General features: G+C 71.5%; 49 protein-coding genes and 1 pseudogene (1 of these 50 cut by a window edge). 21 read left to right on the forward strand and 29 right to left on the reverse strand.

Annotated features, from left to right (window positions below):
* Positions 1–220: the 3' portion of an OmpA family protein gene (locus tag IO29_RS03900; RefSeq protein WP_420705369.1), read on the forward strand. 377 nt of this gene lie to the left of the window's left edge; 220 of the gene's 597 nt are visible here — the last part of the coding sequence; its start codon lies off the left edge, out of view; its stop codon occupies positions 218–220.
* A gap of 55 nt (positions 221–275) precedes the next feature.
* Positions 276–1,046 (forward strand): class I SAM-dependent methyltransferase, encoded by a 771-nt coding sequence (locus IO29_RS03905; RefSeq protein ID WP_030378843.1) that lies wholly within the window; start codon positions 276–278, stop codon positions 1,044–1,046.
* A gap of 381 nt (positions 1,047–1,427) precedes the next feature.
* Here IO29_RS03905 and IO29_RS03910 read toward each other — a convergent pair whose 3' ends face one another.
* Positions 1,428–1,790, reverse strand: a complete 363-nt coding sequence (locus tag IO29_RS03910; protein WP_030378842.1) for a DUF192 domain-containing protein — start codon at positions 1,788–1,790, stop codon at positions 1,428–1,430.
* A gap of 649 nt (positions 1,791–2,439) precedes the next feature.
* Here IO29_RS03910 and IO29_RS03915 point away from each other — a divergent pair.
* The 4 genes from IO29_RS03915 (at position 2,440) to IO29_RS03930 (ending at position 7,900) form a co-directional block, all read left to right on the forward strand.
* The gene (locus tag IO29_RS03915; protein WP_030378841.1) at positions 2,440–3,213 is read left to right on the forward strand and encodes an isoprenyl transferase; all 774 of its coding nucleotides are present in this window, start codon (positions 2,440–2,442) and stop codon (positions 3,211–3,213) included.
* 413 nt (positions 3,214–3,626) lie between these two features.
* Positions 3,627–4,952, forward strand: coding sequence for an RNA 5'-3' helicase PhoH2 (locus IO29_RS03920; protein ID WP_030378840.1), 1,326 nt, complete (start codon positions 3,627–3,629; stop codon positions 4,950–4,952).
* 487 nt (positions 4,953–5,439) lie between these two features.
* Entirely contained in the window at positions 5,440–6,138 is a 699-nt protein-coding gene (locus IO29_RS03925; RefSeq protein WP_030378839.1) for an aggregation-promoting factor C-terminal-like domain-containing protein, read from the forward strand.
* 142 nt (positions 6,139–6,280) lie between these two features.
* Positions 6,281–7,900 carry an AI-2E family transporter gene (locus IO29_RS03930; RefSeq protein ID WP_030378838.1) on the forward strand — a complete coding sequence of 540 codons (1,620 nt, stop codon included), beginning with the start codon at positions 6,281–6,283 and terminating at the stop codon, positions 7,898–7,900.
* Between the two features lie 171 nt (positions 7,901–8,071).
* Here IO29_RS03930 and IO29_RS03935 read toward each other — a convergent pair whose 3' ends face one another.
* Positions 8,072–8,605 carry an alkyl hydroperoxide reductase gene (locus tag IO29_RS03935; RefSeq protein ID WP_030378837.1) on the reverse strand — a complete coding sequence of 178 codons (534 nt, stop codon included), beginning with the start codon at positions 8,603–8,605 and terminating at the stop codon, positions 8,072–8,074.
* Between the two features lie 4 nt (positions 8,606–8,609).
* On the reverse strand, positions 8,610–9,164 hold the full coding sequence (locus IO29_RS03940) for a peroxiredoxin (protein ID WP_030378836.1): 555 nt from the start codon (positions 9,162–9,164) through the stop codon (positions 8,610–8,612).
* A gap of 159 nt (positions 9,165–9,323) precedes the next feature.
* On the opposite strand from IO29_RS03940, the gene IO29_RS03945 reads away from it, so the two are divergent.
* Positions 9,324–10,292 carry a LysR substrate-binding domain-containing protein gene (locus tag IO29_RS03945; RefSeq protein ID WP_051707588.1) on the forward strand — a complete coding sequence of 323 codons (969 nt, stop codon included), beginning with the start codon at positions 9,324–9,326 and terminating at the stop codon, positions 10,290–10,292.
* Between the two features lie 15 nt (positions 10,293–10,307).
* On the opposite strand, the gene IO29_RS03950 is transcribed toward IO29_RS03945, so the two are convergent.
* From IO29_RS03950 to IO29_RS03970, 5 genes are all read right to left on the reverse strand, one after another.
* Entirely contained in the window at positions 10,308–12,671 is a 2,364-nt protein-coding gene (locus tag IO29_RS03950; RefSeq protein WP_030378834.1) for an ABC transporter permease, read from the reverse strand.
* Complete coding sequence (locus IO29_RS03955) at positions 12,668–13,357, reverse strand: ABC transporter ATP-binding protein (protein WP_030378833.1); 690 nt, start codon at positions 13,355–13,357, stop codon at positions 12,668–12,670. The genes IO29_RS03950 and IO29_RS03955 overlap by 4 nt, the downstream gene beginning before the upstream one ends.
* On the reverse strand, positions 13,354–13,878 hold the full coding sequence (locus IO29_RS03960) for a PadR family transcriptional regulator (RefSeq protein WP_030378832.1): 525 nt from the start codon (positions 13,876–13,878) through the stop codon (positions 13,354–13,356). Before IO29_RS03960 ends, IO29_RS03955 begins: the two co-directional genes overlap by 4 nt.
* A 252-nt stretch (positions 13,879–14,130) precedes the next feature.
* Positions 14,131–14,415: a type II toxin-antitoxin system antitoxin gene (locus tag IO29_RS39245; RefSeq protein ID WP_030378831.1), complete on the reverse strand. Its 285-nt coding sequence runs from the start codon at positions 14,413–14,415 to the stop codon at positions 14,131–14,133.
* 35 nt (positions 14,416–14,450) lie between these two features.
* Entirely contained in the window at positions 14,451–15,443 is a 993-nt protein-coding gene (locus IO29_RS03970) for an SPFH domain-containing protein (RefSeq protein WP_030378830.1), read from the reverse strand.
* Positions 15,444–15,700: 257 nt separating this feature from the next.
* Between IO29_RS03970 and IO29_RS03975 the strand changes: the two genes are divergently transcribed.
* Positions 15,701–18,163, forward strand: coding sequence for a transglycosylase domain-containing protein (locus IO29_RS03975; RefSeq protein WP_030993907.1), 2,463 nt, complete (start codon positions 15,701–15,703; stop codon positions 18,161–18,163).
* A 144-nt stretch (positions 18,164–18,307) separates the two neighbouring features.
* On the opposite strand, the gene IO29_RS03980 is transcribed toward IO29_RS03975, so the two are convergent.
* From IO29_RS03980 to IO29_RS03995, 4 genes are all read right to left on the reverse strand, one after another.
* A complete protein-coding gene (locus IO29_RS03980) occupies positions 18,308–20,440 on the reverse strand; it encodes a SpoIIE family protein phosphatase (RefSeq protein WP_030378828.1) in 2,133 nt (710 codons plus the stop codon).
* A gap of 464 nt (positions 20,441–20,904) precedes the next feature.
* Positions 20,905–21,597 carry a cytidylyl-2-hydroxypropylphosphonate hydrolase gene (locus IO29_RS03985; RefSeq protein ID WP_030378827.1) on the reverse strand — a complete coding sequence of 231 codons (693 nt, stop codon included), beginning with the start codon at positions 21,595–21,597 and terminating at the stop codon, positions 20,905–20,907.
* Between the two features lie 204 nt (positions 21,598–21,801).
* Complete coding sequence (locus tag IO29_RS03990) at positions 21,802–23,244, reverse strand: class II fumarate hydratase (RefSeq protein ID WP_078618180.1); 1,443 nt, start codon at positions 23,242–23,244, stop codon at positions 21,802–21,804.
* 79 nt (positions 23,245–23,323) lie between these two features.
* The gene (locus IO29_RS03995; protein ID WP_030378825.1) at positions 23,324–23,863 is read right to left on the reverse strand and encodes a DUF4245 domain-containing protein; all 540 of its coding nucleotides are present in this window, start codon (positions 23,861–23,863) and stop codon (positions 23,324–23,326) included.
* A gap of 126 nt (positions 23,864–23,989) precedes the next feature.
* Here IO29_RS03995 and glpX point away from each other — a divergent pair, with 126 nt between their 5' ends.
* On the forward strand, positions 23,990–25,027 hold the full coding sequence (gene glpX, locus IO29_RS04000; protein WP_030378824.1) for a class II fructose-bisphosphatase: 1,038 nt from the start codon (positions 23,990–23,992) through the stop codon (positions 25,025–25,027).
* A 67-nt stretch (positions 25,028–25,094) separates the two neighbouring features.
* Here glpX and IO29_RS04005 read toward each other — a convergent pair whose 3' ends face one another.
* Both IO29_RS04005 and IO29_RS04010 read right to left on the reverse strand, forming a co-directional pair.
* The gene (locus IO29_RS04005) at positions 25,095–25,460 is read right to left on the reverse strand and encodes a WhiB family transcriptional regulator (protein ID WP_030378823.1); all 366 of its coding nucleotides are present in this window, start codon (positions 25,458–25,460) and stop codon (positions 25,095–25,097) included.
* A gap of 103 nt (positions 25,461–25,563) precedes the next feature.
* On the reverse strand, positions 25,564–26,358 hold the full coding sequence (locus tag IO29_RS04010; RefSeq protein WP_030378822.1) for a DUF1707 SHOCT-like domain-containing protein: 795 nt from the start codon (positions 26,356–26,358) through the stop codon (positions 25,564–25,566).
* 226 nt (positions 26,359–26,584) lie between these two features.
* On the opposite strand from IO29_RS04010, the gene IO29_RS04015 reads away from it, so the two are divergent.
* On the forward strand, positions 26,585–28,252 hold the full coding sequence (locus IO29_RS04015; protein WP_030378821.1) for a fumarate hydratase: 1,668 nt from the start codon (positions 26,585–26,587) through the stop codon (positions 28,250–28,252).
* Between the two features lie 86 nt (positions 28,253–28,338).
* Here IO29_RS04015 and IO29_RS04020 read toward each other — a convergent pair whose 3' ends face one another.
* The gene (locus IO29_RS04020; protein ID WP_030378820.1) at positions 28,339–28,596 is read right to left on the reverse strand and encodes an exodeoxyribonuclease VII small subunit; all 258 of its coding nucleotides are present in this window, start codon (positions 28,594–28,596) and stop codon (positions 28,339–28,341) included.
* 4 nt (positions 28,597–28,600) lie between these two features.
* A complete protein-coding gene (gene xseA / locus IO29_RS04025; RefSeq protein ID WP_030378819.1) occupies positions 28,601–29,842 on the reverse strand; it encodes an exodeoxyribonuclease VII large subunit in 1,242 nt (413 codons plus the stop codon).
* Positions 29,843–29,959: 117 nt separating this feature from the next.
* Between xseA and IO29_RS04030 the strand changes: the two genes are divergently transcribed.
* Positions 29,960–30,970 carry a 4-hydroxy-3-methylbut-2-enyl diphosphate reductase gene (locus IO29_RS04030; RefSeq protein WP_030378818.1) on the forward strand — a complete coding sequence of 337 codons (1,011 nt, stop codon included), beginning with the start codon at positions 29,960–29,962 and terminating at the stop codon, positions 30,968–30,970.
* A gap of 24 nt (positions 30,971–30,994) precedes the next feature.
* Positions 30,995–31,741 carry a polyphosphate--glucose phosphotransferase gene (ppgK, locus tag IO29_RS04035; RefSeq protein WP_030378817.1) on the forward strand — a complete coding sequence of 249 codons (747 nt, stop codon included), beginning with the start codon at positions 30,995–30,997 and terminating at the stop codon, positions 31,739–31,741.
* 274 nt (positions 31,742–32,015) lie between these two features.
* Here ppgK and IO29_RS04040 read toward each other — a convergent pair whose 3' ends face one another.
* Positions 32,016–32,675 (reverse strand): DUF6542 domain-containing protein, encoded by a 660-nt coding sequence (locus tag IO29_RS04040; RefSeq protein WP_078618179.1) that lies wholly within the window; start codon positions 32,673–32,675, stop codon positions 32,016–32,018.
* A 226-nt stretch (positions 32,676–32,901) separates the two neighbouring features.
* Here IO29_RS04040 and ychF point away from each other — a divergent pair, with 226 nt between their 5' ends.
* Positions 32,902–33,990 (forward strand): redox-regulated ATPase YchF, encoded by a 1,089-nt coding sequence (ychF, locus tag IO29_RS04045; protein ID WP_030378815.1) that lies wholly within the window; start codon positions 32,902–32,904, stop codon positions 33,988–33,990.
* A gap of 119 nt (positions 33,991–34,109) precedes the next feature.
* Entirely contained in the window at positions 34,110–36,368 is a 2,259-nt protein-coding gene (locus IO29_RS04050; protein ID WP_078618178.1) for a DEAD/DEAH box helicase, read from the forward strand.
* Between the two features lie 61 nt (positions 36,369–36,429).
* On the opposite strand, the gene IO29_RS04055 is transcribed toward IO29_RS04050, so the two are convergent.
* Entirely contained in the window at positions 36,430–37,782 is a 1,353-nt protein-coding gene (locus IO29_RS04055) for a phosphatase PAP2 family protein (protein WP_234307461.1), read from the reverse strand.
* A 171-nt stretch (positions 37,783–37,953) separates the two neighbouring features.
* Positions 37,954–38,928, reverse strand: coding sequence for an ACP S-malonyltransferase (locus tag IO29_RS04060; protein ID WP_051707591.1), 975 nt, complete (start codon positions 38,926–38,928; stop codon positions 37,954–37,956).
* 843 nt (positions 38,929–39,771) lie between these two features.
* Here IO29_RS04060 and IO29_RS04065 point away from each other — a divergent pair.
* The 5 genes from IO29_RS04065 (at position 39,772) to IO29_RS04085 (ending at position 45,911) form a co-directional block, all read left to right on the forward strand.
* A complete protein-coding gene (locus IO29_RS04065) occupies positions 39,772–40,524 on the forward strand; it encodes a GntR family transcriptional regulator (RefSeq protein ID WP_030378811.1) in 753 nt (250 codons plus the stop codon).
* Positions 40,525–41,223: 699 nt separating this feature from the next.
* On the forward strand, positions 41,224–41,421 hold the full coding sequence (locus IO29_RS04070) for a hypothetical protein (RefSeq protein WP_030378810.1): 198 nt from the start codon (positions 41,224–41,226) through the stop codon (positions 41,419–41,421).
* Between the two features lie 142 nt (positions 41,422–41,563).
* Complete coding sequence (locus tag IO29_RS04075; protein WP_030378809.1) at positions 41,564–42,028, forward strand: (deoxy)nucleoside triphosphate pyrophosphohydrolase; 465 nt, start codon at positions 41,564–41,566, stop codon at positions 42,026–42,028.
* A 214-nt stretch (positions 42,029–42,242) separates the two neighbouring features.
* Entirely contained in the window at positions 42,243–42,722 is a 480-nt protein-coding gene (locus IO29_RS04080; protein ID WP_051707592.1) for an ATP-binding protein, read from the forward strand.
* Between the two features lie 330 nt (positions 42,723–43,052).
* Positions 43,053–45,911, forward strand: coding sequence for a SpoIIE family protein phosphatase (locus IO29_RS04085; protein WP_030378807.1), 2,859 nt, complete (start codon positions 43,053–43,055; stop codon positions 45,909–45,911).
* Between the two features lie 18 nt (positions 45,912–45,929).
* Here IO29_RS04085 and IO29_RS04090 read toward each other — a convergent pair whose 3' ends face one another.
* On the reverse strand, positions 45,930–46,595 hold the full coding sequence (locus IO29_RS04090) for a hypothetical protein (RefSeq protein WP_324608152.1): 666 nt from the start codon (positions 46,593–46,595) through the stop codon (positions 45,930–45,932).
* A 259-nt stretch (positions 46,596–46,854) separates the two neighbouring features.
* A complete protein-coding gene (locus IO29_RS04095) occupies positions 46,855–47,373 on the reverse strand; it encodes a MarR family winged helix-turn-helix transcriptional regulator (protein ID WP_030378805.1) in 519 nt (172 codons plus the stop codon).
* 135 nt (positions 47,374–47,508) lie between these two features.
* On the opposite strand from IO29_RS04095, the gene IO29_RS04100 reads away from it, so the two are divergent.
* The gene (locus tag IO29_RS04100) at positions 47,509–48,072 is read left to right on the forward strand and encodes an NADPH-dependent FMN reductase (RefSeq protein ID WP_030378804.1); all 564 of its coding nucleotides are present in this window, start codon (positions 47,509–47,511) and stop codon (positions 48,070–48,072) included.
* 25 nt (positions 48,073–48,097) lie between these two features.
* On the opposite strand, the gene IO29_RS04105 is transcribed toward IO29_RS04100, so the two are convergent.
* Both IO29_RS04105 and IO29_RS04110 read right to left on the reverse strand, forming a co-directional pair.
* The gene (locus IO29_RS04105; RefSeq protein ID WP_030378803.1) at positions 48,098–48,304 is read right to left on the reverse strand and encodes a DUF397 domain-containing protein; all 207 of its coding nucleotides are present in this window, start codon (positions 48,302–48,304) and stop codon (positions 48,098–48,100) included.
* A gap of 9 nt (positions 48,305–48,313) precedes the next feature.
* Positions 48,314–49,165, reverse strand: coding sequence for a helix-turn-helix domain-containing protein (locus IO29_RS04110; protein ID WP_030378802.1), 852 nt, complete (start codon positions 49,163–49,165; stop codon positions 48,314–48,316).
* Positions 49,166–49,400: 235 nt separating this feature from the next.
* On the opposite strand from IO29_RS04110, the gene IO29_RS04115 reads away from it, so the two are divergent.
* Positions 49,401–49,829 carry an ATP-binding protein gene (locus tag IO29_RS04115; protein WP_030378801.1) on the forward strand — a complete coding sequence of 143 codons (429 nt, stop codon included), beginning with the start codon at positions 49,401–49,403 and terminating at the stop codon, positions 49,827–49,829.
* Between the two features lie 4 nt (positions 49,830–49,833).
* On the opposite strand, the gene IO29_RS04120 is transcribed toward IO29_RS04115, so the two are convergent.
* The 6 genes and pseudogenes from IO29_RS04120 to IO29_RS04145 all read right to left on the reverse strand — a co-directional run.
* Positions 49,834–50,694, reverse strand: coding sequence for an immunity 49 family protein (locus IO29_RS04120; RefSeq protein ID WP_030378800.1), 861 nt, complete (start codon positions 50,692–50,694; stop codon positions 49,834–49,836).
* The gene (locus IO29_RS04125; protein WP_199806852.1) at positions 50,691–51,044 is read right to left on the reverse strand and encodes a hypothetical protein; all 354 of its coding nucleotides are present in this window, start codon (positions 51,042–51,044) and stop codon (positions 50,691–50,693) included. The genes IO29_RS04120 and IO29_RS04125 overlap by 4 nt, the downstream gene beginning before the upstream one ends.
* A gap of 30 nt (positions 51,045–51,074) precedes the next feature.
* Positions 51,075–52,628, reverse strand: a complete 1,554-nt coding sequence (locus IO29_RS39250) for an immunity 49 family protein (RefSeq protein ID WP_078618175.1) — start codon at positions 52,626–52,628, stop codon at positions 51,075–51,077.
* A 45-nt stretch (positions 52,629–52,673) separates the two neighbouring features.
* Positions 52,674–53,486 (reverse strand): immunity 49 family protein, encoded by an 813-nt coding sequence (locus tag IO29_RS04135; RefSeq protein WP_030378797.1) that lies wholly within the window; start codon positions 53,484–53,486, stop codon positions 52,674–52,676.
* Positions 53,487–53,574: 88 nt separating this feature from the next.
* Positions 53,575–54,435 (reverse strand): immunity 49 family protein, encoded by an 861-nt coding sequence (locus IO29_RS04140; RefSeq protein ID WP_030378796.1) that lies wholly within the window; start codon positions 54,433–54,435, stop codon positions 53,575–53,577.
* Positions 54,432–55,758, reverse strand: a pseudogene (locus IO29_RS04145) (hypothetical protein); the annotation flags it as partial. The pseudogene IO29_RS04145 and the gene IO29_RS04140, both read right to left, overlap by 4 nt.

A 55,758-nucleotide genomic window follows, 5' to 3' on the forward strand; every position in this document is an offset into this window, starting at 1 on the left:
CGCCCACGGCCTGGTCCTCTCCAAACGCCGCGCGGAGGCCGTCCACGACGAACTGGCCTCCCACCTCGACGGCGACGTCACCTTCGAGGTACGCGGCTACAGCGAGGACTACCCGATCGCCGACAACACGTCCGAACAGGGCCGCCGCAAGAACCGCCGAGTGGAGGTGTCCTTCCCCCGCAGCGACTCGACGTCGGACGACCCCGGCACGGTGTCGTAGCCGGGGAAGAAAACCAGTCGCCCACCCCCACTTCCCACTGACACCATCACCCTCCATGAACGACGCCCCCACCTTCGAGGAACTGATCGCCGAGGGCGACGCCGTGCCCGTCGACGGGTGGGACTTCTCCTGGTTCGAAGGGCGGGCCACCGAGGCGCGGCCCGCCTGGGGGTACGCGCGGGGGATGGCCCGGCGCCTCGCTCGGGCGACCGCCGCCCTCGACGTCCAGACCGGTGGCGGCGAAGTGCTGAACTCCGCCCCGGCACTGCCCATCCTCACCGTCGCCACCGAGGGGTGGCCGCCCAACGTGGCCAAGGCCACCGCACTCCTCCGCCCCCGTGGCGTCGCGGTGGTGTCGTCCCCGGAAGACGCACCACTGCCCTTCGCCAACGACGCCTTCGACCTCGTCACGAGCAGGCATCCAGTAGCCACCCACTGGGACGAGCTCGCCCGCGTACTGCGCCCCGGCGGCACGTACTACTCCCAGCAGGTCGGACAGGAGAGCGTCTTCGAACTGGCGGAACACTTCCTCGGCCCCCTCCCCGACCAGGCCCGCCGCGCACGCGACCCCGAACAGGCCCGCGCCGCCGCCCACGCGGCCGGACTCGACGTCGTCGACCTCCGTACCGCACGCCTGCACATGGAGTTCCACGACATCGCCGCCGTCGTCCACTTCCTCCGCAAGGTCGTCTGGATCGTGCCCGGCTTCACCACGGCCGACCACCTTCCCCGCCTCCGCACCCTGCACGACCGCATCACCGCGGAGGGCCCGTTCGTGGCCCACAGCAGCCGCTTCCTGATCGAGGCCCACAAGCCGAACATCTGAACGGACGTCGCACGGCGGGAGAGCCGCCCGCGGACGGGAGGGGCCGGGTCGGTGCATCGCATGCCCGTTGCGTACGTCCGGCCTGGAAGACCTCGCCCTGCCCGGATACGGCCATGTCAGGCGGCAACGGGCGGATGCACCGGCCCGGCCCCGCCCCACCACGAGGGCCGACGCGCCCCGACCCGGACCTCATCCCGCCTCACCGTTGTCCACATCGTTACCGCCCCACGCTCGCCCCCACCGCACCCCGTCCCGTAAGTTCGGACCAAGGTAATTCGCGCCAGCAAAGCGACTGCTGCGCGGGCGGGTGGGTCCCGCGCAGTGGAGGGGGCTGCGCGGCACCCACCGCGAACCCCCGCTCACCACACCGCGAACCCCCGCTCACCCACCCCGCACCACCACGATCGTCACCCCGGGCCGCACCCCCCACCCCGCCAACGCCCCGGCCTCCGCCTCCAACACATGCCGCACCCACGGCCGCGGCAACCCCACCCGCCCCGGCCGCATCGTCCGCACCGCACGCACCCGCATCCCGCGGTCCAGGTACGCCACATCCACGGCGAACCGCATCCCCACCGTGTGCACCGCGCTCGCCGGACTCAGCAGCAGCGCGCCCTCGACCCCGTCCCGCCCGAGCAGTCCCCGCTGGCGCTCCCGCCGCGACGCGGCGATCTCGAGCGGCACCCGACAGGAATCGGCACCAGTAACCACCACGAACGACGCCGCACCCGACCCCGAACCCATCCCCGCACCGGAACCCGAACCCATCCCCGCAACGTAGCGCGGGCCGCAGGCGGCAGAGCCGCCGGCGGCCCGGCATCACGGAAAAGAGAACGGGCCGGTCCGTGGGGGGGAAACGGACCGGCCCGAGGGGGGGAGTTCCACCATAACCCTTCGTGAGGGGTGCTGCGTGCATCAGCGCCAAAAAACTACTCTCCGCAGTCGCCCAACCGCGACGCGCTGACCACGAAGACACTCGTTCAGTCGGCCCGAATGGCCGAATCGCGTTGGATTCGAAGGCGTGCCGACCCCTCAGTAGACACGTTCACAGGTTTTACGTACGCATGTCGGAGGGTGGGTGTCGAGTCACCGGCGTGTTCCGACGTACCCCGGGCGGGTGAACGCACGGAGGATCCCTCCCGGCTTCCCCCTCCGCCACACCACCCCCACGCGCCGCCCACTCACCCCCACCCCGCTTCCCCTGGGCCGGGCCCACCCGGCCCACAGCGGTAGGCTTCGCCCCCCGGGACCGCCATTCGGACGGCCGGCGCCGCCACGGCTGCCCGCAGACGGCTGCCCGCAGCCACGGCTGCGCCCAGCGCCGCCACGGCCGCACGGAGAAGGCCGCCACGGCCGCACGGATCCCGATCCACACGGAGGGGCTGACAATCTCGTGAACCTGCGCGACAACCTGCGCCGCCTGCTGGTCAGGGTCTACGCACGCAGGGTGGAGGGCCACCTCGACCACGCCCAGGTGCCCAAGCACATCGGCGTGATCATGGACGGCAACCGGCGCTGGGCGAAGGCGGCCGGCTCCACCACCGCACAGGGCCACCGCGCGGGCGCCGACAAGATCGAGGAGTTCCTCGGCTGGTGCAGCGAGACGGATGTCGAGGTCGTCACGCTCTGGCTGTTCTCCACGGACAACTTCGACCGCCCGCAGGAAGAACTCGTCCCGCTCTTCGGGATCATCGAGGACGTCGCCCGCTCCCTCGCCGCCGACGGCCGCTGGCGCGTGCACCACGTCGGCGCCCTCGACCTGCTTCCGTCGGGAATGCAGACCGTGCTGAAGGAGGCCGAGGAGGCCACCGCGCAGGTCAAGGGGATAGTGGTCAACGTCGCCATCGGCTACGGCGGCCGCCAGGAGATCGCCGACGCCGTCCGGTCCATGCTGCACGACGCCCAGGACAAGGGCACGACGATGGAGGAGCTCGCCGAGTCCGTCGACATCGACATGATCGGCCGGCACCTCTACACCAGCGACCAGCCCGACCCCGACCTGGTCATCCGCACCAGCGGCGAGCAGCGGCTGTCCGGCTTCATGCTCTGGCAGACCGCCCACTCGGAGTACTACTTCTGCGACGTGTTCTGGCCCGCCTTCCGCAAGGTCGACTTCCTCCGCGCCCTGCGCGACTACGCGGCCCGCCACCGCCGCTACGGCGGCTGACGCCCCCGCCGTCTCCCCAGGCCCACCCCCCCCCGGGAGTACCGAACCCGCTGACCGCACCTCAAGGCCCCGGCCTCAAAGCCCCGCCTCAAGGGGCCCCGGCCTCAAGGCCTCCTGAGCCCCACGTCACCAGGAGTTCACCGGCCCGCCCCCGCAACCCATGGCATGGCCGCGCGCCGAAGAGGGAATAAGCCAAACAGGTCGACACCCGAACCACGGGTGTCGGATCTCAGCGGACGGCACGGGGCCGTCCGCCCGGGAGGCCCTTTGCACCAGCCCGACCGTGCGGTCACAGCACGGACGCAGACGCGGAGGGCCGGTCGCCGGTCCTCGCGATGCGTGCATCGCGGCCGTCGACCGGTCCAGCTCCTCTCCGTCGCTCCCCGACCTCTTCCGAGGGGGTACGTCCTTCCGTGGTGACCAGCACACAGCGCCGCAAGTCCGACCGGCGCACCTACGTTCTCGACACCAGCGTCCTGCTGGCCGACCCGAACGCCCTGACCCGCTTCGAGGAGCACGAGGTAGTGCTCCCCATCGTGGTGGTCACGGAGCTGGAGGCCAAGCGGCACCATCCCGAGCTCGGCTACTTCGCCCGGCAGGCCCTGCGCCTGCTGGACGACTACCGGGTGCGGTACGGACGCCTCGACGCCCCCATCCCGATCGGGGAACTGGGCGGCACGATCAGGGTCGAGCTCAACCACTCGGACCCCAGCGTGCTGCCCAGCGGCTACCGCCTGGGGGACAACGACTCCCGCATCCTCGCGGTCGCCCGCAATTTGCAGGCCGAGGGGTTCGACGTCACCGTCGTGTCGAAGGACCTCCCGCTGCGGATCAAGGCGTCCTCGGTGGGCCTGCTCGCCGAGGAGTACCGCGCGGAGCTGGCCATCACGGACGCCTCCGGCTGGACGGGGATGTCCGAACTGACCCTGCCGGGCGAACAGGTGGACGTCCTCTTCGAGGAAGGCCATGTCTACGTCCCGGAGGCGGCCGACCTGCCCGTGCACACGGGGCTGACGATCCAGTCGGAGCGCGGCAGGGCGCTCGGCCGGGTCACCGCCGAGGGCAACGTCCGGCTGGTGCGCGGGGACCGGGAGGCGTTCGGCATCAAGGGCCGCAGCGCCGAGCAGCGCGTCGCCCTCGATCTGCTGCTCGACCCGGACGTCGGGATCGTGTCGATGGGCGGCCGGGCCGGCACCGGCAAGTCGGCGCTGGCGCTGTGCGCCGGTCTGGAGGCGGTGCTGGAGCGCCGTCAGCACCAGAAGGTGATGGTCTTCCGGCCGCTGTACGCGGTGGGCGGGCAGGAGCTCGGCTATCTGCCGGGCAGCGAGGCCGAGAAGATGAGCCCCTGGGCGCAGGCGGTCTTCGACACCCTGTCGGCCGTGACGTCCCGCGAGGTCATCGAGGAGGTCACCGCCCGCGGGATGCTGGAGGTGCTGCCGCTGACGCACATCCGCGGCCGCTCGCTGCACGACGCGTTCGTGATCGTCGACGAGGCCCAGTCCCTGGAGCGGAACGTCCTGCTGACGGTGCTGTCCCGGATCGGCGCCAACTCGCGGGTGGTCCTCACCCACGACGTGGCGCAGCGGGACAACCTGCGGGTGGGCCGTTACGACGGCGTGGTGGCGGTCGTGGAGAAGCTGAAGGGGCACCCGCTCTTCGCCCATGTGACGCTGAACCGGTCCGAACGCTCGCAGATCGCCGCACTGGTGACCGAAATGCTGGAAGACGGACACATCTAACGGCCGGTCGCGATTCGCCACGACACGTCGCGATCCGCCACGACACGTCGTGGCTCGCCACAACACACCGCAGAAAACCCAACTCAACGCATATGAACGGCAGTTGGCGCCGTCCGGCAGCAAGGCGAAAGAGCCTAGCCGGGCGGCGCCCCGTTGTGTGCGGTTTCCTGTGATTCCCTTGGGGCCGGCCGGGTGTGAGCTTTCACACGCAACTCCGAATTGATTCCCGGTGTCGGGTTACGGCAGAGTCTCGGTTCTGTCAGGCCCCGCATACGACACAGCCGTACCCCCAGCGGTTCGGCGCATCAGAGTCAGTACCAACTCCATAGAGCCGTCGTATGCCGCCCGAGCACCACATGGCACTCCCGTCGCGGGAGTTCCCACCGGGCCCGTGCCTCCCGTGACCCCGCAGTTGGGAGGCCAGCGTCAAGGGGCACGATCGCGTCCGCCAGGGTCACCGAAGCGGGCGATGCTGGAAGGAAACCGTGTGAGCCGGATCTCGGTCCGGGGATTCGCAGTGGCCTCGGCCACCGCGGTCACCGCCGTCGGTAGCGTCGTCGGCGTTGCCTCGGGCAGCGTTGCCCAGAACAACGACGCCGAGGCGACCGCAGCCGACGCGACGCTTCTGTCGGACATCCCCGTGGGCACCCAGGCCCAGGTGCAGACCGCGTCCCTCGCGCAGCAGGCCGACGCCCAGGCCATCGCCGCGGACACCAGCGCCCGGAAGGACGCCGAGGCGGCCGCGCGCAAGGCGGCCGCCAAGTCCGCGGTCGCCAAGAAGGCGGCGGCCGACAAGGCGGCGAAGGACGCCAAGGCGCGGGCGCAGGCGAAGAAGGACGCGGCCAGCCGCAGCGCCACCCGCGACGCCTCCACCTTCGCCGTCCAGAGCTCGTACACGGTCGCGCAGGTCCAGGCGATCGCCCGGCAGATCGTGCCGAGCGGCCAGTTCCAGTGCTTCAGCAACATCGTGAACCACGAGTCCACCTGGAACTACCAGGCCACCAACCCGTCCTCGGGCGCGTACGGCCTCGTCCAGGCCCTGCCCGCGGGCAAGATGGCCTCCGCCGGTGCCGACTGGCGCACCAACCCGGCCACCCAGATCAAGTGGGGCCTGAACTACATGAACCAGCGCTACGGCAGCCCGTGCGACGCCTGGTCGTACTGGCAGGCGAACGGGAACTACTGACCCGTACCGCCGCGTCCGCCGGCGCCCTGCTCAACCCCGCGCAGCCCCTCCCCGTCCTAGGGGGAGGGGCTGTTGCCCTGTAGCGTCTGATCCGACAGCTTCGGGGGGAGTGGTGGGGAAGAGCGGGGGAAGAGGACGGATCATGTCACGAGTGCCTGAGTGGCTCGGGCGGGCCGGGGCCCGGCTGACCGAGCTGGGCGAACGGCTCGACGCGCGCCGCGCCGAGGTCGAACGCGAACAGGGCGCGCCGGGCGCGCCGTCCGATCCGCGGCGCCGACCGGGCCGCCCGCCCGGCCCCGCCACCGACGCGACGTCCGCTGACGCGGCGTCCGACGGGGCCGAGAACACGCCCGCCGGTACGGGCGGTGACGCCCGCCGGCCGGCCGACGGACCCGCCGGGGCGGGTGCTTCCCCGCCGGCGTCCTCGGCTTCCGATCCCTCCAAGCCTTCCAAGCCTTCCGATCCTTCCCACCCTTCTGATCCTTCCGACGCCGTACCGGTGAACACACCGGACGGGCCGGACGGGCCGGGTCCGTCCGACACCCGGTGGGACGCCGAGGCGGAGGCCGGGGATCCGGCGCCCGGCACGGCCGCGGACGGAGGCCCCGCCGAGGGTGCGGCCGTCGGCTCCACCGCGCTCGCCCCCGTCGTCGTACGTCCGCGGCGGCCCGACCCGGCGCAGGCCGTGCCGTGGGGCGTGCGGGTCGCCGCCGAGGCCGGCTGGCGGCTGCTCGTGCTGGCCGGCACGGTGTGGGTGCTGATGCGGGTCATCAGCGCCGTACAGCTCGTCGTGCTGGCCTTCGTGGCCGCGCTGCTCGTCACGGCCATACTTCAGCCCACGGTGGCCCGGCTGAGACGGCACGGGGTACCGCGCGGGCTGGCGACGGCGCTCACCGCGATCCTCGGCTTCGTCGTCATGGGGCTCATCGGATGGTTCGTCACCTGGCAGGTGATGGAGAACATCGACAACCTCTCCGACCAGGTCCAGGACGGCATCGACGATCTGCGCCGGTGGCTGCTGCACAGTCCGTTCCATGTGACGGACAAGCAGATCAACGCGATCGCGAAGAACCTGCGGGAGGCGATCGGCGCCAACACCGACCAGATCACGTCGGCGGGTCTGGAGGGGGTCACCGTCATCGTGGAGGCCCTCACCGGCATCCTGCTGACCGTCTTCTCCACCCTGTTCCTGCTCTACGACGGCCGGCGCATCTGGGAGTGGACGCTCAAGCTGGTCCCGGCGGCGGCGCGGCCGGGGGTCGCGGGCGCGGGGCCGCAGGCGTGGCGCACGCTGACGGCGTATGTGCGCGGGACGGTGATCGTGGCGCTGATCGACGCCATCTTCATCGGGCTCGGAATCTACTTCCTCGACGTGCCGATGGCCGTGCCGCTGGCCGTGTTCATCTTCCTGTTCGCGTTCATCCCGCTGGTGGGCGCGGTGGTGTCGGGGGCGCTGGCGGTGGTGGTGGCGCTGGTGACGCAGGGTGTGTTCGCGGCGGTGATGACGCTGGCGGTGGTGCTGTTGGTGCAGCAGATCGAGGGCCACATCCTGCAACCGTTCATTCTGGGGCGGGCGGTGCGGGTGCATCCGCTGGCGGTGGTGCTGTCGGTGGCCGCGGGCGGGATGGTGGCCGGGATCGGGGGTGCGGTGGTGGCGGTGCCGCTGGTCGCGGTGACCAACACGGTGGTGGGGTACCTCCGGGCGTACAGCGAGGGCGAGGCCCCCGACGACCCCGCCCCGAAGCCGTCGGCCGACCAGTAGTCCTCTCGCCCCCGCCGCCCCTACCCTTCCCCAAGCTCTCGGCTTCGCTCGAGCAGGGGGGACCCTCACCGTCCCCGGGGGCTCCGCCCCCGGACCCCCAAAAGACGCGCGGTTCCCCGCGCCCCTGTCAGGGGCGCGGGGAACCGCGCGTCTGCCGAACCGTCGCGCGGGTTACCGCGCCAGTACCGCCTCCGCGTCCAGCGTCACGCCGACCGCCTCCACGACCGCCGCGATCTTGAACGCCTCCTGGATCACCTCGCGTTCGACCCCCGCCTTGCGGAGCACCTGCTCGTGCGAGTCCAGGCACATCCCGCAGCCGTTGATCGCCGACACCGCGAACGACCACAGCTCGAAGTCGACCTTGTCGACCCCGGGGTTGCCGATGACGTTCATCCGCAGCCCGGCCCGCAGGGTGCCGTACTCGTGGTCGGACAGCAGATGCCGCGTCCGGTAGAACACGTTGTTCATCGCCATCACCGCCGCCGCGGACTTCGCCGCGGTGTACGCCTCCGGCGACAGGTTCGCCTTCGCCTCCGGCTCCAGCTCGCGCAGCACGATCGGGGACCGCGAGGCGATCGCGGTCGCCAGCACCGTGCCCCACAGCTGCTGCACCGGCAGGTCGGAGTTGCCGATCACCGAACCGAGGTTCAGCTTCAGGTCCTTGGCGTAGTCCGGTATGGCGGACTTCAGCGCGTCGAGGGACACGGGGTCACTCACCCGCCAGCAGCGCGACCGGGTCGAGCGTCTCGTCGCCCTGCTTCCAGTTGCACGGGCACAGCTCGTCGGTCTGCAACGCGTCGAGGACCCGCAGGACCTCCTTGGGGTTACGGCCCACGGACCCGGCGGTCACCATCGTGAACTGGATCTCGTTGTTCTGGTCCACGACGAACACCGCGCGCTGCGCGAAGCCGTCCTCGCCCTCGATGCCGAGCGCGCGCATCAGCTCGTGCTTGGAGTCGGCCATCATCGGGAACGGCAGGTCGGTCAGGTCCGGGTGGTCCTTGCGCCAGGCGTGGTGGACGAACTCGGAGTCGCCGGAGAAGCCGAGGATCTGCGCGTCACGGTCGGCGAACTCGTCGTTCAGCTTGCCGAACGCGGCGATCTCGGTCGGGCACACGAAGGTGAAGTCCTTGGGCCAAGCGAAGACGATCTTCCACTTGCCCTCGTAGGTCTTGTGGTTGATCTGCTCGAACTCCTTGCCCTTCTCCAGGGAGACACAGGCGGTCAGTTCGAACTCGGGGAACTTGTCACCGACAGTGAGCACACGCTCTCCTTGCACGTAAGAAACGCCCCGTTCATCCGGCGCTTCTCATGGGTTGGACGCTGATGATCGTGGCACACGGTGCATTGATTCGGGAAATAGCTACACTCGGTCGTGTTGATCGGTGTCGTCTATCAGTGACCAAGGGTGAGAAGCGTGGCCATGGCAGGGATCGCGGGCGTGGCCGGAGCGAAGGCCCGCGGGCGCCGGCAGCCGAGCCTGTCCCAACTCCGCGCGTTCGCCGCCGTCGCGGAGCATCTGCACTTCCGGGACGCCGCCGCCGCGATCGGCATGAGCCAGCCGGCGCTCTCCGGTGCCGTCTCCGCCCTGGAGGAGATCCTCGGCGTGACGCTCGTCGAGCGTACGACGCGCAAGGTGCTGCTCTCGCCCGCCGGTGAGCGGCTGGCCGTACGGGCCAAGGCGGTGCTGGCGGAGGTCGGCGCGCTCCTGGAGGAGGCCGAGGCGGTGCGGGCGCCGTTCACCGGGGCGCTGCGGCTGGGCGTCATCCCGACGGTCGCGCCCTATCTGCTGCCCACGGTCCTCGGCCTCGTCCACGAGCGCTACCCCGACCTCGACCTCCAGGTGCACGAGGAGCAGACCGCCGGCCTGCTCGACGGCCTGGCCACCGGCCGCCTCGACCTGCTGCTGCTCGCGGTGCCCCTCGGCGTCCCCGGAGTCACCGAACTCCCGCTCTACGACGAGGACTTCGTGCTCGTCACCCCGCTGGGCCACTCGCTCGGCGGCCGCGAGGGCATACCCCGCGCGGCGCTGCGCGAGCTCAACCTGCTGCTCCTGGACGAGGGGCACTGTCTGCGCGACCAGGCGCTCGACATCTGCCGGGAGGCGGGGCGCGCGGACGCCCCGGTCACGACGACGGCCGCGGGGCTCGCGACGCTCGTCCAGCTCGTCGCCGGGGGGCTGGGCGTCACGCTGCTGCCGCGCACGGCGCTCACGGTGGAGACCAGCCGCAACGGCAGCCTTCTCACGGGGTACTTCGCCGAGCCGGCGCCGACGCGGCGGGTGGCGTTGGCGATGCGGGCGGGGGCGGCGCGGGCCGCGGAGTACACGGAGCTGGCCGCAGCGCTTCGGGAAGCGCTGCGGCCGTTGCCGGTGCGGGTGGTGGGCGGCTGAACACCGGCCGGGGCCCTACTCCGTCCGCAGGCCCTCCGGCCGCATCAGGCGGAGCAGCGCCGGCAGGCTCAGTACCGTCACCGCGAGGACGACCCCCGCCCCGACGCCCGTCATCGACACCACGCTGCCCCAGTCCACCCGTATCGGAACCGAGGACATCTTCAGCAGCACCGCGCCCAGCGTCAGCCCGACCGCCGAGGCCAGCACCAGGCCGAGGGCGACGGGGATCGCCGCCTGCCACAGCATCGACAGCGTCAGCGTCCGGCGCCGCGTGCCGAAGGCGACAAGGGCCGACAGCAGCCGCTTGCGCTCCCGCAACTGCTCCAGCTGCGACACCAGCAGGCTCGCCCCGATCAGCGCCAGGACGCAGGTCGCGCCGACGAACAGGCCGGTGCGGATGGCCTCGTACTGGTCGCTGGTCTCCGTCGACTGCCAGGTCCAGGCGTCGGCGAACGGGTCCACCTGGGCGGCCGTGGTCCGTACGTGGTCGACGGCGTCCGGCACCGAGTGGTCCAGCCGGACGTACACCCGGCCGGAGAGCGAGGGCAGCGCCTTGGCGGGCGCGGCCGAGGGGGTGACCAGCAGGCCCCAGACGGTGTTCTGGAGCGCGTCGTGGCGCTGCTTCACCACCGGCAGCTTGTTGGGGACCTTCCAGGCCACCTCGGCGCCCCGCTCCACACCGCTGCTGGACGGGTCGACGTACACCGTGTGGCCGGGCGTCGGCCAGTCGTCCGCGATGCCGGCGCTGGGGTTCGACGTGGACGGCAGGGTGAAGACGTCACCGTCGTGACAGGAGGGGAGCACGGCGATCTCGCGCAGGGAGGCGCACGAGCCGACGGTGATGTCGGTATCGCGCTCGGGGTCCGTGCGCCGATCGCCCAGGGAGCCGACGGACAGCGCCACGGCCGCCGTCACGCCCTTGGTCCGCTGGAACCGCTCCTGGACCTTGCCGCCGAAGGTGTCGACCTTGCTCGCGTTGTTCAGGTCGACCTCCATCTGCGCGCGCATGGGGTCCTTGCCGGTGCTCTTGGTGAAGTCGTCCTGGACGCCCGTGAACAGCATCTGGAGAGCGATCGCCCCGGCCACCGCGACCGCGATCCCGTTGACCATGCGGGCCGCCGTCCCGCTGCTCAACTGCAACCGCCGCACGGCCAGCTGCCAGGCCACCCCGCCCGAGTCCAGCCGCCCGACCACCGCCTCCACGACCCACGGCAGCAGCGCCGTCACGCCGATCAGCAGCAACAGGACGCCGCCGACGACGAGGTACTGGTTGAAGTCGCCGTTGTCGTTGCCCTTGCCGATCATCGGGTAGAGCATCGCCAGACCGGCCACCGGCAGCAGCAGCCGCCACCACAGCCGGCGCCGGGCCGGCTTCGCCGTGCGCACCACGCCGAGCGGTTCGATGACGACGCCCCGCAGCGCGAACAGGGTGACCAGGACCGCCGCCGCCGGCACCGCGAGCGCGACCAGCACGGCGAGCAGCGGCGAGGGCGTGAGGAAGCTCGGGAACACGCTGATGCCGAACAGTTCGATCGAGCCCACGAGTTCCCGGCCGAGCAGGAAGAACCCGGTGCCGAACACCAGCCCGAGCGCGGCCCCGGCCAGCGCCTCGCCGGCCGCGATCCGGCGGGTCATGCCGCCGTCGGAGCCGACCAGCCGCAGCGCCGCGAGCCGCCGGTCGCGCCGCTCGCCGCCGAACCGCACCGCCGCCGCGATGAACACGGCGACCGGCATCAGCAGCACCACGAGGATGACCAGGATGAGCAGCAGCAGGATCGGGGGCATGCCGTCGTCGGCCTGGGCTTCCGCGACCTCGCCGAAGCGGTCGATCCGGCCCACGCTCCCGTCGGCGCCGACGCGCTGCGCGAGGTCGTCGGAGTAGGCGTAGTAGGCGAGTTCGGCCGGGCCGACGAGCCCGGACTCGCCGATCGTGCCGACCGTGCGGTACGGCAGCCGGTCACGCAGCAGCGCACCGTCGTCCGAGGCCAGCAGCTTCTTCAGCGCGGGGGAGACGACCATCTCGCCGGCCTTCGGGAACGCCCCCACCCCCGGCGGCAGCGGTGCCTCGGGGCCCTCGGGCTGGAGCAGCCGCCCGCGGACGTCGGCGTCGCGGAAGCTGGTGTCGACGTGTGCCGAGACCAGGGTGTCGTCGCCGGGCGGGATCTTCTTGGCCGCCACGAACGAGAAGTCGTACCGGGCGTCGTCGCGGTCGTGCCGTGCGCCGAGCACGTTGGGCACCGCGGTGGTGAGCAGCAGCAGCCCCACCCCGAGCCCGACACCGACCGCCGTGAGCAGGGTCCGCGTCCAGCCCTCGCGGCCGCCGGTGACGGCGAACCGTGCGCCCATCGACAGGTCGCGGGCCCAGGTGCGCGCGCTCATACGACCCGCTCCATGTCCCGCGACTTGCCGTCCCGTACGACGATCTCGCGGTCGGAGTAGGCCGCGACCCGCGCCTCGTGCGTCACCAGCACCACGGCGGCGTTGGTGGACCTGGCCGCCTCGGTGAGCAGCTCCATCACCCGCTCGCCGTTGAGCGAGTCCAGGGCGCCGGTCGGCTCGTCGGCGAAGAGCACACGCGGCCCGGTCACCAGCGCGCGGGCCACCGCGACCCGCTGGCCCTGACCGCCGGAGACCTCGCCGGGACGCTTCCTGCCCAGGTCGTCGACCTCGAGCCGTTCCATCCAGCCGAGCGCCGTCCGCTCGGCCTCCTTGCGGGAGGTGCCGTTCAGCCGCAGCGGCAGCGCGACGTTCTCCACGCAGGTCAGCTCCGGCACCAACTGCCCGAACTGGAAGACGAAGCCGAACTCCGAGCGGCGCAGCGCGCTGCGCTGGGCGTCGCTCATCGTGGCGAGCTCGCGCCCGTTGTACTGGATCGAACCGGAGTCGGGGGGCACGATGCCGGCCAGGCAGTGCAGCAGCGTCGACTTGCCGGAGCCGGAGGGACCCATGACGGCGACGACCTCGCCGGGATGGATCGAGAACTCGGCGCCGTCCAGGGCCATCGTGGGGCCGTACGCCTTGCGCAGCTCCTCGGCCGCGAGCAGGGAGCCGGGGGGAGGGGTCATGGGGACACCGCCTGGGCGAGTTTGTCGAGGCGTGCGGCGGTCAGTTCCAGCCACCGCAGATCGGCCTCGAGATGGAAGAGGGCGTGGTCGCAGATGAGCTGGTCGGCGAGGTCGCCGTGGCGCTTGCGGTCGGTGAGGATCCGCATCATCCGCAGGTGCTCGGAGCGCTGGGTGTCCAGGACGTCGGCCGCGTTCCGGTGCGTGAGCAGCGCGAGGACGACCTTGGTGTACAGCACCGACTGGAGGTACGGCTCGGGCTTCTCCGGCGACGCCAGCCACCGCTGTACGTCGGTGATCCCGGCCTCGGTGATGGCGTACCGCTTGCGCTCGGGACCGCCGCCCGCCTCGATGCCGTCGACTTCGACGAGCCCGTTCTTCAGCAGCCGGGACATCGTCGAGTAGACCTGGCCGTAGTGGAGCGGCCGGTCATGACCGAACTTCTCGTCAAAGGCCCGCTTGAGGTCGTAACCATGGCGGGGCCCGGACTCCAGGAGGCCGAGCAACGTGTGACCGATGGACATGCGGAGCACTGTACACACGGGGTATACCCACGGGGTATACACACAGTGTGTAGATCATGGTGGAGGAAGCGAAGCCGCAGGTGGGCCCGCATTGTCACAGTCTCGTGACGGCGCTTTCCGGGCTGGGGTTACTTACCGGCAAGGGGCCACTTCTTAGGGGCGCGGGGAACTGCGCGACAAGCCACAACGGACCCGCAGCCGCCCAAGAAGCCAAGGCCCCGAGCTCTCAGGCGCCGCGCAGCGGAAGGGGGGCTACTCCTCGGAACCGCCAGGTTCCAGGGAGCCCCCACCCGCAGGCCGCCCCCGGCGCCGAATCGGCGCGGCCCCCCGAGGCAACCGCCCCGCCTCCCCCAACGCCCTGCGCAACAGGAACTCGATCTGCGCGTTGGCAGAGCGCAGCTCATCCCCCGCCCACCGCGCCAGCGCCTCGTACACCAGCGGATCCAGCCGGAGCAGAACCTGCTTCCGCTGCTTCGCGGACGCGGAGCCGGACGCGCGAGCGGGTGCCGGCGCGGCCGCCTCCGGCTGCCCCGGCACCCGCTCAGGACGCTCCGCGTCCCCCCGGGACGCGCTCACTGGTACAGCGACCCCGTGTTCAGCACCGGCTGCGGTGCCCGGTCCCCGCACAGCACCACCAGCAGGTTCGACACCATCGCCGCCTTCCGCTCCTCGTCCAGCTCCACGATGTCCTGCTCGGCGATCCGGGCGAGCGCCGCCTCGACCATGCCGACCGCCCCGTCCACGATCTGCCGCCGGGCCGCCACGACCGCGCCCGCCTGCTGCCGCTGGAGCATCGCGGAGGCGATCTCGGGGGCGTACGCGAGGTGGGTGAAGCGGGACTCGACGATCTGGACGCCGGCCGCCTCCACGCGCGCGTGCAGCTCGACGGCGAGCTTCTCGGTGATCTCCTCGGCGTTGCCGCGCAGCGAGAGCCCGCCCTCGTCGTGGGCGTCGTAGGGGTACTCGATGGCGATGTGGCGGACGGCGGCCTCGGTCTGCGTGGCGACGAACTCCACGTAGTTGTCCACCTCGAAGGAGGCCTGGGCGGTGTCGCGGACCTTCCAGACCACGACCGCGGCCAGCTCGATCGGGTTGCCGTAGGCGTCGTTGACCTTCAGGACGGCCGTCTCGTGGTTGCGCACGCGGGTGGAGATCTTGCGGCGCGAGGTGAAGGGGTTGACCCAGCGCAGCCCGTCGTCCCGGATCGTCCCCCGGTACCGCCCGAAGAGCTGGACGACCCGGGCCTCGCCGGGCGCCACCATGTTGAGCCCGCGCATGGCGATGACCGCCGAGAGGGCGACGACGAGGCCGAGGACGATGAGGACGGCCTTGGCGCCGGCCGAGCTGAGGGCGGCGGCGGTCGCGAACAGGGCGACGGCGACCAGCAGTCCCACCAGGCCGAGCAGCAGCGCGAGCCCGCCGCCGATGCTGTGCGCCGGGAACTCCCGCACCCGGGGCGCGGGCATCTCGGGAACGTCGGGCGCGCCGACGGCACCAGGTGCACCGGGCGCGCCGGGCGCGCCGGAGGTGGGCGGTTCAGGTGTGGACGGGTCGTCTGCGGACATGGGATCGGCCCCCGTTCAGAGCGTGTGCGCATGAGCACATGCCTGCTAGCTAAGTGATAACACTTTACCCGTCCGGGCAACCCTTCACCCGCGCCCGCCGTCGGTTTCTTCGGACGGGTGCTGATTGTCACGTCCGATTAGAGGCGGAAGGACCGTATTTGACGGCCCGGTGTCACATCGTGCGGTGTTAGCTTTCGGAGCTGACCTGTGCGACGAACCTGTGTGACCGACGAGAGCGAAGCGGAGCGGATCTACTCATGGGACGAGCGGAAGAGAGACGAGCGCGGCAGCGCGGCGGCCGCCGCGCGGCTCCCCCCAACCGCTCGGCGCAGGGCCGCGAGGCCTCGTCGCCGTCCACGGCGGGTTCGGCGTCGGGTTCGGCAGCGGGCTCGGAGGCGGGCTCCGCGGCGGACGCCCCGGTGGGCGGCCGCGCGGCGGCCCGCCGGGCGGCCAAGGGCCGGGGCAAGGGCGGCCGGGCCGCCAAGACCGCCAAGAACGCAGGGAAGGGCCGCATACGCCGCCTCTTCACCTGGAAGAAGGTCCTCGGCACGTTCCTCGGCGTCTGCCTGCTCGGCATCGGCGCGTTCGTCGTGATGTACATGATGATCCAGATCCCCGAGGGCAACGCCGCCGCCCAGCTCCAGAGCAACATCTACAAGTACAGCGACGGCAAGATGCTCACCCGCAAGGGCGACGTCAACCGCGAGGAAGTGGACCTCTCGGACATCCCGAAGCCGGTCCAGAAGACGTTCGTCGCCGCCGAGAACAAGAGCTTCTACGACGACAACGGCGTCGACTTCAAGGGCACCGCACGCGGTCTGCTCAACACCGTCCGCGGCAGGGGCGCGCAGGGTGGTTCGACCATCACCCAGCAGTACGTCAAGAACTACTACCTGACGCAGGACCAGACGGTCACCCGCAAGCTCAAGGAACTGGTCATCTCGCTGAAGCTGGACCGGGAGAAGTCCAAGGACTACATCCTCGCCGGCTACATCAACACCAGTTACTACGGCCGCGGGGCGTACGGCATCCAGGCCGCCGCGCAGGCGTACTACCGCGTCGACGCCAAGGACCTCAACGTCCAGCAGGGCGCCTACCTCGCCGCGCTGCTCCAGGCGCCGAGCCAGTACGACTGGGCGGTCGCCACCGACACCGGCAAGAAGCTGGTCAAGGCCCGCTGGAACTACGTCCTCGACAACATGGTCGAGGAGGGCTGGCTGGACAAGGGCAAGCGCGACGCGATGACGTTCCCGACGCCGAAGGACCCCAAGGCCGCCCCCGGCATGGAGGGCCAGACCGGCTATCTGGTGAACCTCGCCAACGCGCAGCTCGAGAAGCAGCTCATGAAGGAGCAGAACCTCACCCAGTCCGAGGCGGCGGCGAAGGTCGAGAACCAGGGCTGGACCATCACCCTGAACATCGACAGCAAGAAGCAGGCCAAGCTGGAGAAGGCGGTCAAGTCCCAGCTCACCAGCAAGCTCGCCAAGAAGAAGCGCAAGGTCGACGCCGACGTGCAGGCCGGCGCGGTGTCCGTCGACCCGAAGACCGGCAAGGTCCTCGCGCTGTACGGCGGCATCGACTACGTCAAGCACTTCACCAACAACGCGACGCGCAGGGACTACCAGCCCGCCTCCACCTTCAAGCCCGTGATCCTGGCCGCGGCCCTGGACCGGGGCGCGAAGACCCAGGACGGCAAGGACATCAACTCCACCACGATCTACGACGGCACCAGCAAACGGCCGGTCGTGGGCAGCGCGATCGGCTTCGCCCCGGAGAACGAGGACGACCACGACTACGGCGACATCACCGTGCAGACGGCGATGAACCAGTCCGTCAACTCGGTCTTCGCGCAGATGGGTGTCGACGTCGGCATGGACAACGTGCTGAAGACCGCCGGTGATCTGGGCATGGACACCGACGGCCTGAAGGCGGTCCCCGCCCAGACCCTCGGCTCGATGGGCGCGAGCCCGCTGGAGATGGCCGGCGTCTACGCGACCCTCGACAACCACGGCAAGAAGGTCACCCCGTCGATCCTGAAGTCCGTGGAGCACAAGGACCAGGTGGTCGAGCTGCCGGACCCGATCGGCGACCAGGTCATCAGCAAGGTGGCCGCCGACACGGTGACCTCGGTCCTGACCGGCGTGGTCGACGACGGTACGGCCCGCACCTCGGTCCGCGACAACCCCAAGCGCGACGGCCAGCAGGTGGCGGGCAAGACGGGTACGTCCGACAACAACAAGTCGGCCTGGTTCACCGGCTACACGCCCGGACTGGTGACCTCCGTCGGCCTGTTCGGCGAGAGCGCCAAGAACCACAGCCAGGTGGCGATGTACGGCGCGGGCGGCCTGCCGCGTGTCAACGGCGGTGGCTATCCCGCGCAGATCTGGGCGACGTACACGTTCGACGCGATGGGCGACGTCACCAAGTTCGACCTGGACACCAAGGAGGGCGCGGCGGTCGAGAAGACGAGCTCGCCGACGATGAGCAACTCGCCGTCCAACACCCCGTCCAACACGGCGTCGAGCGAGCCCCCGGAGTCGGAGTCCCCGGACACGACCACGAGCCCTCCGGCAGGCGGCGACGAGGAGACCTCCAAGCCCCCCGCCACCACGTCACCCCCCGCGAGCCCCAGCAACACGGCGTCCAACGGAGGCGGAGGCGACGACGAGGGGGACGACGAGGGCGGCCCGGACAACCTGCTGGGCCAGAACAGAGAGTAAGAAAAACGCAGTTCCCCAGCGCACCGCTTTCAAGGGGCGCGGGGAACTGCGCATCTTTTGGGGGTCCGGGGGCTTGCCCCCGGGGACGGGGAAGGGCAGGGGCGGCGGGGGCGAAACCAATCAAGGCGCACCCCCGCCGGGGGGTCACCCCCGGTTCAGCTCGAACCAGACGACCTTCCCCGTGCTGAGCCGCGTCGCCCCCCACCTCCGCGCCAACCGGTTGACGAGGTACAAGCCCCGCCCCCCTTCGTCCGTCGCCCGCGCCTGCCGCAGCCTCGGCAACTGCGGCACGTCGTCCCCCACCTCGCACCGCAGCACATCCGTCCGCAGCAACCGCAAGGTGATCGGCCGCGACGCGTACCGCACCGCGTTGGTGACGACCTCGCTGACCAGCAGCTCCACCGAGTCGGTCATGTCCTCCAGCCCCCACCGGGACAGCGCCCGCCGGGCCAGCCGCCGGGCGCGGCCCGGCGCGGAGTCCTCGGGCTCCAGGAACCAGTACGCGACATCGCTCGGCGCGATCCCGTCGAACCGGGCGGCGAGCAGCGCGATGTCGTCGTCCCGGTCGCCCGGGCCGAGCATGTCGAGCACCTCGTCGCACAGCGCCTCCAGCGGCGGCGGATGGTCGACGCCGGTGAGCTGCGCGGTCGTCGCGAGCTTCTCGCGCAGCTGCTCGATGCCGGTCCACACGTCCCGCAGCCGGGACTCCACAAGGCCGTCGGTGTAGAGCAGCAGCGTCGCCCCGGCGGGCGCGTCCAGCTCGACGGCCTCGAAGTCGACGCCGCCCACGCCGATCGGGGCGCCCGCGGGCACCCGCAGCACCTCCGCCCGGCCGCCCAGATGCAGCAGCACCGGCGGCGGATGCCCGGCGTTGGCGACGGTGATGCGGTGCGCGACCGGGTCGTAGACCGCGTAGAGGCACGTCGCCATGCGGTCGGTGCCGAGCCGCTGGGCCTGCTCGTCGAGGTGGTGCAGCACCTCCTGCGGCGGCAGGTCGAGCCCGGCGAGGGTCTGCGCGGTGGTGCGCAGCTGGCCCATGATCGCCGCTGAGGTCATGGAGTGGCCCATGACGTCGCCGACGACGAGGGCGACCCGGCTGCCGGGCAGCGGGATCGCGTCGTACCAGTCGCCGCCGACCCGCGCGGTCTCCGCGGCCGGCAGATAGCGCGAGGCCAGCCGTACGCCGGTGCAGCGCGGCAGGTGCTCGGGGAGCATCGTGCGCTGGAGCTCGTCGGCGATGTAGGCCTCGCGGCCGTAGAGGACCGCCTTGTCGATGCCGAGCGCGCTGTGCGTGGCGAGCTGCGCGGCGACCAGCAGGTCGTCCGCCTCGAACGCGGGGCGCTCGGGGCGGCGCAGGAACAGGGCCGCGCCGATCACCCGGCGGCGGCCGCGCAGCGGGGCGAGGATCGCGTGCTGCCCGGGCGGGACGGGGAGGTCGTCGCCGAGGAGTTCGGGCAGCGCGTCGGCGGCGCCGGGGGCGTCGGCGAAGACCGGCCGCACCCCGCGCAGCACCTCGGCGAGCGCGCCGCCGGGGCGCACCTCGCACAGGTCGTTGGTGAGCGTCGCCAGCCCGGAGGACTCCGGTGCGGGCACCGGCAGGATGCCGTCCTCCACGTCCCGCTGCTGCGGGATGCGGTCGGTGCGGCGCAGCCGCAGCAGCAGCGGTCCGGTGGGCCGCTCGTCGCCGACGGGCAGCGGGTCGCGGAGGTAGACGAGGATCGCGTCGGAGAACGTCGGCACGGTGGCCCGGCACAGCCCCATGACGATCTCGTCGAGGTCGATGCCGCGGGCGATCCGGCGGGTCGCGGCGCCGACGAAGCGCAGCCGGTCGCCGTCCCGGCGCATCGGCATCGGGCCGTGCGGCGGCGCCGTCTGCCCCGTGCGGCGCTCCAGGCCGCCGGGCGTGGCGGGGGTGCGCGCCTGGTCGCCGCCGGGCTGTACGGGGATGGAGTCAGGTGTGGGGCGCGGACGGTGCGGTCCGGGCTCCTCGGCGGCCGGCTGGGAGTGCTCGGGGCCGTCGTCGACCGGCAGCGGCGTGCCGGACGGCCGGGACGGGCCGCCCTGGCCGCCGGCCGAGGCCTGCGAAGCCGGTACGGGAGTCACTGGCGTCCCGGGTGCTCCGGCGAGGGGGTCGGCCTCGCCGAACGGGCCGGGCGCGGCGGGGGAGGCGGGGACACGCGGAAGCGCCCCGCGGGGGTCCGCGGGGCCGGCGCCCGGCTGGGGCGCGGGGGCGGCTCCCGGCTGGGGCCGCTCATGGGATGTGGGCTGCTCCGTCACGCGTGTCGAATCCGTCCGTCAGGGGCTGAGCGCCGCGCGTGCAGTTCGTGCCGCAGAATTCCGGATACCCGCGACACCGGCTCGCGGAACAGGGTTCCCGCGTGCTCAGGGGCCGTTCTCGCCACACCACCGTACGACCGGCCGACGCTCCCGCCGGCATCTTCCTCGTACCCCTCGCTCACGTCCTGCCGCCCCTCGGTGACGTATGGTCAGGCCCGGCGCCCGCCGCGCGAGTTGCCGTGGTGCGCCCCTGCGGAGGACGATCCTACGGTTGCGCCTCGGGGGCGCAACAAGGGTCTCATGCGCCCGCGCGCAAGGACATGCGGTCCCGGGCGCGACGTGCGCGCCGGTGTGCGGGTACGGACACACGGGTTCGGGCGCGGCCTGCGCGCCGGTGTGCGGGTACGGACACACGGGTTCGGGCGCGGCCTGCGCGCCGGTGTGCGGGCCCGTGCGGGCCGTCCTCACCGCGCCGCCGGGGCGGGCGTACGGTCCCAGTCGTCCGGCAGCGCCGGGACGGGCCAGGCGGGGTCCGGGCGCCAGTGCTCCCAGCCGTCCGCGAACGGTGCGCCCCACGCCCGCACCACCTCGAGGGCCGCCCGGCCGGCCTCCCGCACCCGGTCGGCGTCCGCCGCGTCCAGCAGACCGTCCCGCAGGGCTTGGGCGAACTCGTCCTCGTCGCGCCAGCCCCAGCTGCGGTCCGGGTAGACGCACAGGTCCAGGAAGTGGTCCTCGGAGTCCACCCCGCCGGACCAGCGGGTCAGCGGCTCCTCCAGATTGACGTACCAGTTCTTGAACCGCCAGCCCGGCTCCCAGAACAGCCACACCGACCAGGGTTCGCCGGGACGGGCCAGCTTGAGCACACCGGTGCCGAACCAGCGGCCGCGGTGGGTGGTGCGGGGCGTGGTGTACCGGGTGGCCAGGGGCTCCAGATGAACGGGCCGGCCGTCCGCGAGGGCCGGCCTGACGCACTCGGTGCCGGCCGCCAGCCAGACGGCGAGCAGTTCCTCGTCGTCCCGCACGACCGTGACGGGCCGGGCGATGTGGACACGGGGCCCGGCGTTCTCGCGGTACCGCCACAGGATGGGCGTCCCGCTCTCCCACCGGGGCACCCCGGCACCCCGTTCCGTCTGCCTCACGGCTCCGTCCTCTGCCATGCGGAAATAGTAGGCGCGCCCCTCAGGGGCGCGGGGCTGTGTCAATCTGCGGCTCCGCCGCGTGGGCGCGACCGAGCCACAACGCACCCGCACCCGCCCCACGACCCACCTCCCCGAGCTCTCCCGAGGTCCAAGGAGCGGAGCCCCCTGAAGGGACGGGAAGGGCAGGGGCGGCGGGGGCGGGAAAACCCGGCCCGGCCACCGCTAGGGACGGGTCATCCGCAGCACATCGAGCGCCTCGTCCAACTGCTCCGCCGTCAGCACCCCCCGCTCGACGTATCCCCCCTCCTCCACGACCTCCCGGATCGTCTTCCGCTCGGCCAGGGACCGCTTGGCGACCTTCGCCGCCTCCTCGTACCCCAGGTACTTGTTCAACGGCGTCACCACCGCCGGCGAGGACTCCGCGTACTCCCGCGCCCGCTCCCGGTGCGCCACGATGCCGTCCACCGTCCGGTCCGCCAGCAGCCGCGCCACGTTCGCCAGCAGCCGCACCGACTCCAGCACGTTCTTCGCGATGACCGGCAGCATCACGTTCAGCTCGAAGTTGCCCGCGGCCCCGGCCGCCGCCACCGTCGCGTCGTTGCCGGTCACCTGCGCCGCGACCATCAGCACGGCCTCGGGAATGACCGGATTCACCTTCCCCGGCATGATCGAGGAGCCCGGTTGCAGATCGGGCAGGCTGATCTCGGCCAGCCCGGTGCGCGGCCCGGACGACATCCACCGCAGATCGTTGGCGATCTTCGTCAGGCCGACGGCGATGGTCCGCAGCTGCCCGCTGGTCTCGACGACGCCGTCCCGCGCGCCCTGCGCCTCGAAGTGGTTGCGCGCCTCGGTGAGCGGCAGCCCGGTGGCGCGGGCGACCTCGGCGATCACGGCGGCGGAGAAGCCGGGCGGGGTGTTGATGCCGGTGCCGACCGCCGTGCCGCCCAGCGGCAGCTCGGCGAGCCGGGGGAGCGAGGCGCTCAGCCGCTCCACCCCGTACCGCACCTGCGCCGCGTACCCGCCGAACTCCTGGCCGAGCGTGACGGGCGTGGCGTCCATCAGATGCGTACGGCCGGACTTCACCACGTCCGCGAACTCCTCGGCCTTGCGCTCCAGCGAGGCTGCCAGGTGTTCGAGCGCGGGGACGAGGTCCCGGGTCACGGCGGCGGTGGCCGCGATGTGCAGGGACGAGGGGAAGACGTCGTTGGACGACTGCGAGGCGTTGACGTGGTCGTTGGGGTGCACGTCCCGGCCCAGCCGCTCGGTGGCGAGGGTGGCGATGACCTCGTTGGTGTTCATGTTCGACGAGGTCCCGGAGCCGGTCTGGAACACGTCGACCGGGAAGTGCTCGTCCCAGCGCCCCTCGGCGACCTCGGCGGCGGCGTCCGCGATCGCCTCCGCGATGTCCCTGTCGACGACCCCGAGCTCCGCGTTCACCTTGGCCGCGGCGCCCTTGATGCGGGCCAGCGCCTCGATGTGGGCGCGCTCGATGCGCTGCCCGGAGACGGGGAAGTTCTCCACGGCCCGCTGGGTCTGCGCCCGCCACTTCGCCCGGGCGGGCACGCGGACCTCGCCCATGGAGTCGTGCTCGATGCGGTAGTCGCGGCCCTCGTCCCGGTCGCTGTCGTCCTGGTTGCCGTCGCCGGCGGTGTGCGTCGTCGTCATCGTCGTCGTACCTCCGAAGAACGTGAGCGTGCGCGGAGCGCGGCGGTATTCCCGGGGAGCATGACGCGGGCGGCGGGGCTCACGCCATCTTGAGCGACTTCACCATCTCGGCGAGGCGGGTGAACGAGGCCGTGCCCGTCACCACCGTCGTCGCGCGCTTGCCGTCCTTGGCGTCCTTGTCCTTGAGGACGAGCGCGTCGTAGCGGCCGCCGGTGTAGTGCTGCCAGGTGCGGCCGTCGATCTCCTGGGTGGTCTCGGTGGCCTCGGAGCCCTGGCTGGCCTCGTCGATGAACAGGGACGCCTTCTGAGTCGACTGCTCGATCGCCACGTATTGACCCTTCGGATCCTGGAAACCCAGGTGCCAGTGGTCGAAGGAGGTGCCGTCGAACCGGACCGAGGTCGCCTTCCAGCTCGCGGGCAGTCCGTCGGGCGCGGCGACGGGATACGAGGCCGCGCGCCGGGCGGTGAGGAGCTCCACGTCGTAGCTCACCCGCTTGACGTCGGGCTTGGAGTCGTCGTGCGGGATGAAGAGGTAGATGACTCCCGCCATCAGCCCGATGAGGGCCAGGGAGAGGATCATGTCCCGGACCGTCTTCTGCTTGCCGTTCGTACCTGCCACGTCTCTATCGTCGCAGGTACCCGGGTCCGCTCATCCGTGGGGCCCCCTGCTCATTCTGCTCACCTGGGGATAGAGTCGGACCCATACCCTCATCCGGCCGTCGTCGTATCAGAAAGGTGCGCTCCGATGACCGAGAACCACCATCATCTGCCGTCCGAGCTCGAGGTTCCCTCCGAGGCGCCCGACCGCAACCTCGCCCTGGAGCTGGTCCGGGTCACCGAGGCCGCGGCCATGGCCGCGGGCCGCTGGGTCGGCCGCGGCGAGAAGAACGGCGCCGACGGCGCGGCCGTGCGCGCGATGCGCACCCTTGTCTCGACCGTCTCGATGAACGGCGTCGTCGTCATCGGTGAAGGCGAGAAGGACGAGGCCCCGATGCTGTTCAACGGGGAGCACGTCGGCGACGGGACCGGCCCCGAGTGCGACATCGCCGTCGACCCGATCGACGGCACCACGCTGACCGCCGGCGGCATGCCCAACGCCATCGCGGTGCTCGCCGCCGCCGACCGCGGCACGATGTTCGACCCGTCCGCCGTCTTCTACATGGACAAGCTGGTCACCGGCCCCGAGGCCGCCGACTACGTCGACATCAACGCCCCCGTGCAGGTCAACATCCGCCGGGTCGCCAAGGCGAAGAACTCCACGCCGGAGGACGTCACCGTCGTCATCCTCGACCGGCCGCGCCACGCGGGCCTGATCGAGGAGGTACGGGCCACCGGCGCGCGCATCAAGCTGATCTCCGACGGCGACGTGGCCGGCTCCATCCTCGCGCTGCGCGAGGGCACCGGCATCGACCTGCTGCTGGGCGTGGGCGGCACACCCGAGGGCATCATCTCGGCCTGTGCGGTCAAATGCCTGGGCGGCACCATCCAGGGCAAGCTCTGGCCCAAGGACGACGGCGAACGGCAGCGGGCCCTCGACGCCGGGCACGACCTGGACCGGGTCCTGACCACCGACGACCTCGTCTCCGGCGAGAACGTCTTCTTCGTCGCCACGGGGATCACCGACGGCGAGCTCCTGCGCGGGGTCCGCTACCGCTCGGAGACGGCCACGACGGACTCCATCGTCATGCGGTCCAAGTCCGGCACGGTGCGGCGGATCGACTCCGTCCACCGCCTGAGCAAACTCCGGGCGTACTCGGCGATCGACTTCGACCGGGGGATGTAGGGAGGAGCGCGGGGCGGGGTCGGCGGGCGGCGCGCCCCGCACTCCGGGGGGGAGTGGGCCGGCCCACTCACCCCGCCGCCGCTATCGTCGCCCCCGCCGCCTTCTTCAGTTCGATGTCGCGCCGGCGACGGCGCGCCAGGACGACCCGGCGCTCCGCGGCGGTCAGTCCGCCCCAGACCCCGTACGGCTCCGGCTGCATCAGTGCGTGCTCCCGGCACTCCACCATCACCGGACAGCGCGCGCACACCCGCTTCGCCGCCTCCTCGCGCGACAGCCGCGCGGCCGTCGGCTCCTTGGACGGTGCGAAGAACAGTCCTGCCTCGTCGCGCCGGCACACGGCCTCCGTGTGCCACGGGGCGTCCTGGTCCCGCCCGGGCCCCCGCTGGGTGGGAACTGCGGCGACCTGAAGGGACGAATGCGGCGGTTGCAGCACGGTCTACTCCTGACGACGGCTTCGCGAGCGAGAGACGATGCAGCAAGCCTTACCCGCTGTGCGTGGGCCTAAGCGTTGGGTTCCGTCTCCGCCGCCCGCCGGTTCAGTGCCCGAGGTGCCGCCGCACCTTCTGGTCGGCCTGCCGCAGCTTGCGGTCCACCTTGCGCTCCCACCCGCCGTCGAGCTTGCGGTCCAGCTTGCGCGAGACCCGGTCCGTCACCCGCTCCAGGATGTCCGCGACCATCCGCCCCCGCCGGGGCTTCGCCTCGACGTTGCCCAGGACCGCCCAGCCGTCCACGAAGACCGCCGGTGCCTGCGGGTCCCCCGAGTCCAGCGGGCTGACCTCGAAGTTGCCCAGCACACCGCCGCCCGTGCCGCGCAGCGACACGTTCTCCGGGACGCGTATCTGCACGTCGCCGAAGACGGATATCGCCTTCACGACGATCTGCTGGTACTCGAACAGCGCCTCGCTCAGGTCGATCTCGACGCTGCCGAAGACCGCGTACGCGTGGATCCGCCGGCCGGCCCGCCAGCGGCCCTTGCGCACCGCGCTGCTGAACACCGCCACCACGTTCTCGTCGGCCTCCGCGGGTATCGCGGCGGAGGGGCGGTACGGCGGCGGGACGGCCGCGCCGGACGGACGGGCGCCGTGCGCGGCGGGCAGGTCCCGTACGAAGGCGTCGAGCTCGCCGACCGTCTTCGCGGCGAGCACGCCCTCGACGCGCTCGGCGTGCTCGTCCGCGGTGAGCCGGCCCTCGGCCAGGGCGTCGCGGAGCATGTCGGCGATGCGGTCCCGGTCGGCGTCCGAGCAGCGCAGCTCGGTCGGCGGCAGGGGCCGGTCGCCGACGGGGGAGTCGGGCCGGGCATCGGTCGGGGCGGGGCTCTTCTTCAGGTCCACGGCAGCAGCGTACCGAAACGCGATAGATCGCGACTAGCCCCCGTCGGAACCTGTGGAAAACTCCCGCCCGGCCGGGAGGCGAGCGGTCGGTGGGCGCGAAGTGAGCCTTACCTCACAACCTCCCCCTCACCGGCAGGTTCTACGCTGGTGGACGCTGCCAATGGAGGCTGGCCGCCGTCGCTGAGGAAGCCCGCGGCGCGTCACGTCGAGTGAGGAATGGGCGAGAATGCCTGAGTTCGCGTACACCGATCTGCTCCCCATGGGAGAGGACACCACCCCCTACCGGCTGGTGACCTCCGAGGGTGTCTCCACCTTCGAGGCCGACGGGCGAACGTTCCTCAAGGTCGAGCCGGAGGCCCTGCGCAAGCTCGCCGAAGAGGCGATCCACGACATCCAGCACTATCTGCGCCCGGCCCACCTCGCCCAGCTGCGCCGCATCATCGACGACCCCGAGGCGTCCGGCAACGACAAGTTCGTCGCCCTGGACCTGCTGAAGAACGCCAACATCGCCGCCGCCGGCGTGCTGCCCATGTGCCAGGACACCGGCACCGCGATCGTCATGGGCAAGCGCGGCCAGAACGTGCTCACCGAGGGCGGTGACGAGGCGGCCCTGTCCCGGGGCATCTACGACGCCTACCACAACCTCAATCTGCGCTACTCCCAGATGGCCCCGCTGACCATGTGGGAGGAGAAGAACACCGGCTCCAACCTGCCCGCCCAGATCGAGCTGTACGCGACCGACGGCGGCGCCTACAAGTTCCTGTTCATGGCCAAGGGCGGCGGCAGCGCCAACAAGTCGTTCCTCTACCAGGAGACCAAGGCGGTCCTCAACGAGGGCTCCATGATGAAGTTCCTGGAGGAGAAGATCCGTTCGCTCGGCACGGCCGCCTGCCCGCCGTACCACCTGGCGATCGTCGTCGGCGGCACGAGCGCCGAGTACGCCCTGAAGACCGCCAAGTACGCCTCCGCGCACTACCTCGACGAGATCCCCGCCGAGGGCTCCCCGCTCGGCCACGGCTTCCGCGACAAGGAGCTGGAGGAGAAGGTCTTCGAGCTGACGCAGAAGATCGGCATCGGTGCCCAGTTCGGCGGCAAGTACTTCTGCCACGACGTCCGCGTCGTCCGGCTGCCCCGGCACGGCGCCTCCTGCCCCGTCGCCATCGCCGTCTCCTGCTCCGCCGACCGCCAGGCCGTCGCCAAGATCACCGCCGAGGGCGTCTTCCTGGAGCAGCTGGAGACCGACCCGGCGCGCTTCCTGCCGGAGACCACCGACGCGCACCTGGAGGAGTCCGGTGACGTCGTCAGGATCGACCTCAACCAGCCGATGGACGACATCCTCGCCGAGCTGACCAAGTACCCGGTCAAGACCCGGCTGTCGCTCTCCGGCCCGCTCGTCGTGGCCCGCGACATCGCCCACGCCAAGATCAAGGAGCGGCTGGACGCGGGCGAGGAGATGCCGCAGTACCTCAAGGACCACCCGGTCTACTACGCCGGCCCGGCCAAGACCCCCGAGGGCTACGCCTCCGGCTCCTTCGGTCCGACCACGGCCGGCCGCATGGACTCCTATGTCGAGCAGTTCCAGGCGGCGGGCGGCTCCAAGGTCATGCTCGCCAAGGGCAACCGCAGCAAGCAGGTCACCGACGCGTGCGAGGCGCACGGCGGCTTCTACCTCGGCTCCATCGGCGGCCCGGCCGCCCGGCTCGCCCAGGACTGCATCAAGAAGGTCGAGGTCGTCGAGTACGAGGAGCTCGGCATGGAGGCGGTCTGGAAGATCGAGGTCGAGGACTTCCCGGCGTTCATCGTCGTCGACGACAAGGGCAACGACTTCTTCCAGGCCCCCGCCGAGCCGCCCACGTTCACGAGCATCCCGGTACGGGGCCCGGGACTGGCCTGAGCCCTGAGGGGGGAGGGGCTGTCCCCTTCTCCCGCCCGGCCGTACGAACCCGTGGCGGGCCGGAGGCTGGGGGCAGGCCCGCTCCGCTACTCCTCGCCCTCCTCCTTCTCCTCCTCCGCGAGCGCCGCGTCCAGGCGCTCGCGGGCGCCCTCCAGCCAGGTGCGGCACACCTTCGCCAGTTCCTCCCCGCGCTCCCACAGAGCCAGGGACTCCTCCAGCGTCGTGCCCCCCGCCTCCAGCCGCCGGACGACCTCGATCAGCTCGTCCCGCGCCTGCTCGTAGCCGAGCGCCTCGTTCCTCTTCTTCCCGGCGTCCTTGGCCGTGCCGGTGTCCGTGCTGGTCATGCGCTCACTTCCCGCCGTCGCTGTCCGACTGCTTCCCGTGGTTCCCCACCCGTACGGAGAACTCGCCCTCCGCCACCCGCGCCCGTAGCCGCTCGTCCGCCGTGACCTCGTGCGCGGCGCGCACCACATGCCCGTCGGCCCGCTGCAACACCGCGTACCCGCGCTTGAGCGTCGCTGCCGGGGACAGCGCCACCACGCGCGCGTGGGTGTGCGACAGCTCCGACTCCGCGCGGTCCAGCAGATGCCCGAGCGTGCGCCGGGAGCGGTCGGTCAGCGAGGCGATGTGGTCGGCCCGCTCGTCCACCATCCGGTGCGGGTCCTCCATGCAGGGGCGCGCCAGCGCGTGCGCGAGCCCCCGCTCCTCCCGTTCGACGAACGCGTGTGCGCACCGCCGGGCCCGGTCGCGCAGCCCGCGCACCTTCTCCAGCTCCTCGCCGACGTCCGGTACGACCTTCTTCGCCGCGTCGGTCGGGGTGGAGGCGCGCAGGTCGGCCACGTAGTCCAGGAGCGGGGTGTCCGGTTCGTGGCCGATGGCCGAGACCACGGGCGTACGGCAGTCCGCGACCGTCCGTACGAGCTGCTCGTCGGAGAACGGCAGCAGGTCCTCCACGCTGCCGCCGCCGCGCGCCACGACGATCACGTCCACCTCCTCGTGCGCGTCGAGTTCCTTGACGGCCTGGACGACCTGGGGCACCGCGTGCACGCCCTGCACCGGTACGTTGCGCACCTCGAAGCGGACGGCGGGCCAGCGGTGCCGGGCGTTCTCCAGGACGTCCCGCTCGGCGGCCGAGGCCCGCCCGCACACCAGCCCGATCAGCTGGGGCAGGAAGGGCAGCGGCTTCTTGCGGCCGGGCGTGAACAGGCCCTCGGCGGCGAGGGACTTCTTCAGCTGTTCGAGCCGCGCCAGCAGCTCGCCCACGCCCACCGGCCGTATCTCGGCGGCCCGCAGCGAGAGCTGCCCGCGCGGCGCGTACCACTCGGGTTTCGCGTGGACGACGACACGGGCGCCCTCGCTCACCACGTCGGCCACGGCGTCGAACACCTGGCGGTAGCAGGTGACGCCGACGGAGATGTCGTGCGACGGGTCGCGCAGGGTCAGGAACACGACTCCGGCGCCCGGCCGACGCGAGAGCTGGGTGATCTGACCCTCCACCCAGACCGCGCCGAGCCGGTCGATCCACCCCCCGATGAGCCGCGACACCTGCCCCACGGGCAGCGGAGTGTCGGCGGACGTGTTGACAGCCATGCGCCGAGCGTAACGGCCGGGTACGACAACGCCTGCGCCGTAGGGGGCGCCCGGGCGCCCCCGTCCGCGTCCGTCCACCCCCGGCGGCTCCCGGGCCCCTCGCCGTGACGCCCTACGATGGGGAACATGAGCGCTTCGCCTGCCCGCCGCCGTGTCCTGCTCGCCGCCCCCCGTGGCTACTGCGCGGGCGTCGACCGCGCGGTGATCGCCGTCGAGAAGGCCCTGGAGCAGTACGGGGCCCCCGTCTACGTCCGCCACGAGATCGTGCACAACAAGTACGTCGTGCAGACCCTGGAGAAGAAGGGCGCGATCTTCGTCGAGCGCACGGAGGAGGTGCCGCCGGGCAACATCGTGATGTTCTCCGCGCACGGCGTCGCCCCGGTCGTCCACGAGGAGGCCGAGCGCGGCCGCCTCGCCACCATCGACGCGACCTGCCCCCTGGTGACCAAGGTGCACAAGGAGGCCGTCCGGTTCGCCAAGGACGACTACGACATCCTCCTGATCGGGCACGAGGGCCACGAGGAGGTCATCGGCACGTCCGGGGAGGCGCCCGAGCACATCACGCTCGTCGACGGCCCCGAGGACGTCGCCAATGTCGAGGTGCGCGACCCGTCGAAGGTCGTCTGGCTCTCCCAGACCACCCTCTCCGTGGACGAGACCATGGAGACCGTCGACGCCCTCAAGGGCAAGTTCCCCCAGCTCCTCTCGCCACCGAGCGACGACATCTGCTACGCCACGCAGAACCGGCAGCTCGCCGTGAAGCAGATGGGCGCCGAGGCGGACCTCGTCATCGTGGTCGGCTCGCGCAACTCCTCGAACTCCAAGCGGCTGGTCGAGGTCGCCAAGCTCGCCGGGGCGCGCGCCGCGTACCTGGTCGACTTCGCGGACGAGATCGACGAGGCGTGGCTGGAGGGCGTCTCGACGGTGGGCGTGACGTCCGGGGCGTCGGTGCCGGAGGTGCTCGTCGAGCAGGTGCTCGAATGGCTCACGGGGCACGGCTTCGAGGACGTCGAGATCGTCAAGGCGGCGGAGGAGTCCATCGCCTTCTCCCTGCCCAAGGAGCTCCGCCGGGACCTCCGTGAGGAGGCTGCCGCCCTGGTGGCGGAGCGCAAGGGGGCGACGGGCTGACGGGGCGCCACGTAACGTAAGCCCATGCAGATCTTCGGTGTGGACATCGGCGGCTCCGGAATCAAGGGCGCCCCCGTGGACCTGGACAAGGGCGACCTCGCGGAGGAGCGCTGCAAGGTGCTCACCCCGCATCCGGCCACGCCGGACATGGTGGCCGACGGCGTGCAGCAGGTCGTCGACCACTTCGGCTGGACGGGGCCGGTGGGGGTCACGTTCCCGGGTGTCGTCACCGGCGGCAGCACGGTGCGTACGGCGGCGAACGTCGACCCGAGCTGGGTCGACACCGATGCGCGGGCGCTGCTGGGCGAGCGGTTGGGCGGGTTGCCGGTGACGGTGCTGAACGACGCGGACGCGGCGGGGGTCGCGGAGATGCGGTTCGGTGCGGGGCGGGGGCGCCGGGGCACGGTGATCCTGCTGACCTTCGGCACGGGGATCGGGAGCGCCGTCTTCACCGATGGCGTGCTGGTCCCGAACACGGAACTCGGCCATCTGGAGCTGAACGGGCACGATGCGGAGAAGCGCGCCTCCAGCAAGGTGAAGGAGGACGAGGACATGTCCTGGGAGCGCTGGGCGCGGCGGGTGCAGAAGTATCTGGCGCACGTGGAGATGCTGTTCTCGCCGGAGCTGTTCGTGATCGGCGGCGGAGTGAGCCGCAAGGCGCACAAGTTCCTGCCGCACGTCGAGGGCATCAGGGCGGCGATCGTTCCGGCGGAGTTGCAGAACAACGCGGGGATCGTGGGCGCGGCGATGAGAGCGGCCCAGCGGCTCTGACGCGGCCGCACCCCGGTTGTTTCGCCCCCGCCGCCCCTACCCTTCCCGTCCCCAGGGGCTCCGCCCCTTCCACCCCGGCGGGGGCTTCGCCCCCTGCACCCCCGAACACGTGAGGGGCTGCGCCCCCAGGCCCGCCACAAGGAACCCCCAAGGGGGCTCTGCCCCCTGGACCCCCGAAAGGCAGGCGCTGCGCCCCGGCTAGGGGCGCGGGGAACTGCGCGGGCAACCACGACGTCCACGCGCCGTGGGAGCCGCCCCGCACCGCCTCTCCCGCTCAGCGCGCCGCCGGCCTCCCCGGCCGACGCGCCGCACCACCTCTGCCGGCTCCGCCGGAACCCCCGGCTCCGCCGGGCCGTGCCGCGCCGCCCGCACGGGCGCCCACACCTGCCCGCCGTCGGCCGACCGCCCGTACCGCCACCACCACCCCCGCCACCAACGTCCCCCCGTACAGCCACCCCGCCTGTGTCGCGAGGGCGGTGATGAGGGCCATGAGGCGGCCGCCGAGGCCGCCGTCGGCGGGCACCACCGGGAGCAGGCCGGTGCCGAAGGCGATCGGTGCCACCACCGGCGCCGTCAGCAGGTCGCCCGGCCGGATCCAGAGCGCCGTCAGCACGCACACCGGCAGGAACAGCACCCCGTACGCCGTCAACGAGCCCCCGAACAGCACCCGGTCCAGGAACCCCAGCACCAGCATCGCCGCCCCCGCGAACAGCCCCCCGCCCAGCCCGGTGAGCCGGGGGTTGGGCAGCCGCCGGGCCGCGGGCCGGACGGCCGGCCGGGCCGCGCCCCCCGGGCTGGACGGTCCGGGCCGTCGCGCCCCCGGCCCGCGCCCGCGCACGCCGGGCGCGACCGCCGGCCGCCGCCCGCCCCGCGGGGGCAGCGGCGCCCCGCGTCGCGGTCCGTACCGGGCAGACGGCGTCCTGTGTTGCTCCACCGGACCAACTTAGGTCGGACAATGTGCCGAATGGCCCCACAGACACGCCGTCGGCGCGTCCCCGCCGCTGGGTTCGAGACGCCGCCGAACGCCCCCACCCGCACGCCGTAGACTGGTGGATCGGCCCGCACCGCACCCCCGCCCGGCCCCGCCGGACCGGGCCCCGGGCCGCCCGGGAGCGGGCCACCGCCCCACCACCTCATCCTCACGTACGGGAAGTCGCAACGTGTCGCTCACGATCGGAATCGTCGGTCTGCCCAATGTCGGCAAGTCGACCCTGTTCAACGCCCTGACCAAGAACGACGTGCTCGCGGCCAACTACCCGTTCGCCACGATCGAGCCCAACGTCGGCGTGGTCGGCGTCCCCGACCCCCGCCTGACGAAGTTGGCCGAGATCTTCTCCTCCCAGCGCGTGCTCCCGGCGACCGTGGACTTCGTCGACATCGCCGGCATCGTGCGCGGCGCCAGCGAGGGCGAGGGGCTGGGCAACAAGTTCCTCGCGAACATCCGTGAGTCCGACGCCATCTGCCAGGTCATCCGCGCCTTCAAGGACGAGAACGTCGTGCACGTCGACGGCAAGGTCTCGCCCAAGGACGACATCGAGACGATCAACACCGAGCTGATCCTCGCCGACCTCCAGACCGTCGAGAAGGTTCTGCCGCGCTTGCAGAAGGAGTCGCGGATCAAGAAGGACGTCGGCCCCAAGGTGAAGGCGATCGAGGAGGCCAAGGAGATCCTGGAGAAGGGCGACACGCTCTTCGCGCACGGCATCGTCCAGGGCACAGAGCGCAACGAACTCCTGCACGACCTGCACCTGCTCACCACCAAGCCGTTCCTCTACGTCTTCAACGTCGACGAGGACGAGCTGACGGACGACGACTTCAAGAACGAGCAGCGCGCGCTGGTCGCCCCCGCCGAGGCGATCTTCCTCAACGCCAAGCTGGAGGCGGACCTCGCCGAGCTGGACGAGGACGAGGCGCTCGAACTCCTCCAGTCCGTCGGCCAGGACGAGCCCGGCCTCGCCACCCTCGCCCACGTCGGCTTCCGCACCCTCGGCCTTCAGACGTACCTGACGGCGGGCCCCAAGGAGTCCCGCGCCTGGACCATCAAGAAGGGCGCCACCGCCCCCGAGGCCGCCGGTGTCATCCACACCGACTTCCAGAAGGGCTTCATCAAGGCCGAGGTCATCTCCTTCGACGACCTCGTCGAGACCGGCTCCGTCACCGAGGCCCGCGCCAAGGGCAAGGCCCGCATGGAGGGCAAGGACTACGTCATGCAGGACGGCGACGTGGTGGAGTTCAGGTTCAACGTGTAGCGGCTGGCTCCGTCCCACCTCGATGACCTGGTGCGTCGCCCTCTCACGTCCCCCGGCACTCCCGGCACTCCACTCCCCGCTCTCTAGGATGCGGGGACGGCGAGGAAGGGGCGGGGCGCGTGGGGCGGGGTGAGCGGGAGACGGTCGCGCGCGGGGTGCGGCTGTACGAGGCGGCGCGGGGTGTCGCCGGGGATCACGGGCGGGCCGTCGAGGCGGTGCGGGCGGCGCTGCGGCCGCTGCACGACGAGCTTGTCGCCCGGGAACTCGACGCCCTCCCCGTCGCCCGGCTGCACGACGTCACCGAGGGCCGGCTGCGCCTCGGCACCGTCGAGAAGAGCGGCCTCGGCACGGTGGGCCGGGTGCTGGACGCGGGACCGTACCGGCTGCGCCAGATACCCGGCGTCGGACAGCGCACCGTCGACCAGATCCTCGCGGCCGCCGCCCGGCTCGCCGAGGCCGTGCACGAGACCGTGGCGGTCCACATCGACGTGGACCGGCCCGAACCCCGCACCACCGCGCTCGTCATGGCCCTGCACGTCCTGGTGGAGGCCGGCCCCGACGGGCGGCGCGTGGTGGACCGCGCCACCGCCCTGGCGGAGCGGCTCGGCCCGCTGCTGGACGCGGCCCGGCCCGCCACCGGGGCCCTGCGGGGGCTGCTGGCGGGCGCGGAGAAGCGGGCGCGCGCCCGGGCCGCCGTCGACGAGCTGCGGTCGCTGGCCGACGAGGCGGACCGGTCCGGGCTGCCCGAGTCGTTCGCCCAGGCCTCGGTGGACCTGCTCCGGCCGCCGGACGAACTCGCCGCCCGGGCCGACTTCGAGCTGCGCTCCGCCGAGTACTACAGCCTGCTCGCCGAGATTTCCGGGCGGGCGCCCGACACCGCTGCCGCCGAGGGCTTCCTGCCTGAGGAGGTCGCCGAACGGGTGCGCGGCGTACGCCTCGACGACTCGCTGCGCCGGGTCTCGCTCCGCGGCTACCAGGCCTTCGGCGCCCGGTTCGCCCTCGCACAGCGCAAGGTGATACTCGGCGACGAGATGGGCCTCGGCAAGACCATCCAGGCCATCGCGGTACTGGCCCACCTGGCCGCCGAGGGGCGGGAGGCCGCCGAGGGGCGGGAAGCCGCGGGGGAACGGGAAGCCGCCGGAGTGCGGCTGCGTTTCCTCGTCGTCTGTCCGGCCGGCGTCCTCGTCAACTGGACCCGCGAGATCGAGGCCCGCAGCGCCCTGCGCGTCACCGTGCTCCACGGCCCCGACCGGCAGGACGCGTTCGCCGACTGGAAGGAGCGGGGCGGCGTCGGCGTCACCACGTTCGACGCGCTGCGCGGCTTCCCGGCGCCGGAGGCCGACGAGGTGGCGCTGCTCGTCGTCGACGAGGCGCACTCCGTGAAGAACCCGGAGGCCAAACGGTCGCAGGCGGTCGCGCTGTGGGCCGAACGCTGCCCACGCGCCCTCTTCATGACCGGCACCCCGATGGAGAACCGGGTCGCGGAGTTCCGCGCCCTGGTGCGGATGCTCGACCCCGGCGTCGCCGACGCACTGGGCGGGGACGACGGACAGCGCGGACCGGCCGCACGGGGCGGACCGGCCGCGTTGGTCGGATCGGTCGCGTTCCGCAAGGCCGTGGCCCCCGTCTATCTGCGGCGCAACCAGGACGACGTCCTGACGGAACTGCCCAGCCTTCAGCAGACCGACGAGTGGGAGGAGCTCAGCGCCTCCGACGAGGAGGCGTACCGCGAGGCCGTGCGCGCCGGGAACTTCATGGCGATGCGCCGGGCCGCGTACGCGCGCCCCGAGAAGTCGGCCAAGCTGGAGCGGCTGCGGGAGATCGTCGAGGAGGCCGGGCAGAACGGCCAGCGGACGGTGGTGTTCTCCTACTTCAGGGACGTCCTGGACGTGGTGCGGCAGACGCTCGCCGTCGGCGTCGCACCGGTGTTCGGCCCGCTCACCGGGGGCGTCCCGGCCGCGCGGCGGCAGCGGATCGTCGACGACTTCGCCGCGACCCCCGGGCCGGCCGTGCTGCTGGCGCAGATCCAGGCGGCGGGCGTCGGCCTCAACATGCAGGCCGCCTCCGTCGTCGTCCTGTGCGAACCGCAGATCAAGCCGACCCTGGAGCACCAGGCGGTGGCCCGGGCGCACCGCATGGGCCAGGTCCGGCCGGTCGGCGTGCACCGGCTGCTGGCCACCGGGGGAGTGGACGAGCGCCTGGTGCGGATGCTGGAGCGCAAGACCCGGCTGTTCGACGCCTACGCCCGGCGCAGCGCGGTGGCCGAGGCGACGCCGGACGCGGTCGACGTGTCCGACACGGAGCTGGCCCGGCGGATCGTCGAGGAGGAGCAGGCCCGGCTCGGCATGACCGACGCGAGCCCCACGGCGTCGGGATGAGCGGCGGCGCGGGCGCCCGCGCCGGGATGAGCGCCGACGCGGGCGCCCCTCGCTCCGCCGCTCACGCGAGTTCGGTCTGCGGTTCGTTGGGGCGCGGGCCGGGGAGCTTCGGCTCCGGGCTCCGGGAATCCGCGGCGGGCGCCGTCGCGGCCGGCGGCCCCTCCTTCCACCGCCTGGTGGTCCGCACGTAGTGGTGCACGACCGAGGCCATCGCCAGGAGCAGCAGCGGACCGAACAGCCAGGGGAGGCGCGCCAGTTCCGTCGGGAGGTAGCGGTACGCCGTCAGCAGCGCCGCGAACACCACCGTCCCGTGGACGACGAGCAGGGTGGCCGAGCGGTCCCAGCCGTGGCCGAGCGCCCGCATCCCCGCCTCGACCGTGAGCGCGAAGACGACCCCGGCCACGAGGTCCGCGCCGTAGTGGTAGCCGAAGCCCAGCGTCGCCGTGAGGGTGGCGACCAGCCAGAACGCACCCGCGTACCGCATGAACCGGGAGCCCTCACGGGAGTGGACGAAGAGCGTGGTCGCCCATGCGGTGTGCAGACTGGGCATGCAGTTGCGCGGGGTGATCGCGTCGAACGGGATGGGATGCGGCGAGCCGAGCGGCGGCGCGGTGTGCGGCCACAGCTGGGCCGTCGCCCACGCCCCGCCGTCGGCGCCGTAGGCGAAGACCGGCCCGACGACCGGGAAGATCATGTACACGGCCGGTCCGAGCAGGCCGATGACCAGGAACGTGCGCACCAGATGGTGGCGCGGGAACCGGCGTTCGACCGCCACGTTCCGCAGCTGGTACAGCGCGACCAGGGCGGCGGCGAGCGGGAGCTGGCCGTAGACGAGATGCAGCAGGTGCTCGCCGGCCGGTCCGCTCGCCTCGATGATCCGGCCCACCACCCACGAGGGGTTGCCCAGGGCGTGATCGGCGGTGGCGACGTACGGGTCGAGCACGGTCGGACGGGTCTTGGAGGTGATGAGCAGCCAGGTGTCGCCCGTCTTGTGACCGGAGACCAGCAGCAGACCGAGCCCGGTCCCCTTCAGCAGCAGCGTGCGCTCCCGGCCGGTACGGCGGGTGAGGCCGAGGACCGCGACGCCGAGCATCACCCACAGCGCGCCGTTGCCGAAGCTCATCTCCGCGTCGGCCGCCCACCGCACCAGCAGGAAGACGACGTCGATGCCGACCGCGACGCACACCGCGACGAGCCGCTGCCGCCAGGTGAGCACCACCATGGTCAGCGCCAGACCGGCGTAGAGCAGCGGTCCCGAGTGCGGCGCGAGGACCAGCTCGCGGGCCTGGTTGGTGAGCGGTCCCGGGAGGCCGTAGTGGCGCGCGGCGCACTCCAGCGCGACGAGGAACCCGAGGGTCCCCACCCCCGCCACGGTCCACAGCGTCACCCGCGGCCGACGGAGGACGGCCGACAGGACGCCGTCGTTTCTTCGCCGGCCTATTCGTGTTGGTATGGAGTTCACGTGGTTGACCTGTTTATCCGAAAATGGCAGTGGGTGGGGATCTGGGACGTTTATTGCCGGTGATGCACCGGTTTGTGGGCAGAAGCCGGTCATTTGAGCTTGCTGTGAGTTCGAACATGCTACTTACCTTCGAAGAGTGGTGTCGTGGGGTGTCCGTTCCACAGCGGACGCGGGTCGCTCCGTGAGCGTCGTGATCTCTGTGAGCGTCGTGCGGTCCGTGAGCGCCGGCCCGCCCGTGGTCGTCGGCCGGTCCGTGGTCATCGGCCGGTCCGCGATGCGGGACAGGAACGCCGTCAGGGTGGAGCCGTTGACCTCCTCGAAGTGGTCGACGCCGGCCGCGCGCAGCGCCCGGACCGTGCGCACCCACTCCACCGGGTGGGAGAGCTGCCGGCTGAGCAGCCGCACCGCCTGCGCCGGGTCGAAGGGGGCGCCGGTGACGCTGGACATCACCGGGGTGTGGCCGGCGCGGAACCGGTACGTACGCAGGACCGCCGCGAACTCCCGGCCGGCCCCCGCCATCAGCGGCGTGTGGAACGGACCGCAGGCCGCCATCGGCAGCACCCGGACGCCCGGGCGGCTCAGCGCCTTCGCCGCGAGGGCCAGCTGCGACCGCTCACCGGCCACCGTGACCCGGCGGTCGGTGTCGTGGTGGGCGACGTGCACCGTGTGCAGCCCGGCGTCGCGCAGCGTCGCCTCGACGCGGTCCGCCGTCAGCCCGACGACGGCGACCATCGCGCCCCGCCGGACACCGGCCATCAGCGCGGCGCGGCGCTCCACCAGCGCCAGACCCTCCATCAGGTCCAGCACGCCCGCGGCGACCAGCGCGTTGAACTCGCCGAGGCCGTGCCCGGCGACGTAGTCCCAGCCGCGGCCGTCGCGCGCGAGGTCGAGCCAGGACAGCGCGTTGACGAGGAAGACGGCGGGCTGCGCGTACCGGGTGTCGGCGAGCCGCTCACCGGGGTCCTCGCGGCACAGCTCCACCACGGAGTGGCCGAGCAGTTCGCTCGCGGCCACCGTCTGGTTCGGGAACCGGGCGAACAGCCCCTCTCCCATGCCCTGGTGCGCTGCCCCTTGGCCGGGGAAGACCAGACAGTGCATCTGTGGACGCTCCTTCACTTCATGCGGGGTGACTCATCGTCCCGAGGGGTGCGGTTCGCGGCCGGTGGCCTGCCCTCTGTCACGCCTTCCTCGAAACTTTTCGATCTCTCGGTGCCGCGCGGCCGACGGCCGGGCGGGGACGACCGCGGCCGCCATGGCCGCGCACACGGGGATCGCGGATGCTTTCGGCGACATCCGTCGGGGATTCCCGTCGCTGGGCGAGCTCCGACGGGTGGGGGAACAACCGCCCAGGCGATCATTAACTCGTTCGCCTGGCGCTCCACATAATGGCAGCCCGGTCGGTACTGGTCAATAAAAGTCAGACGATTCGATGTACTCGGTATTCCGCCGCAGGTCGGATTGGTTAAGTGGGCGACTGGAGCAGCAGGTTGACACTCCGAAAGGTCGCACGAACCAGTCGATCCCGGACGGAAACGGAGACCTGAACAATGCTCAATTCCCCGCCATTGCGATACTCGTGATCTTGTCGAGTGGTTATTACTCAACGGTATCCGCAGGAAAGGCGGCGAGTTTTATCGGGTCGTATCGATCTGGCGCGAGTCACGTCGAGGCGTTTCCGCGGGTGGGGTGTGGTGCGGACGCGCGAGGGGCGGTGGGCGCCGGAGGGTGCCGCGCAGAGTGTCGAAACTTTCGGCGGTCGTCACATGACCGCAGTAACAGTTCGAGCGGTGTTGACGCTGCTTATAACGGGGAGAAAGTGCCCGGGTAAAGACCCTGTAAGGCATTTGTCATCACTTCGAGTGATTCTTTGGCCTTTGCTTGCATGGCACAACTCGCGGTTGCCAGGCTGTTGCTGTCTGTACAACCTGAGGGGAGTGGCCAGTGACATTCGGTGAGCAGCCCGCGTATCTGCGCGTTGCGGGTGATCTCCGCAAGAAGATCGTCGACGGCTCGCTGCCACCGCACACCCGCCTCCCCTCCCAGGCCCGCATCCGCGAGGAGTACGGCGTCTCGGACACGGTCGCGCTCGAGGCGCGCAAGGTGCTCATGGCCGAGGGGCTGGTCGAGGGCCGCTCCGGGTCCGGTACGTACGTACGGGAGCGGCCGGTCCCGCGCCGCGTCGCCCGCTCCGGCTACCGCCCGGAGGGCGGGGCCACACCCTTCCGCCAGGAGCAGGCCGACGGCGCCTCGCGCGGCACATGGGAGTCGCGCAGCGAGCAGGCGGAGGCGAGCGCCGCGATCGCCGAGCGGCTGGACCTGCGGACCGGGGACCGGGTGATGCGGACGGCGTACGTGTTCCGTGAGGCGGGCGAGGCGATGATGCTCTCCACGTCCTGGGAACCGCTCGCGCTGACCGGGCGGACGCCGGTGATGCTGCCGGAGGAGGGGCCGCTCGGGGGGATGGGCGTCGTGGAGCGGATGGCCGCGATCGATGTCGTCGTGGACAACGTGATGGAGGAGGTGGGGGCGCGGCCCGGGCAGGCGGAGGAGCTGCTGGCGTTGGGTGGGGTGCCGGGGCATGTGGTGCTGGTGATCCAGCGGACGTTCTATGCGTCGGGGCGACCGGTGGAGACGGCCGACCTGATCATCCCGGCCGACCGGTACCGGGCGTCTTACCACTTGGCGGTGAGGTAAGGGGCCCAGGCCCCGCCCAGCGCAATGCCGGCCGCCGGCTGGTGGAGGCCGTTCGCACAGCTCCCCGCGCCCCTTGGAAGACTCGAGGGCTCGGCCCCCGGCCCCCGCCCGGCGCACTGCCGGCCGCCGGCTGCTGGCTGGTGAGGGCGGTTCGCATAGTTTCCCGCGCCCCTTGGAAGACTCGGGGGCTCCGTCCCCGGCCCCCGCCCGGGTGCGTTGTCGGCCGCCAGCCGGTGAGGGCGGTTCGCACAGCTCCCCGCGCCCCTTGGGCGCAGAGGGCGCCCCACTGCTTTTAGGGGCGCGGGGAACTGCGCGACAAGCCACAACGCACCCGCACCCACCCACACAGCGCACCCCCCTCCCCGGAAGGCGCCCCGCCCGCAGGGCGACCCCTCCGCCCGCAGGGCGCCCCCCGCCGGGAAGGCGCGCCCCGCCCGGAGGGCAGCCGGCGCCCGCCGGGCGAGCCCGGGGGGGCACAAGAAACCGGACGTTCTCGCGCGGAGCGCCCCCGCTCGCTTCGCGCTGCTGGGGGCGCACTCAACGGCGCATTCAGCCTCCCCCGTCCCCTCCGCCATGGCTTCGCCATGGCCAATTGGCACGGGTCCCGGCCTGCCTCTTTGTGAGAAACCGTATTCGCTGAGTGAAGGTAAGGCGTACGCTCGGGCATATGCGGAGTGCGGTTTCGTCGGGAGGGGCGGGATGAACGAGAGCACGGTGACGCTCCCCTGGCTCGTCGTGCGCCGGGACGACAACGGCAATCGCTACAGCGTCGGCCGCTATGCGACCCGGGCCGAGGCCCAGCGGATCGCGGACAGCCTCGACAGCCGCGGCCCCGAACAGCTCTACTGGGTCGAGTGCCTGGACGAACTCGGCGAGGACGCCTCCGGCCGCCGGTAGCGCCCGATCCCGGCGGCGGCCCGACCCCGGCAGCCGCTCGATCCCGGCGGCCGCCCGATCCCGGCAGCCGCCCGATCCCGGCGACGGCCCGACCCCGGCAGCGGTCCACCCCGGCAGCCCGCCCACCCGTAGGCTCCCGCGCATGACCCCACCGATCGTCGTGGTCGCGGCCGCCCTCCTGGACGACGCCGGCCGCCTTCTCGCCGCCCGCCGCAGCGCACCTCCCGACCTCGCCGGCCGCTGGGAGCTTCCCGGCGGCAAGGTCGAACCGGGCGAGCACCCCGAGCACGCCCTCGTCCGCGAACTCCGCGAGGAACTCGGCGTCGACGCCGAACCGGTGGCGCGGGTACCGGGGGAGTGGCCGCTGAAGCCCGGCTACGTCCTGCGCGTATGGACCACCCGCCTCCTCGCCGGCACCCCCGAGCCGCTGGAGGACCACGACCGGCTGCGCTGGCTCACCCCTGGGGAGATCTGGGACGTCGACTGGCTCGACCAGGACGTCCCGGCCGTACGCGCCGCATGCGCCGTACCCGCGACACGGGACGCGGATGGCGCCGCCCCCTCCGTGCGGGGCGCGGTCAACACGGCGCCGCCCCAGGGGGAGTGAGAGGCCGGGCGAACGGGGCAGGGGCCCGCACCCGGCGCACCGAAGGGTGCGCGTGTGGGTGGTGCGTACGGCGCACGTGTCACCGGAGGCGCGTGGGGGTCGGGGGGCGCCAGGGACTGGCGCCCGGTACGCCGTTCGTGCCACAGTGCGCCCGCGTGCGCGGTACGGCCTCCCGGATATCGGGTATGTGCCCACTAACCCCACGAAACCGGACATGGGTGGGCTTCTGGCCTGGGAAGTGATCGGCGTGCTCGACACCGAAGGCGAATGCGCCGAGTGGACGTTCCCCGCGGACCCCGGCGCGGTGCGCAGCGCCCGGACCGTCGTCCGGGGGCAGTTGCGCGCCTGGGGGCTCGACGATCTCGTCGACGTCACCGCGCTCCTCGTGAGCGAACTGGTCACCAACTCCCTGCGGCACGCCACGGGACCCATCGGCGTACGGCTCGTGCGGTCCTCCGGGGCGGCCCCCGGTCTGCTGGTCGAAGTCTCCGATCCGCTGCCCGACCTGCCGCGCGAGCGGACCGCGCGGCTCGACGAGGAGGGGGGCCGCGGGCTGTACCTGGTCGCCTCCTCCGCCCGGCGCTGGGGGACGCGCCCGGGCACCTCCGGCAAGACGGTCTGGTTCGAACTGGCGATCCCCGAGGGGCATTCCGGCGGACTGTCCGGCGGCCGTGCGGACGGCCGCCCCGGCTGAGGAACCGGCGGCGGAACCGGCTCGTACGCCGGCGCGTGTCCGTGGCGTGCGCCCGGGTGACGCCCCCCGCCGAGAGGCGTTGCGCCGGGGGGCGGCTCCGGGGCGCACGGGTCGCGGCCGATTCATGACGGTCGTCACGGAGGAACTGCGTGGTTCGACGGGGCGCCACCTGGTTAGAAGACTGGGAGTATGTCGCGGCCGGTCCAAAAACCATCGGGACCGTGCTGTGATCGTGAACACCGTGTTGTGCGGCGCCGTAGTGCTGGATACTGCGGGCAGCCGCCCCCGGTGACCGGTGCCGGACGCGGTGAGCTGGAGGGGACGGTTCGCGTGAGCGAGATACCAGCGAGGGCCACGGGCCCCGAGGGCCCGTCGGACGGCGCGCGGGCATGGGCGCGGGCCGCGTCCGACGCGTCCCGGCGCGCCTCCGCGGCTCCCGCCGAGGACGCGACGAGCGGCCGCGGAGACGCCGGGGACGCCCGCGCCCCCCGGGGCGAGCAGGACGCCCGCGCTTCCCGCGGCGACCGCGCCCCCCACGGCGACCGCGACGCCCGCCACGACCGCGACGCTCACCACGACCGCGACGCTCACCAGGACCGCGACGACCGCCGTACTCGCGAGAGCGGCCGCGACGACCGCGCCCCCCGGACCCAGGAGAAGCCGGGCGTCCCCACCGACCCCGGTCACTGGCAGAGCAACCCGCCCGGTTCCCTCTACGACTACATCAAGGTCGCCTCGTTCTCCGTCGGCCCCGACGGGCTCGTCGAGCAGTGGAGTCTGCGCGCCGAGCAGATCTTCGGCATCCCCGCCGAGCGGGCCATCGGCATGGACCCCATCGAGGCCTTCGTCGACCCCGATCTGCGCGAGCGCGGTCGCCGCAAGATGGCCGAAATCCTCGACGGCCGCGAGTGGACGGGACTGATCCCCTTCCGCGCCAAGGGCACCGCCCGCACCGCGGACGGCACCGAGGACACCGACGGCCTGGCCGAGGTCTATGTGATGCCCACCACGACGGAGGACGGCCGCCGGGCCGCCGTCTGCATCGTCGTGGACGTGCACACCCTCCGCAGCATCGAGACCGATCTCGCCGCCTCGCAGTCGATTTTCGGTCAATCCCCGTTCGGTTTCCTGCTGATCGACCCCGACCTGCGGGTCCGCCGCGCCAACAAGCGGTTCGCCTCCACGTTCGGCGGCACCCCCGAGGACCACCAGGGCCGTACCGTCCACGACTACCTGCTCACCCCGGAGGCCGACCGGGTCCGGGCGACGCTGCGCCGTGTGCTGGAGACCGGAGAGTCCATCACGGACATGCACATCACCGGCTTCGTCCCCGGCTCCGACCAGCGCAAGCACTGGTCCGTCAACCTCTACCGGGTGCACAGCGGCAGCGGCCGCCCCATCGGCGTCGCCTGGCTGGCCATCGACATCACCGCCCGCCGCGCCGCCGCCCGCGAGGCCGCCGCCGCCCGGCGCAACCTCGCCCTGCTGAACGAGGCCGGCGCCCGCATCGGCAACTCCCTCGACCTGGAGACCACCGCGCGCGAACTGCTCGACGTGGTGGTGCCCGGCTTCTGCGACCTCGCCGTCGTCGACCTCTACCAGGGGCTGCTCGCGGGCGACGAGACCCCGCCCGGGCACGCCGACGGCAGCGCCGAACTGCGCCGGGTCGCCTCCGCCAGCGCGGTCGCCGGCGCCCCGTTCACCGGCGGCCCGGCCCCGGTCGCCGTCGGCGGCGTCCACCACTACGCGTTCAACTCGCCCTGCGCCGACGCCCTGCGCACCGGCCGCCCCAAGAGCGTCCCCCCGCAGGAGGGCAGCCCGATACAGTCCACGCTCGCCGTGCCGATGGTCGCGCACGACACCGTCGTGGGGCTCGCCCAGTTCTCCCGTACGAAGGGCAGCGAGCCGTTCGGCGAACGCGACCGGGCGCTCGCCGTCGAGCTCGCCGCGCGCGCCGCGGTCTGTATCGACAACGCCCGCCTCTACCGCCGCGAGCACGAACGCGCCCTGATATTGCAGCGCTCGCTGCTGCCCCCGGGCGACCCCGAGGCCTCCGGCCTGGACATCGCCTGCCGCTATCTGCCGGGCAACGCGGCCACCGAGGTGGGCGGCGACTGGTTCGACGTCATCGAACTCCCCGGCCACCGCACCGCGTTGGTCGTCGGCGACGTCATGGGGCGCGGGCTGCGCGCCGCCGTCGCGATGGGTGAACTCCGTACGGCCGTCCGTACGCTGGCCCAGCTCGACATCGAACCGGCCGAAGTCCTCTCCCAGTTGGACGAGATCGCCCGCGGCCTCGGCACCCCCAGCGGCGTCACGCAGGCCACCCGCACCGCGGCCCGCAAGCCGCGCGACGCCGACCTGTCCGAGGTCTACCTGGCGACCTGCGTGTACGCCGTCTACGACTCCGTGACCCGGCGCTGCACCTTCGCCAACGCCGGCCACCTCCCGCCCGTCCTCGTCGAGCCCGGCGAGAGCGCGCTGATGCTCGACGTGCCGCCGGGCATGCCGCTCGGCGTGGGCGGCGAGCCGTTCGAGGAGGTGGAGGTCGAACTCCCCGAGGGCTCGCTCCTCGCCCTCTACACGGACGGCCTCGTCGAATCCCGCGACCACCCGCTCGACGAGGGCCTCCAGGCGTTCGTCGGCGCCCTCACGGACCCCTCGCAGCCGCTGGAGGACGTCTGCGACCACGTCCTGAGCACGCTCGACACGCACCACGGCGAGGACGACATCGCCCTGCTGATGGCACGTGTCCAGGGCCTCCCGGCCGACTCCGTCGGCGACTGGACGCTGCCGCGCGAACCGCGCAGCGTCGGCCGCGCCCGCGAGTACGCCCGCGCCCAGCTCCTGTCCTGGGACCTGGAACCGCTGGTGGACACCGCGGAACTCCTCGTCAGTGAACTGGTCACCAACGCGCTGCGCTACGGCGAGGGCGAGATCCGCCTCCGCCTCCTGCTCGACCGCACGCTGGTCTGCGAGGTCTGGGACGCCGGCCTGGTCCAGCCACGCCGCCGCCGCGCCCGCGACACGGACGAGGGCGGCCGCGGCCTGCAACTGGTCGGCCTGCTCAGCGCCGCCTGGGGCTCCCGCCGCACCCCCCGCGGCAAGACGGTCTGGTTCGAGCTCCCGCTCCCCGGCGGCGACACGACCCTCACGGACCCGGCGGAGGCGTTGCTGAGCCTGTTCTGAGCCTGTTCCGGGCCCGTCCTAAAAGGACAGCGGGGCGAGGGACGCGCACAGGGAGGTCGGGAAGTCCGGCTCCCTGTGCTGTACGGCCGCGCAGCCCCCGGAGGTGGTGCGGAAGAACGGCTGCCAGCCCGACTTCTTCGCGCGGAAGAACCAGCGGTCGCCCAGCCGGGAGGAGCAGCCCGGCTCCGACGAGCCCGCGCAGGCGGGGCCCGTGCGCCAGGAGAAGTCCAGCACCAGCCACTTGCCGTCGCAGTGCTCGGAGTCCCGGTAGGTGTGCGCGGGGGCGTCGGCGGCCATCAGGGCCTGGTCGTAGGAGTTCGGGGTGCAGCCGGTGGCCGGGGGAGTGCAGCCGAGTTGGCCGCACAGGCGCAGGGCGGGCGGCTCGGCGCCGTCGCGCGTGAACCGGGTGCCGTAGCCGCTGAGGACGACGTCCCGGTTCCCGAGGGGTTCGGGCAGCCGGAGCCGGGCCGTGGCCGTGCGCTCCTTCGTGCACCCGGAGGAGCGGTCCCCGGAGGGGGAGACGAAGGTGACCTGCACCCGTGCGAGGTCGTCCGTCATCGGCTCCGTGAGTACGGCCTTCAGGTCCCGTACGCAGGCGTCGGCGCCGCTGGGCACCCGGGTGGCGAGGAGCAGCGTGCGGTCGCCGTCGTCGAGCCGGACCCCGGTGACGGCGGAGGGGGCCATCGTGGTCCACGGGATGGGTGCGGCGGTGGTCGCCGATGAGGCGGGTCCCGGACCCCCGGCCACCCGCGTGCCGCACGCGGAGAGGAGGAGCAGGGCGAGAACCCCGAACAGGGCGGCCGCGGCCGTGGCCGCCCGACGTCTTTCACCTGGACCTGGTGGCACGAGCGCTCGATCCCCCCGCCGATACGTACGCGTTGTCGGCAGCCTAACCCCGCGCGGCCGACGCCGGGTTCCGTTCCGCCGGGCCCGGGCGTCGGGTTCAGCCCCGCTCGGGGCAGGCCCTTCCGGCCCGCTCCGGCGCGGCGCCTATGCGGGCGGTGACCTTCTCGGCGCACCGGCGCAGCGTCCGCAGTTCCTCCGCGTCGAGGGCGTCGACGAACAGTTCGCGCACCTGCGCCACGTGCCCCGGCGCCGCCGCCACCAGGTGGTCGTGGCCGGCGGGGGTGAGGACGACGTGCGTGTACCGGCCGTCGTCCGGGTCGGGCTCGCGGCGCAGGATGCCGCGCTTCTCGAGACGGCTGACCAGGTGCGACAGCCGGGAGAGCTCCGCGTTGACGAGGGCCGCGAGCCCGCTCATGCGCATACGGTGCCCGGGCTGCTCGGACAGGAGCGCCAGGACGTAGTACTCGAGGAAGCTGAGCCGGGAGTCCCGCTGGAGCCGGCATTCGAGCGCGGTGGGAAGCTGCTGGGCCAGCCCCATGAACGCACGCCACGCGGCGAGCTCGTCGGCGGTGAGCCAGCGGGGTTCGACCGCCTCGTCCTTCCCTGCAACAGGCATGTGAACAGTTTAGGGTCTGGCACCCCCGAAGTCGCTTGAAGGTTCATGTGATCCTGGCTATCGTCACGCATGAAGATTCAAGTCATGTCGTCGTATGCCGTATCGACGGCATCGAGCAGTGCGGAGGAATCACGCATGAGCAATCTCAAGATCGCCGTCATCCTGGGCAGCACCCGTCCCGGCCGCAACGGGAAGGCCGTGGCGGACTGGGTCATGGCCAAGGCGAAGGAGCGCACGGGCGCCGAGTACGAGCTGATCGACCTCGCCGACCACCCGCTCCCGCACCTGGACGAGGCGGTCCCGGCCTCCCGGGGCGCCTACGCCGGCGAGCACACCAAGGCGTGGGCCGCGCTGATCGGCCGGTTCGACGGGTACGTCTTCATCACTCCCGAGTACAACCACTCCATCTCGGGCGTGCTGAAGAACGCGATCGACTACCTGTACGGCGAGTGGAACAACAAGGCCGCGGCCTTCGTCGCCTACGGCGGGCTCGGCGGGGCGCGGGCGATCGAGCACCTGCGGGGCATCGCGAGCGAGGTGCAGCTGGCGCACGTGCGCCAGCAGCTCTCCTTCTCCCTGCTCACGGACTTCGAGAACTACTCGGTGTTCACCCCCGCCGCGTACCACGACGGCGCGGCCGAGGTCATGTTCACGCAGCTCGAGTCCTGGGCCGGCGCGCTGAAGACCGTCCGCGACTGACACGGCGGGCAGCGCCTCACCTTCCTCACCCCCGGGCGAGGCCCCGGCCGGTGTCCTTGAGGGCGTCGACGAATGCGGTGAAGGCGTGGGCGGGGAAGGTGAGGTGGGCGCGGGCGGGGGCCTTGGAGTCGCGGACGGCTATGCGGGCGGGGGAGCCCGCGACTTCCAGGCAGGCGTTGCCGTCGCCGCTGCCGGAGTAGGAGGACTTCTTCCAGTGGTCGTGCGTGGCCATCGGGATGCCTCACAGGTCCTTCGTCAGCAGGTGAATGAGGTCGCGCGAACGGTCGGGTTCGAGCGATACGGACTTCACTCTACGGAAAAGCGTTCGGAATACGCCGAGTTGCGCCTCGGAGTCGATGAAGAGCGAACCGTGCGGTCCGTCGCGCACCACGGTGTCCAACTGCGGAACCGGTCCGCCCGCGTACACCATGGCTGCCGTGATGTCGGCGAAGTCGTCCAGTGCGAAAGGGATGACACGCACGGTGACGTGGTCCGTTTCCGAGAGCTCCAGAATGCGGGCGAGCTGAGCCCGTGAGGCGGCCCGGCCGCCGACCCTGATGCGCAATGCCGCTTCGTGCACCAGCACCTCGTAGGGCACGGGTGACGGTCGCTCGATGATGGCACGCCGCCGCATCCGATGCTCCACCCGCAACTCGACCTCATGAGGCGGTGGTTGTGGCACCCGGCAGGCGAAGAGCGCCCGTGCGTAGTCCTCCGTCTGTAGGAGTCCCGGGACGTGCAGGAAGTCCACGTCCCACCGCCGGACGGCGTGATGCTCCAACTCCGACAGGTCCAGGAAGGACGTGGGCAGGCGCCCCCGGTACTCCTCCCACCAACCGCGTGTGCGGTCGGTCGCCATCTTCGCCAGGGCGTCGACCAGCGGGTCGTCGGTGCACGCGTAATGGGCGGCGAGCCGACGGAGTCTCTCCTCGCTCACTCCGGTGGTGCCGGCCTCGATCTGGCTGATCTGCACGGAGTTGACGCCGAGCATCGCTGCGGCCTCGCGGGAGCTGAGGCCGGCCGCGTCCCGGAGCCTGCGCAACTCGACCGCCAGGCGCAGTTGCCGTGCGGTCGGCTCACGCCTGGTGCCCATCGACTGCTCCTCGTCCAACGTGCGCGGCAGCGCGACTCGTTCGGAGTCAGATTACGCGATGGGCTTGCCTCGGGTTAATTCTAATGTCTACCGTCGGTGACGCGACGCACACTCATGGTGCTCCGAGGTGCCGGAAGCGCACCGCACCGTCCTGCCACGACGGCTGCGGCAGACCACCGCCGCCCGGCGACCGCACCGTCTCCCACCACCGCACCGCGCAGACAGGAGCCGACGCATGCCCGAAGCCGCCCTCCGTACAGGTCCCGAGCCCTGGGAGTACTGCCTGTACGTACCCAATGACCCCCGTGCCGTGACCGTCAGCCGTCGCACCCTCCGGCTGATCCTCACCATGCACGGTCTGATCCGCCTCGTCGACGTGGCCGAACTCCTCGCCGCCGAGCTGATCTCCAACGCCGTACGGCACACGAAGGGGCCCGCCGCGTTGCGGCTGCGCTGGTCGGCGGGGGTGCTGCGGATCGGCGCATGGGACGCCGACCCGGCGCCGCCGGAGCCGCCCGTGCCGTGGGAGCGGATGGCGGAGCCGGCGGAGGACGGACGCGGGCTGGCGCTGGTCATGGCCTGCGCCGACGTGTGGGGCTGGCAGCCACTGTCGGCGGAGGGCAACTGCGGGAAGGTCGTCTGGTGTGAACTGGGCGCCGCGTAGGCGCTCAGACCTCGAACTCGCCGAGCCAGCCGCGCTCCAGCAGATGCTTGGGCAGGTAGTCCGACTCGACCTCGATGGGGATGCCGCCGTCGTGAGCGAGACAGGCGACGGCGAGGGGGGCGAGGGCCAGCATGCCCGAGGGGTCGTCGGTGCGTTCCTCGTCGGCGGTCCAGTACGCCTTGTGCAGTTCCAGGGCCTCGGCGAGTGCCTGGTTGAAGCCGGGGCCGTCCTGGCGGAGGAAGCGGTAGAAGACGTTGATCGGCGGATAGAGGATGTTCTGGAGCAGATCGTGCGGGGCGATCGTGGCGACGTCCGGGTGCGACTGCTGCATCGTCGCCGTCAACTCCTCCACGAGGCCCGGACGTTGCAGCCAGTACGCCTGCAAGGCCGCCACCCAGTGATAGACGTACTCGTCGTAGGCGCCCTCTTCCGACCGCAGCCGCTCAAGCGGTACCTGGCTCAGTTGCGTCAGCCGTTTCTGATCGCGGCAGACGACCGCCAGCCAGAAGGCGGTCAGCCAGTTCCCCGCATCCGCGTAGGGACGCGGGCCGATGGCGGGGATCGTGCGCACTTCGTGGTCGATACGGCACTGGACGGTGCCCTCCGTCGTACCCGTCACCGCGAACAAGGCGGAGTAGAGCTGCATCGCGCTGACGACCGCCTCCCACGTCTCGATCCTGGCCGCGCGAGGATCGACGGCGGACCGGGCCTGGAGGTGCAGGACGGCGGTGCCGAGCATGGAGTCGATCGAAGCGGGTGACCGCTCGAGCTTCGCCATGTTTCTTGCCATGTTCCGGCCGAGTAGCTCCGCGTAACCCTCATCGTCGGGCCCCGGTGAACTGTGGCGCCGGGTGGTGATGATCACGGAACTCCTTCGTCTCCCATGAGTTCTTCCGACGAGATACCCGAAGCCACGGGTGCGGCGAAGTCATCGACCTTCAGCCAGGTCGCGCCGTGCCGACGTACCAGGAGATCACCGAGATAAGACGTCAGATCGGTGTGGAGCGTGATCCAGTCCGACTGCTCGGACTCGTCGAGCGGCAGGCGGTCGACGTAGTTCTGCAGCGCCGGCAGCAGCGTCAGCGGCTCTTCGGCGTACCGCTCTGGTGGGATGCGGAGAGCGGCGGCCAGACCCGCGGCGTTGTGGCGCGCGCCGTCCGCCCACTTCCGCACCTTGGTGGCGAGTTCGCTTGATGTCCTGCTTCCGTCAGTCACTCTCCACTTCCGAGTTCGCCGGTTGCCCCATCAGTACTCGATCTCACCGACCCAGGAGTATCCCAGCAGTGCCTCGGGCAGGTACTCGGACTCGACTTCCCCCGTGATGCCCTGGTCGCGGGCGAGGCAGGCCAGGGCCAGCGGGCCGAGGGCGACGAGTCCCTCGGCGCTGGTCGCGCGGTCCTCGTCGGCGGTCCAGTACTCCTTGTGCCGGCGCAGCGCGTCGGCCAGCGCCTTGCCGAATTCGGCCGAGTCACGACGGAGGATGCGGTAGAGCATGATGGTCGGCGGGTGGAGAATCTTGGACATCAAGTCTGCGTCCGCGTGGCGCCGGGCCTCCGGGCTGGTGCCGTCGACTGCCGCGACGAGCTTGTCACCCACGTCCTGGCGACCGAGCCAGAAACTCTGCAGTGCCTCGACCCAGGAGTAGATGTACTCGTCGAACACCGCGCCGGAGTCGCGCAGCAGGGAGACGGGTACGTCGGCCAGCTGACGCAGACGGTCGTTGTCACGGCAGATCATCGCCAAGTAGAACGAGGTGACCCAGGCCCCCGCGTTCACGTGGGATTCCATGCCAGTCGCGGGTAGTACGCGCTGCCGCTCCTTGATCCGGCACGTGACGCTGGTGCCGTCGGGAGCGGTCGCGGCGGCGAAGAGCGCGGACCCGGTCTGCATCGCCGTGACCCAGGCCTGCCAGGTCTCGAACTTCACGGCCTGCGGGTCGAGGGCGCAGTGCTGCTGCGCCAGAGTGAGCGCCGTGCTCAGTGCCTGCGGGCGCAGCACGGGGGAGTCGGCGAACTCGTCGAGGATCCAGTCCGCGGCCTCGCCCAGAGCGTCGAGTGTGTCCGGCACATCGTCGGTGGGGTAGGGGTGGCGGGTACGGTCGTGGCCACGGATGCCTTCCTCGGGTCGAGTCTGTCGCCGAGCGGGGACTGTTCCACGCGCGCGGTCCCAGTACTGCCTGTGCAGGGTGAGGACGACGCCAGGGACTGATCGAGCCGATCGTCCCATCCGCCGTGAGAGCCGCCGCCCCTCGCTGCTGTGGTCAGGAGTTGGGGGGCGGGGCGACGCCGTCCGGGAGTGCTCAGGTGTCGAGTTCCCCCACCCACGCCCGCACGCGTAGATGTACTCGTCGTACTCGGCGCCGGACGCCCGCAGCAACGAGATCGGAACGTGGCAGAGCTGCGTCATCCGGTCCTGTTCACGGCAGATGACGGCAAGCCAGAGCGCTTTGAACCAGTTGCCTGCATGCGCACTGAACTGCGGACCCGAAGCCGGAATGGACCGCACCTTGCCCGAGATGCGTGCCTCGATCCGCCCCTCCGAAGCGGATGCCGAAGCGAACAGGGCCGATCCGACCTGCATCGCCGAGACCCAGGCCCGCCAGGTCGGTGAGTACTCGGCGAGGGGATCGAGAAGACAGCGTGATTCCGCTTCCGTGAGCGTGAGGAGGAAGGCCTGCTCGAATTCTCCGGCGCTCTCTTCGAGCCGCTCGATGGCCTCGGCAGCGGCAGCCCGGAGCATCTCGCTGCGCTCGTCGGGCCCTTCGGTGAGGTATTCGTGGCGAGTTATCGTCACCGTCACCGCGCTACTCCCTCCAGCTCATGGCGAAATGCAGGCAAGTTGACGTCAGGTGTCGTACTCGCCCACCCAGGACCGCTTCAGAAGGGCTTTTGGAAGGTACTCGGACTCGACGTCGATCGGCATGTCGGCGTCGTATGCCATGCAGGCGATGGCGAGCGGGGCCAGGGCGACGAGGCCCTCGGCGCTGCGGGAGCGGGCCTCGTTCGCGGTCCAGTACTCCTTGTGCCAGGTGAGCGCGTCGACCAGGGCCGTGTTGAACTGTTCCGGTTCGCGGCGCAGGTAGCGCTGGAAGAGGTCGAAGGGCGGGTGAAGGATCTTCAGCATGAGCTCGGGGCCGGCGATCGGGGCGCGTTGCCCTTCCGTGCCATCGACGGCGGTGACGAGGGTGTCCCAGACCGCCTGCCGACCGAACCACAGGTGCTGGAGGGTCTCCACCCAGGGGTAGATGTACTCGTCGAACTCCGCGCCGGACTCGCGCAGGAAGGAGACCGGGACCTGGGCGAGCTGGTTGACCCGGTCGTTCTCCCGGCAGATCACCGCCAGATAGAAGGACGTCAGCCAGTTCCCGGCGTGGAGGTAGTCCGCCGGTCCGGTCGCGGGAAGCTGCTTGACCTCGCCCTTGCTGCCGATCCGGCACGCGACGGGGCCGTCCGCCGCCGTCCCGGCGGCGAACAGCGCGCTGCCGACCTGCGCCGCCGTGACCCACGCCTCCCAGCTCGGGAACTCGGCGGCCCTGGGATCCGTCAGAGCCCGCCACTTGGCGACGGCGAGAGCGCTCGGCAGCGCGTCGTAGCGGTCGTCCTCGGAGGTCTCGATGTGGTCGAGAACGTCCTCGGCGCTTGCGATGACGGGAGCCATGAGGTCCGCCGCGTCCTCGTCGGGGCGGAGCTCATGACGTGCGATGCGGTTGACGACGGATCCTTCCGTAAGGGATCAGAGAGGACGCTCAGATCTCGAACTCGCCGAGCCAGCCGCGCTCCAGCAGATGCTTGGGCAGGTAGTCCGACTCGACCTCGATGGGGATGCCGCCGTCGTGAGCGAGGCAGGCGACGGCGAGGGGGGCGAGGGCAACGGTGCCGGATGGATCGCGCGTCCGGTCCTCGTCCGCCGTCCAGTAGGCCTTGTGCAGCTCCAGCGCTTCTGCCAGCGCCTCATTGAAGCCGGGGCCGTCCTGTCGGAGGAAGCGGTAGAAAATATTGATCGGTGGATACAAGACGTTCTGCAGCAGGTCCCGCGGAGTCACGGACGCCGTTTCCGGATGCGAGTTTTGGATTGCCGCCGTCAACTCCTCGACGAGCCCCGGCCGTTGCAACCAGTAGGCCTGCAATGCGGCCACCCAGTGATAAACGTACTCGTCGTACTCGCCTTCGCCGGACCGCAGTCGTTCCAGAGGAATCTCGCACAACTCGGTCAGCCGCCCGCGGTCCCGGCAGATCACTGCCAGCCAGAAAGTGGTGAGCCAGTTGCCCGCGTCGGCGAATGGGCGCGGTCCGATCGCGGACAGCGTGTGCACCTCATGACTGATGCGGCACTGCACCGTGCCCTCCTGCGCACCGGTCACCGCGAACAGCGCGGACCCGACCTGGAGCGCGGCCACCACCGCTTCCCAGGTCTCCAATTGCGCGGCCCGAGGGTCGGCCGTGCACCGGGCCTGGAGGTGCAGCAAGGACTTGGAGAACGCGGAATCGATCATGGACGCGGACTCGTCCAGCCAGCCGACGGACATGGCCAGGCTCTCGCCCAGGGCCTCCGCGTACTTCTCGGAGTTCGGGCCGGGTTCGCGATGCCTGGCAACGACGGCTGTCACGGCATACTCCTGTCAGTGATGTCGAACTTTCGCATCTGGTAGCCAGCGTACTCGCCGACGTTCTTCTCGCCCTTGACGACGATGTAGTCCAGCTTCCCGCTCCGCAGGGCCTGCTCCAGCTTGTCCGCGAGTACGAGTTCGCTGGGATGCGTTTCACCCCGCTTGCGCATTTCATCGAGTATGTCGAAGAAATACTCTCTCGTGCCCTGTGAGACTCGCTTTCCGTTGGGCAGGTTACGTGCGCCCAATTCCGTGTTGACGCTGCTCTTGGCCTCGACAACCACGTAGCCGCCGTCCTCGCGACGCCATACCTGGTCGAACTGATCGTTGCCGTTGCGCGGGCCGTAGGTGGTTTCCCGCGTGGCGCCCTCGTAGTGCTCCGGAATGACGTGGTGCTCCGCGACGGCCTCGCCGTAGGCCTCGGAGGAGTCGCGCATGTGCACGTGCGACTCCCGGTACGCCCCCTGTGCCTCGACCCGCTCGGCGTCCGTCTCCCATGTCGGCTGTTCGTCGTGTGCCTTGTTGGCCTCGTGCTTCCAGTTCTCCATCGCCTTGTCGTGATGGATGGCGTAGTGGCGCGTCTCGGCGGCGTCGTTGAGGTGCGAGGCAGCTTCCGGGCTCGCGGTGTCCGGACCTTGCTTCACCCAGTCGCCGAGGTAACGCGGCTTCAGCGGCTCGGGAGCCTTGTCCACCGTCGTCCACGGGTGGTCCGGCGACTGCCTGGTCAGCTGGGGAGGCGTCTTCCCGCTCTCGTCGACGAAGTCCAGGCTCTTGCGGTTGCCGTTGTTCTTGTAGAACTCGTCGAAGTAGGTCTTGTCGTGGTTGGCCCGGTAGACCTGGATCTCCTGCACCTGCTCATCGGTGAGCGAGCCCTCGCGGCCGTACGGGTTGTCGCCGTCCTGCATGAAGTCCGGTCGGGCCGGCTTTTCCGGGATGTCGGTGCCGTGGCCCGGCGCACCGGCTGCCGCGTCGTCCGCCGCGTTCCCCGCGTCGTCCAACACGTTGCTGCCCGCCGGCGGTTCGCCGCCGTGGTGGGGGGTGGTGGTGTCGCCAGGGGTGTCGTGGTGCGGGGTCGTGGCGTTGTCCGTGTGGCCCGGGGTGTCGGAGTGGTGGGTGCCCGGGGTGTCGTTGTGGCCGGTGTGGACCGGGTTGTCCAGTTCGTTGGTGGGGAGGTGGTCGGCCTTGCCGCCGGGGAGGTTGTCGCCGACCTTGCCGCCGGGGAAGTCGCCGCCGGCGTGGACCACTGGCGTGTGCGTGGCGTCGTCGCCGACGCGGCCGATGTCGCCCAGGTTGTCGTCCAGGCCGCTGCCGAGCTTGATGTGC

Origin of the sequence: Streptomyces sp. NRRL F-6676 (assembly GCF_000725625.1) — a bacterium.
GTDB lineage: Bacteria > Actinomycetota > Actinomycetes > Streptomycetales > Streptomycetaceae > Streptomyces.

Excerpts from the sequence above, each read along its gene's own strand:
- IO29_RS04015 (WP_030378821.1), top strand. The coding sequence starts at position 26,585 with ATGCCTGAGTTCGCGTACACCGATCTGCTCCCCATGGGAGAGGACACC.
- IO29_RS03960 (WP_030378832.1), bottom strand. The coding sequence starts at position 13,878 with ATGTCCATCGGTCACACGTTGCTCGGCCTCCTGGAGTCCGGGCCCCGC.
- IO29_RS03910 (WP_030378842.1), bottom strand. The coding sequence starts at position 1,790 with ATGGGTTCGGGGTCGGGTGCGGCGTCGTTCGTGGTGGTTACTGGTGCC.
- IO29_RS03975 (WP_030993907.1), top strand. The coding sequence starts at position 15,701 with ATGGGACGAGCGGAAGAGAGACGAGCGCGGCAGCGCGGCGGCCGCCGC.
- IO29_RS03950 (WP_030378834.1), bottom strand. The coding sequence starts at position 12,671 with ATGAGCGCGCGCACCTGGGCCCGCGACCTGTCGATGGGCGCACGGTTC.
- IO29_RS04080 (WP_051707592.1), top strand. The coding sequence starts at position 42,243 with ATGGGTGGGCTTCTGGCCTGGGAAGTGATCGGCGTGCTCGACACCGAA.
- IO29_RS04115 (WP_030378801.1), top strand. The coding sequence starts at position 49,401 with ATGCCCGAAGCCGCCCTCCGTACAGGTCCCGAGCCCTGGGAGTACTGC.
- xseA (WP_030378819.1), bottom strand. The coding sequence starts at position 29,842 with ATGGCTGTCAACACGTCCGCCGACACTCCGCTGCCCGTGGGGCAGGTG.
- IO29_RS04135 (WP_030378797.1), bottom strand. The coding sequence starts at position 53,486 with ATGGCTCCCGTCATCGCAAGCGCCGAGGACGTTCTCGACCACATCGAG.
- IO29_RS04075 (WP_030378809.1), top strand. The coding sequence starts at position 41,564 with ATGACCCCACCGATCGTCGTGGTCGCGGCCGCCCTCCTGGACGACGCC.
- IO29_RS04030 (WP_030378818.1), top strand. The coding sequence starts at position 29,960 with ATGGGGAACATGAGCGCTTCGCCTGCCCGCCGCCGTGTCCTGCTCGCC.
- IO29_RS03905 (WP_030378843.1), top strand. The coding sequence starts at position 276 with ATGAACGACGCCCCCACCTTCGAGGAACTGATCGCCGAGGGCGACGCC.
- IO29_RS04110 (WP_030378802.1), bottom strand. The coding sequence starts at position 49,165 with ATGGGCACCAGGCGTGAGCCGACCGCACGGCAACTGCGCCTGGCGGTC.
- IO29_RS03970 (WP_030378830.1), bottom strand. The coding sequence starts at position 15,443 with ATGTCCGCAGACGACCCGTCCACACCTGAACCGCCCACCTCCGGCGCG.
- ppgK (WP_030378817.1), top strand. The coding sequence starts at position 30,995 with ATGCAGATCTTCGGTGTGGACATCGGCGGCTCCGGAATCAAGGGCGCC.
- IO29_RS03990 (WP_078618180.1), bottom strand. The coding sequence starts at position 23,244 with ATGACGACGACGCACACCGCCGGCGACGGCAACCAGGACGACAGCGAC.
- IO29_RS04070 (WP_030378810.1), top strand. The coding sequence starts at position 41,224 with ATGAACGAGAGCACGGTGACGCTCCCCTGGCTCGTCGTGCGCCGGGAC.
- IO29_RS04090 (WP_324608152.1), bottom strand. The coding sequence starts at position 46,595 with ATGGCCCCCTCCGCCGTCACCGGGGTCCGGCTCGACGACGGCGACCGC.
- IO29_RS03955 (WP_030378833.1), bottom strand. The coding sequence starts at position 13,357 with ATGACCCCTCCCCCCGGCTCCCTGCTCGCGGCCGAGGAGCTGCGCAAG.
- IO29_RS03945 (WP_051707588.1), top strand. The coding sequence starts at position 9,324 with ATGGCAGGGATCGCGGGCGTGGCCGGAGCGAAGGCCCGCGGGCGCCGG.
- IO29_RS04060 (WP_051707591.1), bottom strand. The coding sequence starts at position 38,928 with ATGCACTGTCTGGTCTTCCCCGGCCAAGGGGCAGCGCACCAGGGCATG.
- IO29_RS04020 (WP_030378820.1), bottom strand. The coding sequence starts at position 28,596 with ATGACCAGCACGGACACCGGCACGGCCAAGGACGCCGGGAAGAAGAGG.
- IO29_RS03930 (WP_030378838.1), top strand. The coding sequence starts at position 6,281 with ATGTCACGAGTGCCTGAGTGGCTCGGGCGGGCCGGGGCCCGGCTGACC.
- IO29_RS04095 (WP_030378805.1), bottom strand. The coding sequence starts at position 47,373 with ATGCCTGTTGCAGGGAAGGACGAGGCGGTCGAACCCCGCTGGCTCACC.
- IO29_RS04105 (WP_030378803.1), bottom strand. The coding sequence starts at position 48,304 with ATGGCCACGCACGACCACTGGAAGAAGTCCTCCTACTCCGGCAGCGGC.
- IO29_RS04100 (WP_030378804.1), top strand. The coding sequence starts at position 47,509 with ATGAGCAATCTCAAGATCGCCGTCATCCTGGGCAGCACCCGTCCCGGC.
- glpX (WP_030378824.1), top strand. The coding sequence starts at position 23,990 with ATGACCGAGAACCACCATCATCTGCCGTCCGAGCTCGAGGTTCCCTCC.
- IO29_RS03985 (WP_030378827.1), bottom strand. The coding sequence starts at position 21,597 with ATGGCAGAGGACGGAGCCGTGAGGCAGACGGAACGGGGTGCCGGGGTG.